Here is a 45,322-nt window from a genome sequence, read left to right as displayed (position 1 = left end):
AACGTGGGAAGCCAGCCAAGCGCAGCGGCCCCGCACGGCGGGACAGCCAACAACGTGGGAAGCCAGCCAAGCGCAGCGGCCCCGCACGGCGGGACAGCCGACAACGTGGGGCACGACTCACAACCGCAGCACGCGGTCGATCAGTTCACGCTGCGCGTCGGTGAGATGCGGATCCGCGCAGTACCCGGTCTTACCGTCGACCGTGATCGCGTAGCGGAACCCGTCGGGTACGCCCACCGGCGGCTCCGTCGAGGCGCCCGCCAGCGCCCGATCCGCCAGCGCCTGCAACGCCTCGGCGTCGGAACATTCGGCGGTGTCGACCGAGGCATGGCGAGAGATCCCGGCGAAGCCGCCCGTGCGGCTGATTTCGATACGCATGGGGGCCTTCTACCCGCAGGCGCGGGAGTACTCGTGGGGCGGGCGGAACACGCCACCCGCCCCGGGGGACACGGACTACTTCGCGGTGACGCCGACCGTCGACCACGCCTTCACGACGGCCTCGTGCTCCGCACCGGACGCTCCGAAGCGGGCCCCGGCGGCTTCGACCGTCAGGCGCGCGAAGTCGGCGAACTGGGCGGTCTTGGCCAGGTGGCCGCCGGTGAGGACGTCGTACCAGATCTGGCCGGCCCGCTCCCACGCCTTGCCGCCGAGGGCGCTGGCGACGAGGTAGAAGGCGTGGTTGGGGATGCCGGAGTTGAGGTGCACGCCGCCGTTGTCGTCGGCGGTCTGGACGTAGCCGGCCATGGTGGCGGGCTGCGGGTCCTTGCCGAGCTTGGGGTCGTCGTAGGCGGTGCCGGGGGCCTTCATGGAGCGGAGGGCCTGGCCGTGCACGCCGGGGGCGAGCAGGTCGGCGCCGATCAGCCAGTCGGCCCGGTCGGCGGTCTGGCCGAGGGCGTACTGCTTGATCAGCGAGCCGAAGACGTCGGAGATGGACTCGTTGAGGGCGCCGGACTGGCCCTGGTAGTCGAGGTTGGCGGTGTACTGGGTGACGCCGTGGGTGAGTTCGTGGCCGATGACGTCGACCGGGATGGTGAAGTCCTTGAACAGCGTGCCGTCGCCGTCGCCGAAGACCATCCGCTCGCCGTCCCAGAAGGCGTTGTCGTACTTCTGGCCGTAGTGGACGCTGGCGTTCAGCGGGAGGCCGGCGCCGTCGATGGACTTGCGGCCGTAGACCTTGAGGTAGAGCTCGAACGTGGCGCCGAGGCCGGCGTGCGCGCGGTTGACCGAGGCGTCCTGGGACGGGCCGTCGGTCTCGGAGTGGACCTTGTTGCCGGGGAGGTTCTGCTGGTGCCCGGCGTCGTAGATCGTGCGGTTGGGCTTGTCGGCGCCGGCCCGGGCCTCGGCGGGGGCGAGCAGCGTCGCGGCGAGGCCGGTGCGGCGGGTGCGGTGGAGGTTGTCGTGCTCCAGAGTGAGGCGGGCGGGCTCGTGGTGCGCCGGGTCCTCGTGCTCGGCCAGTCTCCCCAGGATGTGGGGCGGGACGATGGTGCAGAAGACCGGGGTCGTGGGGGCAGAAGCGGTGCGCGTCCGGGTCACGGTTTCCTTCATAACCAAAACGGTGGCACTGGGTAGCGTGTCTGTCACTGCCTGCGGCCGAAGTTCCCGAAAACGTGTGGTTGGTCGCATTCCGGCCCGTACGTCCACGCGGTCCCGCATACTGATACGCGACTGCGGATCTTCGCCGCCTCCGCTAACGTGCTTGCCATCATGCGTTTCGGGCTGCTTCTCCTTAGCTGCCGCGGCGAGGGCCTGTAGTCGTAGGCCGACCCCCTCCCCGCGGGATCTGGTGCTGCGTTCGACCGTCGGCCGTCCAACGGACCTCTTCGAGGAGCCCTACGCAATGTCGCAGCCTGTCGGCCGCCCCACCCCGATCACCAACGCCACCCACACGCAGAAGCCCTCCGGACTGCCGATCCACCGGTACCGCCCGTTCGAGGCCGTGCACCTGCCCGACCGCACCTGGCCCGAGAAGCGGATCACCAAGGCGCCCCGCTGGCTCTCCACGGACCTGCGCGACGGCAATCAGGCGCTGATCGACCCGATGTCGCCGGCCCGCAAGCGCGAGATGTTCGATCTGCTCGTACGGATGGGGTACAAGGAGATCGAGGTCGGTTTCCCGGCGTCCGGTGAGACGGACTTCGCGTTCGTCCGGTCGATCATCGAAGAGGGCGCGATCCCGGACGATGTGACGATCTCGGTGCTGACGCAGGCGCGCGAGGAGCTGATCGAGCGCACGGTGGAGTCGCTGCGCGGCGCCGCCCGGGCCACCGTCCACCTCTACAACGCCACCGCCCCCACCTTCCGCCGGGTCGTCTTCCGCGGCTCCAAGGAGCAGGTCAAGCAGATCGCGGTGGACGGTACGCGGCTGGTGATGGAGTACGCGGACAAGCTGCTGGGCGACGAGACGGTCTTCGGCTACCAGTACAGCCCGGAGATCTTCACCGACACCGAGCTGGACTTCGCGCTGGAGGTCTGCGAGGGCGTGATGGACGTCTGGCAGCCCGAGGAGGGCCGCGAGATCATCCTCAACCTCCCCGCCACGGTGGAGCGTTCGACGCCCAGCACGCACGCCGACCGCTTCGAGTGGATGAGCCGGAATCTGTCCCGGCGCGAGTTCATCTGCCTGTCGACGCATCCGCACAACGACCGCGGGACGGCCGTCGCCGCCGCCGAGCTGGCCGTGATGGCCGGCGCCGACCGCATCGAGGGCTGCCTGTTCGGCCAGGGCGAGCGCACCGGCAACGTCGACCTGGTCACCCTGGGCATGAACCTCTTCAGCCAGGGCGTGGACCCGCAGATCGACTTCTCGCAGATCGACGAGATCCGCCGGACCAGCGAGTACTGCAACCAGATGGAGGTCCACCCGCGCCACCCGTACGCGGGCGACCTGGTCTACACCGCCTTCTCCGGCTCCCACCAGGACGCCATCAAGAAGGGCTTCGACGCGCTGGAGGCCGACGCCGCCGCGCAGGGCACGACCGTGGACGGCATCGAGTGGGCGGTGCCGTACCTGCCCATCGACCCCAAGGACGTCGGCCGCTCCTACGAGGCGGTCATCCGCGTCAACTCGCAGTCCGGCAAGGGCGGTATCGCCTACGTCCTGAAGAACGACCACAAGCTGGACCTGCCGCGCCGGATGCAGATCGAGTTCTCCCGGATCATCCAGGAGAAGACCGACAGCGAGGGCGGCGAGGTCACGCCGGCCGCGATCTGGGAGGTCTTCCAGGACGAGTACCTGCCCAACCCGGACAACCCCTGGGGCCGCATCCAGGTCAAGGCCGGGCAGACCACCACGGGCAAGGACGGGGTGGACACCCTCACCGTCGAGGCCGAGGTGGACGGCGAGGAGCGCGTCCTGACCGGCTCCGGCAACGGTCCGATCTCCGCGTTCTTCGAGGCGCTGCAGGGCCTGGGCATCGACGTCCGGCTGCTCGACTACCAGGAGCACACGATGAGCGAGGGCGCCTCCGCGCAGGCCGCCTCGTACATCGAATGCGCCATCGACGGGAAGGTGCTGTGGGGCATCGGCATCGACGCCAACACCACCCGCGCCTCCCTCAAGGCCGTGGTCTCCGCCGTCAACCGCGCGGCCCGCTGACCTCGTAACGCGCCACTTCCCGCACCCGGCCCCGCCGCTCCCCACCCCCAGGAGCGGCGGGGCCGACGCACACCGGCGCGGGCGGCGCCGTACACACTCCGTACGCAACTCCTCACGCGTTCCGGCCAGCGGGCCGGCCGTTGTCCGATACGGGGTGCTGACGGCGCATCACGGGTGTGGCTAACATCACGTACCGAACGGCAAGGGAGCCGCGGCATGGCGGAGGGCTGACGTGATGCGCAACGTACGTGTGGTGGGGGTGCGCACCTCGTGGCGGACCGTCGCCGACGGGGAGTTCTTCTGTCCCGACTGCGGCGGCGACCGCAACTACCTCCGGCGCGCCGGCCGGCGCCGCCTCCACGTCCTCGGCGTCCCCCTCCTCGCCCGCGGCGACGCCCGGCCCGTCCTGGAGTGCTCGGCCTGCCACGGCCGCTTCGGGCTCGACGCGCTGGACCACCCGACCACCGTGCGGCTCTCCGCGATGCTCCGGGACGCCGTGCACACCCTCACCCTGGCGCTGCTCGCGGCCGGCGGCACGGCCTCCCGCACGGTCCGCGAGACGGCCGTGGCGGCGGTCCGGGCGGCCGGGTCCGCCGACTGCACCGAGGACGAACTCCTCACCCTGCTCGCCGCGCTCGCCGCCGACACCGGCCCGATGACCGGTACGTACGAGGCGGCCACCGGCGGCCACTGCGGCCACCAGGGCCTCGACCCGTGCGGTACGGCGCTGGCCATAGAGCTGCACGAGGCGCTGGAGCCGCTGGCCCCGCACCTCGCGCCCGCCGGGCGGGAGTCGCTGCTGCTGCGCGCCGCCCGGATCGCGCTCGCCGACGGCCCCTGCACCCCCGCCGAACGGGAGGTGCTGGCGACCGCCGGCGCCGCGCTCACCCTCGACCCGGATGATGTCGAGCGGGTGGTCGCCGCGGCGGCGCGCGGAACGCGCTACCGCGGCTGAGAGTCTTACGCGGCCGCCCCCAGCCGCACCGGCAGGCTCGCCCAGCCGCCCGCGATGAAGCCGCCCGCGGGCGTCAACTCCTCGGGCGGAACGGCCAGTTGGAGGTCGGGGAAGCGGTCGAAGAGGGCCGGGAGGGCGGTCCGCGCCTCCAGGCGGGCCAGCGGCGCGCCGATGCAGTGGTGCACCCCGTAGCCGAACGCCAGATGCTCCTGGCCCGCGCGGGTCAGGTCGAACTCCGCCGCGTCCGGGCCGTGCTGCGCGGTGTCCCGGCCGGCCGCCGCGTACATCGGCAGGATCGCCTCGCCCTGGCGGATCACCTCGCCGTCCGGCAGCTCGATGTCCTCCACCGCGAACCGCAGCGGCAGGCTGGCGATGCTCGGCCGCCAGCGCAGCGTCTCCTCGATCACGTCGTTCCAGGACGCCGCGCCGCCGCGCACCAGCTCCAGCTGGTCGGGGTGGGTCAGCAGCGCGTACACCGCGTTGCCGAGCAGGTCCACGGTGGTCTCGTGGCCGGCGCCGATGACCAGCAGCAGGGTGTCCAGCAGCTCCTGCTCGGTCATCCCCTCGCCCTCGTCGTCGCGCGCCGCGACCAGCGCGCTGGTCAGGTCGTCGGCGGGCTCGGCGCGCTTGGCCGCGACCAGCGAGCCGAGCAGCTTGTTGACCGAGACCCAGGTGGCGGTGGCCTGCTCGGGCGTGGCCGTGGTGTCCATGATCTCGGCGACGATCCGGGCCAGTTCGATCCGCGGTTCGCCCTCCGGGTAGCCGAAGAGTTCGCAGATCACCTGCATGGGGAGGGGGTGGTTGAAGGACTCCCGCAGGTCGATGGCCTCGTCCGCCGGGTGGGCCGCGAGCCGGTCCAGTAAGCCGCGGGTGATCTGCTCGACGCGCGGCACCATCGCCTCGGTGCGGCGGGCGGTGAACGCCGGGGCGATCAGCTTCCGCAGCCGGCGGTGGTCGGGCCCGTACGCGGTGAACATGTTCGTCACGCCGATCCACGACTGGAGCCAGCTGCCGCGGATCTCCGGGCGCTGCCACTCCGGCCAGTGCGCCCGGGGGTTCTTCGAGACCCGGTCGTCGGTCAGCAGCTGCTTGAGCAGGGCGTGGCCGGTCACGCCCCAGGCCGCGATGCCGCCGGGCAGTTCGATCCGGGCGGCCGGGCCTAGTGCGCGGAGGCGGGCGTTCTCTCCGTGGATGTCCGTTCCGGCCGGGTCGATGACGACGGGCCGCTGTCGCTGTTGTGCCATGGCGTAGCTCCTGCCTGGTCCGGGGTGATGGGGGTGAAGCGGGCGGGAAGGGCCGCCAGGGCCCGGTGGAAGGCCCCGTTGCGCCACTGCAACTCATCTGTGGGGACGGCGAGTTCGATGTCGGAGAGCCAGGCGGTCAGCCGCTCGATCGCGGTGGTGGCGATCAGCAGCGCGTGCCGCTTCACCGGGCAGGCGTGCGGGCCCGCCGCCCACGACAGGTGCGAACCGCTGCCCGACCCCGGCCCGGCCGCCGCCGTGGTGTCGAACTGGCTGTTGGCCGCCGCGTACGAGACCATCACCAGCTGCCCGGCGCGCAGCCAGGTGCCGTGGAAGAAGACGTCCCGGACCGGGAAGTGCGCCGAGTAGTTTGTCAGCGGCGGGTCGTTCCACAGCACCTCGTTGATGGCGTCGTGCACGGTCAGCGCGCCGCCGGAGAGGGTGTTGTAGTAGCGGTCGTCGGAGAGCATCCGGGACAGCGCGTTGCCGATGAGGTTGGCCAGCGGTTCGTTGCCGGCGCCCATCACGAGGATGATGTTGTGGATCAGTTCCTCGTCGCTGAGGTCGTTGGGATGGTCCATCATCCACGACGTCAGGTCCGGGCCGCGCTGCGCCTTCTTCGCGCCGACCAGCTCCATGATGTACTGCGTGTACGCCTCGTTGGCGGCCGCGGCCTCCTCCGGCGAATTGCCCTCCAGCATCCCCGCGATGGCCGCGATCAGCCGGTCGCTGTAGGAATCGGGCAGCCCGAAGAGGGTGTTGAACATCAGCAGCGGGATCAGCCGCGCGTAGTCCGCGATCAGATCCGCCTCACCGCGCGCGCCGAAGCGCTGGATGAGGGTGTCCGCCGCGTGGTGGACGCGGGAGCGCAGTTCGTGCGGCTCGACGAGCTTGAAGCTGTCCACGATGACGTCGCGGTAGCGGACGTGCGCCGGGCCGTCGCTGTAGAAGACGTTCGGCCGCCAGCCCAGCATCGGCATGATCGGGGAGTCCGGCGGGACGGTCTGCATCCAGGCCCGGGAGTCCTTCGACCACGTCGCGTCGTCGTTGAGCAGGTCCAGCGCCGCCCGGTAGTCGGTGACCAGCATCGCGGTCACGCCGGGCGCGATCTCCACCGGGGCGAGTGCCCCGAACTGCCGCAGGTACGCGTAGACCCGCCCCGGGTCGGCGGCGAACTCCGGCCCGTACAGCCGCACCGGCGCGGCGCCCTCCTGGTGCGCCGGGGCCGCCTGGTACGGCGCGCCCGCGTGCGCCGGGCAGCCCGGCGGCGGGGCGGCGGCCTCCGGCGGTGGCGGGGCGGTGTGCCCGGGGCAGGACGGCGGCGGGGCGGCGCCCGGCTCGTACGGCGAAGTCACGGGTTCGGGTTCTCCTCGGGCGTATGGGCCAGGACGTGGCGGACCAGCGCGATCAGCGCGTCCACGGACTGGTCGCGGTCGCGGGCGTCGCACAGCACCAGCGGGGTGTCCGGGTGCAGGTCGAGCGCCTCGCGCAGCTTCGCCACGTCGTACTGCGGGGCGTCGGGGAAGGTGTTGACCGCGACCGCGTAGCGCAGCCCGGCCTCCTCGATGATGTCCATCACCTCGAACGAGTCCGCCAGCCGGCGGGTGTCGGCGAGGACCAGGGCACCGAGCGCACCGCGCGCGATGTCCTGCCACAGCGGGCGGAAACGCTTCTGCCCGGGCGTGCCGAACAGGTACAGCACCAGATCCCCGGACAGCGTCAGCCGCCCGAAGTCGATGGCGACGGTGGTGGTGGTCTTGTCCCGCACCCCGGCCAGGTCGTCGACCATCGCGCCGGACTGCGTCATCACCTCTTCGGTGTGCAGCGGCGGGGTCTCCGACAGCGCCCGGATCAGGGTGGTCTTGCCGACCCCGAACGGCCCGGCGACCAGCAGCTTCACCAGCGTCTGGTCCTCGCCGGAGAGATACATGCCGCCGGTCGCGGCGCCGGTGTCAGGACTTGAGAGAGCGGAGTCCATCGAGAACCCTCTCCAGGATCTGCCGGTCGAATTGCTCGGCTTCGGGTATGGGGGCACGGGCGTGCAGGCGTCCGGCGTCGACGAGGTCGGCGACCAGCACCTTCACCACGCTCACGGGCAGGTGGAGGTGGGCGGCGACCTCCGCCAGCGTCAGCGCGCCGGGCCGGAGCAGCTCCAGGATTCGCTGCTCCTCGGGGCGTACGTCGCTGGTGAGCGGCATGTCCACGCTGATCAGCACGGTCATCCGGTCCAGCGTGTTGCGGCTGGGGCGGGCGCGCCCCCCGGTCGCCAGATAGGCCGGTACGAGGCGCCGCCCGCTGCTCTGGCGCGGCGTCATGCCGGGCTGCCGGTGTCCCGGGCCGGGCTGTTCATGACCTTCTTGCCCAGGGTCGTCACCTGGATCTGCATGTGGTGCGCGACGACGCCCATGTTCACCTCCGGATCGGCGAAGACGGCCAGGCAGGTGTTCTCACCCGCCGGGATGGCGAAGACGAAACCTTCGTCGGACTCGATGACGGTCTGCCGCAGCGTCGCGTCGTCCTTCTCGGTGAACGCCGCGGTCACCGCGCGCCCGGCACCCTGGAGGGCGGACATCATCGCCGCCACACCCTCCGCGGCCTCCCGCGACAGGCCCGGCGAGGCCCCCTCGATGAAGCCGTCGCCGGAGATGACGGCGGCGTGGACGACATGCGGCAGCTCCAGCAGAGGAGCCAGCACCCAGGACTTGTCCTCGGTGACACGGCGACGGGTGGGGCTGTTCATGACTGGGCGTTCCCTTCGGGACTGCGCGGGGAATCGGACTGCGTGGGGTCGGCGTGGGGGGCGGCGTCGGTGTGGGCTGCGGCCCGCCCGGACTCGGTGCCGCGCTGGAGCGCCGCCCAGCGGGAACCGGTCTCCTCCGGGGAGCGCAGATTGAGGGTTTCGGTACGCGATTCGAGCGGCTGCTGCTCGGTCATCGGCCGGCGCCGCCGGCGGCGCGGCAGCTCACCGTCGGCCTGCGGCTCCGGCTGTGCCTGCTGGGCCTGCGGCTGCTGAGGCTGCGTCTCCGGCTCCTGGGGCTTGGCGTGCGCGCGGCGCGAGGGCAGTACGGGCGGCGCCGCCTGCTCGGCCTGCACGGGCGGCTGGGGGGCCGGGGCCGGGGCGGCGGGCACCGCGCCCGCGGGCGTGGCGGGCGCCGCGGCCCCGGTCGGCATCGCCCGGTCCCGGACGGCCGGCCGGTTCGGCACCGGCGCCATCACCGACATCGGCCGCGCGCCCTCGTCCAGCACGGTCAGCAGCGGATCGCCCGGGATGTAGACCACGGCCCGCACACCGCCGTACGGCGACGGCTCGACGTGCACCCCGAAGCCGTACTGCCGGACCAGCTGGCCGGCCGCCGCGAAACCGGACCGCGGCGGGTCGCCCAGCTGCGTCAGCAGCAGGCTCTCACTGCCCGTCAGCAGCTCCATGGCGTGCTTGAGCTCGTCGTCGTGCATACCGACGCCGTAGTCGTCGATGATGACGGACGCGCCGCGGTTGCCCTGCTGGAGGGTGACGGTGACCGGCAGTTCGCGGTGCGAGTGGTGCAGCGCGTTCGCCAGCAGCTCGGTGACGGTGATCGCGATCGGCTCGACGGCCCGCGCCACGACGGCGACCGGGTCGCGCAGCTGGTTGCTGATCTGCACCCGCTCGTAGCCGCGCAGCCGGGAGCTGGCGCCGACGACGAGTTCGGCGAGGTAGGAGTCCTCGCGGGTCAGGCCCGGCCAGGCGCCGCAGACCACACCGGTGGCCTGGACGCGGCGCAGCGCCTGCTCGTTGAGGAAGTCCAGGTCCAGCAGCTCCTGGGCGATCTGCGGATCGTCGTGGCGGTGCTGCATCTCCTGGACCGCGGTCTGCACGCGGTACAGCAGCGCCTGGATCGTGGTCGTCGCGCCCCGCAGGGTGGACTGCGCCGCCGCGTCGACGCGGGTGCGCTCCTTGGTGATCGCCTCGCTGACCTGCGCCAGCACACCGTCCAGCGCCTTCTCGGTCTCCGAACCGCTGAATCGTTTGTCCAGCAGCCCGCGCACCGGTACGTGCGGATGGGCCAGGGCCATGGTGAGGTCGGGCAGCCGGGCCTCGGCCAGATGCCGGATCTCGGCCTCCGTGGCCCGCAGTCTGGCCGACAGCTCCGTATTGCTGTGAAGCGTGGCGCTGCTCTGTTCCTCCGCGGCGGTCAGGCGGGCCTTCAGGCCGGCCCCGTCCTTGCGCGCGCGGACCAGGAGCACCGCCAGCACGACGGCGGCGACCGTGCCCGCGCTGAGGCACCACAACAGCGCCTGCGGTATGGATGTCATCGAGATCCTCGTGTGGAGACTGCCGGGGATGTCTCGGCCGCGACGGCTGCCGTGCGCCGATCATCACCGGATGCTACCTGCCCCCCGACACGCCGTGAGGGTCCTTGACGTGCGGAGACCGTGAAGTACGGAAGGTCACGTTCAGCCGCTGATGACCGGTCGGTAACGTGATGCGGCCCCGTCGCCCGAAAAGGACGGCGGGGCCGTGGGTGGTGCGGTGACCTCCGGTCAGGCGCCCGTGAAGCGGTCGTTCTTGACGGCTCCGACGAACGAGGTCCAGCCTTCGGCCGGGAAGACGAGGGCGGGGCCGTCGGGGTTCTTGCTGTCGCGGACGGGGACGATACCGGGGAGGTCGTCCCTGACCTCCAGGCACTCGTCGTTGTTGTGGCCGCTGTAGCTACTCTTGCGCCAACGGGCGACCTCGACGCAATCGCCGCCGTGTCCGTCGCTGTAGCTGCTCTTGTACCACTGAGCGTTACTCAGGTTGTACTCGCGCATTGTCGGTATTCCTCCGCCGCCGATTCGATCAGGGCCAGGGACGCCTCCGGCGAGAGCGCGGCGGCCCTGATCAGATCGTAGTCGTGCTGCACGCGCTGCACTATGGCCGGATCGTCCAGCAGCGTTCCCGAGTACACCGCCTCTGTATAGGCAGTTGGCGGCGCATCGGCGAAGTCCATGAGCTTCAGCAGCTTGCCCATGGAGGGGTACGCGCCCGCGGCGAACGGGAGGACCTGAACCAGGATCTTGTGCTCACGGATCAGTCGAGCGATGTGCTCCAACTGCTCGGCCATGACGGCCGGTCCGCCCACTGGGACCCGCAGCACGGCTTCGTGTAACACGGCCCAGTACGTGGGGCGTTCTGGGCCTTCGAGAACGACCGCGCGAGCCAGGCGTGAGCGCACGTCCTCATCGAACTCCTCGTCCGGCGCGAACACGTTGCCCGCACGCATGACGGCCCGCATGTACCTCTCGGTTTGGAGCAGCCCGGGCACCGCCATGGGCGCGAAGTCGCAGATCTTCGTCGCCAGCGGCTCCAGCTCTACGACCTTGGCGAAGTAATCCGCGTACTTCTGATCGTCGATGAGCTTGCGCCACGTCCGCTCGAAAAAACCGTCGGTTTGCAGCACCTTGTCGATGAGCTTGGCGACGTCCAGTTGCGGGCGGCGGATCGCCTGCTCGAACTGACCGATATATCCGCCGGATACGAACACCAGGCTGCCCAGTGCCTCCTGAGTTAACCCGGCGTTCTCGCGGTGGCGTTTGAGTTCGGCGCCCCAGTACTCCCATGCCACTTGGCGTGAAGTATTGGCCATGGTCTACGTCCTTTCCCTGCACGGCAGTTGCAGAGCCGGTCCTGTTGCTCAGGTTAGCGCCGTGGCGTCACGCTTTTGCTGCAAACGGTGAAAAGGAGCCGCTGATGCAAAACGACCGCACCGAAGTGGAAAACGTGATCAAGGAATTGCGCGAAGCTTTGGCCCGAGCCGGGATCGTGCTGCCGTCGCTCGGGTTCGACCCGGTGTCGTACGCGCACCGGACCATGCCCACCCTGGTGGAATTGGGCCGCTGCAATATCGACACCGCGCGGCGGCTGGTGAAGGCGCTGGGGGAGCGGTGACGGGCACCGTGCGGCCGCCGGTCGCGGCGCCCGAATTCGGGGCGTACGTGGTGGACACCCGGGACGGGCGGGTGGGGCGGGTCGTCGGCCGGGCCGGTCGCGGGCTGCGGCTGCTGCCGGTGGGGGGCGGAGCGGAGTGGGACTGCGCCCCCGAAATGACCCGGTACGCCTCCGCCGGGGAGCGGCTGCAGGCCGAGACCCGGTACGCCAACGCGCGCAGCCGGGGCGAGCGGGCCTGACGGCGGCCCCGGGGCCCGCCCGGACGGACCGGACCCGGGGTGCGGGAGAATGGCGGTATGACTCTGTTCCGCGACGACGGCATCGTGCTGCGCACCCAGAAGCTGGGTGAGGCGGACCGGATCATCACGCTGCTCACCCGCGGGCACGGCCGGGTCCGGGCGGTGGCGCGGGGCGTGCGGCGGACGAAGTCGAAGTTCGGGGCCCGGCTGGAGCCGTTCTCGCATGTGGACGTGCAGTTCTTCGCGCGCGGCAGCGAGCTGGTCGGGCGCGGGCTGCCGCTGTGCACGCAGAGCGAGACGATCGCCGCGTACGGTGGCGCGATCGTCACCGACTACGGCCGGTACACCGCCGGGACGGCCATGCTGGAGACCGCCGAGCGGTTCACCGATCACGAGGGCGAGCCGGCCGTCCAGCAGTATCTGCTGCTGGTCGGCGGGCTGCGGACGCTGGCCAACGGGGAGCACGCCGCGCACCTGGTGCTGGACGCGTTCCTGCTGCGCTCGCTGGCGGTGAACGGCTACGCGCCGAGCTTCGACGCCTGCGCGAAGTGCGGAATGCCCGGTCCGAACCGCTTCTTCTCGGTGGGGTCGGGCGGTGTGGTGTGCGGGGACTGCCGGGTGCCCGGAAGCGTCGTACCCTCCTCTGAAGCCATCGGGCTGCTGAGCGCGCTGCTGACCGGCGACTGGGCGACCGCGGACGCCTGCGAGGCGCGGCACGTACGGGAGGGCAGCGGCCTGGTCGCGGCGTATCTTCAGTGGCATCTGGAGCGCGGACTGCGTTCGCTCCGCTATGTGGAGAAATAGGCGGCGGGACGCGCATCGCACACCAAAGCCCTCCACCACACACCGTCCATCGATTTATTGCAGAGGAGACTGGGGCGCATGGCCGTACGCGGGATTCTGGGGCGCAACCGACGGGAATACCAGACGCCCGAGCCGCATCCCTCCGGTGCGCGTCCGCCGCGGATCCCCGGGGAGCTCGTACCGAACCACGTCGCCATCGTGATGGACGGCAACGGGCGGTGGGCCAAGGAGCGCGGGCTGCCGCGCACCGAGGGCCACAAGGTCGGTGAGGGCGTGGTTCTCGACGTTCTCAAGGGCTGTATCGAGATGGGCGTGAAGAACCTCTCGCTGTACGCCTTTTCCACCGAGAACTGGAAGCGGTCGCCGGACGAGGTGCGCTTCCTGATGAATTTCAACCGCGATGTGATCCGCCGGCGCCGGGACGAAATGGACGCGCTGGGCATTCGTATCCGGTGGGTCGGGCGGATGCCGAAATTGTGGAAGTCGGTCGTCCAGGAGCTCCAGATCGCCCAGGAGCAGACCAAGAACAACGACAAGATGACGCTGTACTTCTGCGTGAATTACGGCGGGCGGGCCGAGATCGCGGACGCCGCGGCGGCGATCGCCGCGGACGTCCGGGCCGGGAAGCTGGACCCGTCGAAGGTCAACGAGAAGACCATCGCGAAGTACATGTACTACCCGGACATGCCGGATGTGGACCTGTTCGTCCGGCCGTCCGGTGAGCAGCGGACCTCGAACTACCTGATCTGGCAGAGCGCGTACGCCGAGATGGTGTTCCAGGACATTCTCTGGCCGGATTTCGACCGGCGGAACCTCTGGGAGGCGTGCCTGGAGTACGCCAAGCGGGACCGCCGCTTCGGGGCGGCCCCGCTGGAGGAGGGCGAGAAGGCGACCTGAGCCGGGGACCGGCCCGGGCTCACCGGGCCGGGCTCACACGCTCGGGTCGCGGTGGGTCGGGCGGCCGTCGAGGACGGTGAGCAGCACCGGCAGCTCCGGCAGCTCGGTGGCGGGCGTGGTGAGCGGGTCGCCGCCGAGGACGGTGAGGTCGGCGCGGCAGCCGGGGGCGAGCCGCCCGGCCCGGTCCTCCTCACCGGCCGCGTACGCCGCGTGCACGGTCATGCCGCGCAGCGCCTCCAGCGCGGTGAGCGCCTGCTCGGGGCCGTGCGGCGGGCGGCTGAGGTCGCGGGTGGGGCGGCGGTGGCGGGCACCGGCCAGGACGCCCAGCGGTTCGTAGGGCGCGATCGGCCAGTCGGAGCCGAGGACGACGGTGGCGCCGGAGTCGGCCAGATCGCGGCAGCGCCAGGCGCGGGCGGCGCGCTCCTCGCCCAGCCGCCGCGACCAGTTGTCGGTGTGGTCGGCGCGGGTGAAGTCGCAGCAGTGGGTGGGCTGCATGGAGGCGATCACGCCCAGCTCGGCGAAGCGGCGGAGGGTGTCGTCGGGGACGGTCTCGATGTGTTCGATGCGGTGCCGGATGCCGCTGCCACTCGTGGAGCCCGCCGCCGCGCGGGCCTTCTCGACCGCGTCCAGGACGTGGCGGACGGCGGCGTCGCCGATGGCGTGGGTGGCGGTCGGCACACCGGCCGCGTGCAGTTGCCCGATGACGCGGGTGTACGCGTCGGGGTCGGGCCAGAAGGCGTGCGTGGACTCGCCGTGGCAGTCGGGGCGTTCGAGCCAGGCGGTGCCGTTGTCGATGGTGCCGTCCATGAAGAGCTTGACCCCGGCGGTACGCCACAGCCGGCCGCCGGTGCCCTGCTGTGCGATCAGCGCGCGGACGCCCTCGTCGCCGGTGCCGGGCTGGCACCAGGGCGCGACCCGCAGCCGCAGCGGGAGGTCCCCGGCCGCGTCCAGCTCCGCGTAGAAGTCGAGGCTGTCGCCGTTGGCGTCCATGACGTGGCCGCCGGTGAGGCCGGACGCGGCCATGGCGCGCAGCGCGGCGGCCAGGCGGTCGCGGCGCTCGGCGCGGGTGGGCTGCGGGGCGGCGCGTTCGACCAGTTCGCAGGCGGCGTCCTCCAGCAGCAGACCGGTCGGGCGGCCGTCCGCGTCGCAGACCACCTCGGCGGCCTGGTCGAAGGTGCGCGGGCCGTCCACACCGGCGAGTTCCAGGGCGCGCGGGCTGGCGAGCAGCGAGTGCGCGTCGAAGAGCAGGAGCAGCGCGGGGATCCCGTCGAGGACGGGGGAGAGGGCGGCGGCCTCGACCGGGCGGTCGCCGAAGACGTTGGGGTCCAGGCCCCAGCCGCGCAGCCAGGCGCCGGGGGCGAGGGTGGCGGCCTCGCGGGCCAGGGCCGCGCGCACCTCGTCCAGGTCGGTGCAGCGGGAGAGGTCCAGGCCGTGGGAGAGGTCGGCGCCGGTGACCGGGTGGAGGTGGCCGTCGGTGAGGCCGGGGGTGACCACCGCGCCCTTGAGGTCGAGCACCGTGGTGGCGGGGCCGGCGAGTCGGCGTATCTCGCGGTCGTCGCCGAGGGCGGTGATCTTTCCGTCCGCCGCCGCGAGGGCGGTCTCCGGCAGGAAGGCGCCGGTCGCCGGGTCGAGCAGGCGGGCGGAGAGCAGGACGAGGTCGGCGGGCACGGCGACTCCTGGGGGAGGGGGAAGGGGCGGGGCGGCTGCTGCGGGGCGTTACGTGCTTCTACGTGCTTCTACGTGCCTTTGGGTCGCAACGAGCCCTCCGGCAGGCCGAGTTCGCGTTCGGCGGTCGGGAAGACCATCAGGAACGACTCGTCGGGGTGCTCGCTGGTGTCGGTGTTGGCGTGCGCGCCGAGGCCGTCGAGCACCACGAGGATCCAGATGGCCGCCATCAGCGGGTCCTTGGCGTGGAATTCACCGCATTCGACGCCCTCGCGGACGAGATCGCTGAGCCGGCCGCGCCAGGCCGCCTCCTGGGCGGCGACCCGCTCGCGGAGCAGGGGGCGGTAGCGGCTGAGGTGGCGGGCGTTGATCCACAGCCGGCTGATGGCGTCGTACGGCTCGCCGGCGGTGCGGGCCAGGAAGCGTGCCATCCGCTCGGTCGGGGTCTCGCCGGGGGCGGCGGGCGGCAGCAGTCCGTCCAGCTCGCCGGTCGCGGCGCTGCCGAACGCCTCCGCCACCAGCTCCTCGGCGGACGGGAAGTAGTGGCTGATCAGGCCGGGGCGGACGTCGAGGTCCTCGCCGATCCGCCGCAGGGTGATGCATTCCAGGCCATCGGTGAGGGCGACGGTGGCCGCGGCCTCGACGATCTCGGCCCGCCGGGCGGCCGGGTCTTTCCGGATGCGTTTGCGCGGAACCCTTGACGACATACCCCGGAGGCTATTGAGTGTGCGACCAATAAGCAACCAGGTCGGTCAACGACCCGTCCCCGGAGGGCCCATGGCGTCCACGATCCCCGACCCGAGCACCGGCAGCGACGGCAGGTCAGAGGCGGCCGGACCGCCCCCGGTCCGCCCCGGCCGGATCGAGGCGCACGGCATCGACCACATCCCCGACGAGGAACGCCACGGCCGCCCCCGGTCGCTGTTCTCCGTCTGGGCCGCCGCCAACGTCAACTACCTGAATCTGGTGGTCGGCGGCGCGCTGATCCTCATGGGGCTGACCCTGTGGCAGGCGCTCGCGGTGATCGTCGTCGGCAATCTGCTCTGGGTCGTCACCGGCATCCTCGCGGCCCCTGGCCCGGCCGCCGGCGCCCCCAGCGAAGTGATCACCCGCGCCCTCTACGGCGTCCTCGGCAACCGCGTCAACAACGCGGTCACCGGCTGGCTGATCTCGGTCAGCTACGTCGCCCTCAACCTCGCCGCCGCGGCCGGTTCGGCTTTCTCGCTCGTCGCGCGCACCGGACTGCCGCTGACCACCCCGGTCAAGATCATCGTCGTGGTGGCCATCGCCGCGGTCACCCTGACCATCAGCGTCTACGGGCACGCCCTGATCGTGAAGCTCTACACCCCGATCACGCTCGTGCTGGCCGCCGCGTTCGCGGTCGTCGCCTGGGCCGTGGCCACCCACGCCGACTTCGGCTACCGGCCCGCCCACCCGCTCTCCGGCACCGCCCTGTGGGCCGCCCTGCTCACCGGGACGACGCTGATGGCCTCCGGCCCGCTCTCGTACACCACCAGCGCCGACTTCTCCCGCTACCTGCCGCGCGCCACCTCGCCGTACGCGGTGATCGGCTGGACCGCGCTCGGCGGCTTCCTGCCCGGGGTGGTGGTGTGCTCACTGGGCGCGCTCGCGGCCACCGTCGTGGACATGACCGACCCGCAGACCGCGCTCCAGCACATCCTGCCCGGGTGGTTCACACCGCTCTTCCTGCTCGCCCTCGTCCTCGGCACGATCGCGCTCAACGCGCTGACCGCGTACAGCGCGGGCCTCGCCCTCCAGGCCGTGGGGATACGCATCCGCCGCTCGGTCAGCGTCCTGGCGGACGGCGCGGTCGCGGTCGGGCTGACCCTCTACGCGCTGCTGGTCTCGAACTTCCTCGACACCGTGAACGACGTGCTCCAGCTGACCGTCGTCCTACTCGGCCCCTGTAGCGCCGTCTACGCCATGGACATCGTGCTGCGCCGCAACCGCTACGACGGGCGGGCGCTGTGCGACGAGAGCCGGGGCGGGCCGTTCTGGTACACCGGCGGCTTCAACTGGCGCGGAGTGGCTGCCCTGGCGGGCGGCGTGGCGGCGTCCGCGCTCTGCGTCGGGACGCTCTACACCGGGCCGGTGGCGAGCGCGCTGGACGGGATCGACCTCGCACTGCCGGCCGGGATGGCGGTGTCGGCCGTGCTGTACGCCGTACTGCCGGGGCGGCCGCGTACGGCGGAGGGCACCGCCGACCTGGCTACCGGCCTCACCACCGACCGCGCCGCCGACCGGACCGGCTGACGGGCCGGCTGAAGGGCCGCCCGCCCGGGAGCCGTCAGGCGTCGCGCCCGGACTCCGCGGCGGCCGCGCAGTCCCCGCAGGTGCCGAAGATCTCGACGGTGTGCGCCACATCGCGGAAGCCGTGCTCGGCGGCGATCTGGTCGGCCCACTTCTCCACCGCCGGGCCCTCGACCTCGACGGCCTTGCCGCAGCCCCGGCACACCAGGTGGTGGTGATGGTCGTCGGAGCTGCACCGGCGGTAGACGGCCTCGCCGTCGCTGGTGCGCAGCACGTCCACCTCGCCGGCGTCGGCGAGGGACTGCAGCGTGCGGTAGACGGTGGTCAGCCCGACCGAGTCGCCCCGGTGCTTGAGCATGTCGTGGAGTTCCTGCGCGCTGCGGAACTCGTTGACCTCGTCGAGTGCGGCCGAAACCGCGGTGCGCTGCCGCGTCGACCGGCCGCGGACCGGAGAACCCGCGCTCGTCGCCACCGTTGCCTCCCTAGGACGTCAGGACTTCTCCCGCGCATGCGTTTGGCCATTGTGCCAGGTGATGACCGGAAGCCCTGTTTGGTTCTTACAGCTACCTCTCTGTCTGCCCCTTCCGGGGGAGGTCCCACACCCGCCGCGGCGGGCGCCCGTCACACCCGGACGTCGTCCTCGGCGGGGCGGCTGCCCGGTACCTCCAGGGTGCATCCGCCGCCGCCCGCCGCGGCGGCGGTCCGGGCGCGCCGGCGGGCCAGCGGGGCGGCCAGCGCGGTGAAGGCGATGAACAGCGCGATGGCGAACAGCACGATGGTCGCGCCGGACGGCACATCGACGTAGTACGAGGCGGTGGTGCCGGTCAGCGTCACCGCCACGCCGATGCCGACCGCGGTCGCGAAGGTCACCGCGAAGCTCCGGCTGATCTGCTGGGCGGCCGCGACCGGGATCACCATCAGCGCGCTGACCAGCAGCAGGCCGACCACCCGCATGGCGACGGTGACGGTCACCGCGGCGGTCACCGCGATCAGGAGGTTCAGCAGCCGCACCGGCAGGCCGGTGACCCGGGCGAACTCCTCGTCCTGGCAGACCGCGAACAGCTGGCGGCGCAGCCCGATCGTGATCACCAGCACCAGTGCGGCCAGCACGTAGATCGTGACCATGTCCTGCGGGGAGACGGTGGTGATCGAACCGAAGAGGTACGTCCCGAGGTTGGCGCTGGAACCGGCGTCGGAGAGGTTCATCAGCATCACACCGCCGGCCATACCGCCGTAGAACAGCATGGCCAGCGCCAGGTCGCCGCGGGTCTTGCCGTACCAGCGGATCAGCTCCATGATCACCGAGCCGACGACCGCGACGACGGTGGCCATCCACACCGGGCTGCTGTTGAGCAGGAAGCCCAGGCCGACACCGGTCAGCGCGACATGGCCGATGCCGTCGCCCATCAGGGCCTGGCGGCGCTGGACGAGGTAGATGCCGATGGCGGGGGCGGTGATGCCGACGATCAGCGCGGCGATCAGCGCCCGCTGCATGAAGGCGTAGGAGAGGATTTCCATGAGGGCGGGCCCCTAGCTCAGCAGGCCGGTGCGGAGCGGCTCCGCGGCGGCGTCGGCGTGCGGGTGGACGTGGTCGTGGCCGGGCAGGGCGTGCTGGCCGACGGCCTCCGGGGGCGGGCCGTCGTGGACGACGCAGCCGTCCCGCAGCACCACCGCGCGGTCGATCAGCGGCTCCAGCGGGCCCAGTTCGTGCAGCACCAGCAGGACGGTGGTGCCGCGGCCGACCTGCTCGCGCAGGGCCGAGGCCAGCACCTCCTGGCTGGCGAGGTCCACACCGGCCATCGGCTCGTCCATGATCAGCAGATCCGGTTCGCCCGCCAGCGCCCGGGCTATCAGCACCCGTTGGTGCTGTCCTCCGGACAGGGCGTTGACGGAGTCCTTCAGCCGGTCCGCCATCCCGACCAGCTCCAGCGCGCGGTGCACCGCCGCGCGGTCCGCCTTGCGCAGGATGCCCAGCTTCGTACGGGCCAGCCGGCCGGCGGTGACCACCTCGCGGACCGTGGCGGGGACCCCGCCGGCCGCGGTGGTGCGCTGCGGTACGTAGCCGATCCGGGCCCACTCCTTGAAGCGGCGGAACGGCGTGCCGAAGAGCGCCAGCTCGCCGCCGGTCAGCGGCACCTGGCCGATCACCGAGCGGACCGCGGTGGACTTGCCGGAGCCGTTGGCGCCGAGCAGGGCGACGACCTCGCCGGGGCGCACGGTCAGATCGATCCCGCGCAGGACGGGGCGGCCGCCGAGGGAGGCGGTGGCGCCGCGCAGTTCGATCACGGGCCGGTCCTCCCGGCTGCTGTCGCCGACCCGGTCGGTGTCCTTCATCAGCTGACCTCCGTCGGTGCGGTGCGGGCTCACGGGGCGTGCGGCGCCGGTCACTTGGCGCCGAGCGCCTTCTGGAGCGCGGCGAGGTTGGCGCGCTGCACGGAGAAGTAGTCCTGGCCGCGCGATTTGGCGGTGATCCCCTCCAGCGGGTCCAGCACATCGGTCTTCAGGTGCAGATCGCCGGCGAGGGTCTTGGCGGTGGCCGGATTGGCCAGGGTCTCGAAGAAGACCGTGGAGACGTGGTGGGTCTCGGCGAGGGTGTGGAGCTGCTTGACGCGGTTGGCGCTGGGCTCGGACTCCGGGTCCAGGCCGCTGATCGCCTCCTCGGTCAGCCCGTACCGCTCGGCGAGGTAGCCGAAGGCGGCGTGGGTGGTGATGAACGTGTCCGACGTGCGGTTCTTCAGCCCGTCCGCGAACTCCTTGTTCAGCGCGTCCAGCTTCTTCACCAGCGCGTCGGTGTTCTTCCGGTAGTCCGCCGCGTGCTGCGGGTCGGCCGCCGCGAGGGTCTTGTCGACGCCCTTGGCGACCTCGGCGAACTTCACCGGGTCCAGCCAGATGTGCGGGTCGCGGCCCGGCTCGGCGTCCGAGCCGGTGTGGTTGTCGCCGGTGGTGTGGTGGTGCCCGTCCACCTCGGTGCCGTGCGTCTCCAGGCCGGTCAGCTCCGCCGCGTCGGCGATGTGCTTGACGCCGGACTGGGCGATCGAGTCGTCCACGGCGGGCTGGAGGCCCTTGAGGTAGACGATCGCGCCGGACTCGTTGAGCTGGGCGGTCTGCTTGGCGGTGAGCGTCAGGTCGTGCGGCTCGACGCCGGGCTTGGTGAGGTTGGCCACCTCGACGTGGGACCCGCCGATCTGCTCGGCGAGGAACTGCATCGGATAGAACGACGCCGTCACCCGCAGCTTCCCGTCGTCGGTGCGTCCGGAGGCGGTGGTGGAGCACGCGGACAGGCCCAGCAGGGCGAGGGCCGCGGCACCGGCGACGGCCGCGGTGGATATGTGAGGGCGTACGTTCATGACTGTCATTTTCAACAAACATGGAAATGATTGTCAACAAAGTGCGCGCCACGTCACAGGGCGAACAGAACCGGCCGGAACCGATCGGCAAACCGATTTGGTCCGGGGGGTACGCCCGCCGCTACCCTGAACTATTCGCTCGCGCGATCCCTGAGCAGCACCCTTCGTCGAGGCGCTCCGCGCCCCCTACATCCACTGTCCGACGTCGTACTGAAGAGAGCACCGTGGCCGCCGACAAGATCGATACCATCGTCAGCCTGAGCAAGCGCCGTGGCTTCGTCTACCCCTGCAGTGAGATCTACGGCGGATCCCGCGCTGCCTGGGACTACGGTCCCCTCGGCGTCGAGCTCAAGGAGAACATCAAGCGCCAGTGGTGGCGCGCCATGGTCACCTCCCGCGAGGACGTCGTCGGTATCGACTCGTCGGTGATCCTGGCCCCCGAGGTGTGGCAGGCGTCCGGCCACGTCGCCACCTTCACCGACCCGCTCACCGAGTGCACCTCCTGCCACAAGCGCTTCCGCGCGGACCACCTGGAGGAGGCGTACGAGGCCAAGCACGGCCGGCTCCCCGAGAACGGCCTCGCCGACGTCAACTGCCCGCACTGCGGCAACAAGGGCGGCTTCACCGAGCCCAAGCAGTTCTCCGGCCTGCTCTCCACCCACCTCGGCCCCTCGCAGGACACCGCCTCCATCGCGTACCTGCGCCCCGAGACCGCCCAGGGCATCTTCACCAACTTCGCGCAGGTCCAGCAGACCTCCCGCAAGAAGCCGCCGTTCGGCATCGCGCAGATGGGCAAGTCGTTCCGGAACGAGATCACGCCGGGCAACTTCATCTTCCGCACCCGCGAGTTCGAGCAGATGGAGATGGAGTTCTTCGTCAAGCCGGGCGAGGACGAGCAGTGGCACGAGTACTGGATGGAGCAGCGCTGGAACTGGTACCGCGACCTCGGCCTGCGCGAGGAGAACATCCGGTGGTATGAGCACCCCAAGGAGAAGCTCTCCCACTACTCCAAGCGCACCGCTGACATCGAGTACCGCTTCCAGTTCGGCGGCTCGGAGTGGGGCGAGCTGGAGGGCGTCGCCAACCGCACCGACTACGACCTCAACGCCCACGCCAAGGCGTCCGGCCAGGACCTCTCCTACTTCGACCAGGAGGCCGGCGAGCGCTACACCCCGTTCGTCATCGAGCCGGCGGCCGGTGTCGGCCGCACGATGCTGGCCTTCCTCCTCGACGCGTACACCGAGGACGAGGCGCCGAACGCCAAGGGCAAGATGGAGAAGCGGGCCGTGCTGCGGCTGGACCCGCGCCTGGCGCCGGTGAAGGTCGCGGTGCTGCCGCTGTCCCGCAACCCGCAGCTCTCGCCCAAGGCGAAGGGGCTGGCCGCCGATCTCCGGAAGTTCTGGAACATCGAGTTCGACGACGCCGGGGCGATCGGTCGCCGGTACCGTCGCCAGGACGAGATCGGGACGCCGTTCTGTGTCACCGTCGACTTCGACACGCTCGACGACAACGCGGTGACTGTGCGTGAGCGCGACACGATGAAGCAGGAGCGGGTGAGCCTGGACCAGATCCAGTCGTACCTGGGGGCGCGGCTCCTCGGTTGCTGATCCGGCCTGGCGGCCGGTGAGGATCCGACCTGTTGACGCCGTTCGGCCTTGGGTTTTCCCGGGGCCGGGCGGCGTTTTTTCGCGCCTCTCCGCTGCGCTTGGCTGGCTTCCCACGTTGTTGGGTTTCCCGCCGTGCGGGGGCCTGTTGCTTGCGCCTTCGGCGCCTTTTGGGTCCGCTGCGCGGGGCTTTTCGGCAGCGGTGCCGGGCCTGCGGGGCAGGGAGTGTCCGGACTGCTTCGCTTTACGTCCGGACACTCCCTGCCCCGCAGACCCGTCCCCTCCCGAGGGGGGTCAATTCACTTGTCCATTGGGGCTGTTCACGGTGGTGTCCTGCGGGTTGTTGTCGGCCGGTGGGCGCTCGCCCTCGACGGGACGAGCGGCACCAACCCACTCACGCCGGCCCCCACGCACCGTATTTATGACCCCCCACGGGAGGGGACGGGTCTGCGGGGTGGGGGTGTGCCGGACGTAAAGCGAAGCAGTCCGGCACACCCCCACCCCGCAGACCCGGCACCGCGGCCGAACAGCCCCGCGCAGCGGAATCAAGCAACGCGCCGCAGGCGCACACGAAACGCACCCGCGGCGGGGCAGACGACAACGTGCGTCAACGAACGCGGCGCGGCAGCCGCAGACCCAAGAACGTCGTGCCCACGACGATCACCAACTGCGTCAGCAGCGCGGCGAGAAACGCGTCCCGGATGCCGGCGGACGGCATCACCGAGAGGAACAGCGTGCCCAGGGTGGCCACCCCAAGGGCGAGCCCGGACTGCTGAGTCGTGACCATGACGCCACCGCCGACACCTGCCTGCTCCGCAGGCAATTCGCTCAGGACGAGGCGCAGCAGCACCGGCAGGACCAGGCCCTGGCCGGCCCCCAGGACGGCCATGCTGGGGGCGAGGGCGGCGACCGGGAGGCCCGGCCAGCCGGCCTGGACGGTGAGGGCGAGGGTGAGCAGGCCGGCGCCCTGGATCAGGGAGCCGGTGATGACGACCTTGCGGCCGTAGCGGGAGACCAAGCGGGGGCCGGCCAGGGACGCGGCGAAGAACGCCAGGCAGAGCGGGACGAGGGCGATGCCGGCCGCCAGCGGCCCGTACCGCAGACCGGTCTGGAGGGCGACGGCGACGACGAACATGAAGCCGCCGAAGCCGATCGAGAACGGGATGATCATGGCGAGGCCGCTGCGCACGGAGGGGATGCGGAAGAGCGACGGGGGGACGAGCGGGGTGCGGCCGGTGCGTTCGGCGCGGCGTTCGACGGCGAGGAAGGCGCCGGCGAGGAAGGGGAACAGGGCCAGCAGGACCCAGGACCACAGGGGCCAGCCGGCGGCCCGGCCCTCGGTGAGGGGCAGGAGGAGGGTGATGAGCGCGGCGGCGAGCAGCACGGTGCCGGGGCCGTCCACCCGGCTCGGGTGCGGCGAGCGGGTCTCCGGCACGGTGCGGGCCGCGAGGAGCCAGGCGGCGGCCGCGATCGGGACGTTGACGAGGAACACCGCGCGCCAGCCGCTGCCGGCCAGGTCGACGGAGACCAGCAGGCCGCCGAGGACCTGCCCGACCGCGCTGGAGACGCCCGCCGTGCCGCCGTACAGGCTGACGGCCTTGGCGCGCCGCTTGCCGGTGGTCGCGGCCTGGATGGTGGCGAGCACCTGGGGGAGCAGCAGCGCGGCGGCGGCGCCCTGGGCGACCCGGGCGGCGACCAGCGTCCAGGCGTCGGGGGCCAGGCCGCAGGCGAGCGAGGTCAGGCCGAAGGCGGCCAGGCCCCAGAGGAACAGCCGGCGGCGGCCGGCCATGTCGCCGAGCCGTCCGCCGAGGACCAGCAGGGTGGCGTAGGCGACGCCGTACCCGGCCACCACCATCTCCAGCGTCGCGGGGCTGGCGTGCAGATCGCGTTCGATGGTCGGCAGCGCGACGTTGACGATGAAGAAGTCGATCATCGGCAGGGCGGCGCCCAGCAGGACGGTCAGCAGGCCCAGCGGGGTCAGCAGCGGGTTCGCCGCCGTACGGGGAGGCGCGCCGGCCGGGGTGGTGGACGGGGCGGAGGGGAGGGTGGTGGGTATGGTTCGGGTTTCGCTCACGGGGAAGAGCATTCCGGGGTGCTCAGCCGGGTACCAGAGCGTCCTGATCCTGGTATCAGCACTACCTGGCAACGGGATGCGGACTGCGGCAGGCTGGACGCCATGACCGTAGAGATGACGCAGGCCGCAGGGGCGGGCCGGGCCCGGGACGGGGACGCCGTGCGGCGGGCCGAGCTGGCCGCCTTTCTGCGCAGCCGGCGCGAGCGGATCACGCCGGAGCAGGTGGGGCTGGTGCGCGGTACGCGCCGCCGCACGCCGGGGCTGCGCCGCGAGGAGGTCGCGCAGCTCGGCGCCGTGGGCGTCACCTGGTACACCTGGCTGGAGCAGGGGCGGGACATCCATGTCTCGCCGCAGGTGCTGGACGCGGTGGCCCGCGCGCTGCTGCTGGACCGCGCCGAGCGCAGCCACCTCTTCGCGCTGGCCGGGGCGGCCGATCCGCTGCCGGGCAAGGAGTGCACCGGTGTGCCCCGGGCGCTGTGGGACGTGCTGCACCAGCTCTCCCCGTATCCGGCCGCCGTCCAGAACAGCAAGTTCGACATCCTCGCGTACAACACCACCTACGGGGAGCTGATGGGCGGTCTGGACGCGCTGCCGGAGGAGGACCGCAACTGCATGTGGCTGGCGTTCACCCACCCCCGGTGGCGGGCGACCATGGTGGACCGCGAGAACACGCTGCGGCGGATGACCGCCAAGTTCCGCGCCGCGATGGCCGAGCACATCGCCGAGCCGGGGTGGAAGGCGCTGGTGGCGCGGCTGACCGAGGCGTCGCCGGAGTTCCGGGAGATCTGGGCGCAGCACGAGGTCGAGCGGCCGTCGAGCGCGGTGAAGGTCTTCCGGCACGCGGTGGGGGTGCTCCAGCTGACCGCGACCAATCTCTGGACGGGGCCGAATCCGGGGCCGAAGGTGCTGGTCTACACGCCGGTGGACGAGGCGTCGCGGGGGCGGCTGGAGGAGCTGGAGCGGATGGCCCGGAAGGCGCGGGAGGAGGCGGTGGCGGGCGTCGGCGCGTAGCGGCGGCCCGGCTTTCCGCTACGAGCCGGTGCGGGTGCGGTGCGGGTCGCGGGCCGTCTCGTCGTCGAAGAGGGCGGCGGTACGGGTGGCGGTGGCGCGGGCCCAGCGGCCGGTGGTCAGCGCGCCGAGCAGCAGGACCGCGGCGCCGCAGCCGGCGATGATCCACCAGCCGGGGCGGGCGGCGGCCAGGAATTCGCCGCGGGTGGCACCGGTGTGCGCGCCGCCGGCCAGGACGGCGCCGATCACCGCGACGCCCAGCGAGGAGCCGACCTGCCGGCTGGTGGAGGCCACCGCCGCCGCCACGCCCGCCTGGGTGCGCGGCATCCCGGACACCGCGGTGTTGGTGATCGGCGCGTTGACCAGGCCGAAGCCGATGCCGAAGAGGACGTAGCCGGTGAACAGCAGGCCGGTGGTGGACTCCGCGTCGAAGGCGGCGAAGAGGACGCCGCTGGCGGCCATGGCGCAGCCGGCCAGCAGCAGCGGCAGCCGGGGGCCGCGGCCGCCGACCAGGCGGCCGGACAGCGGCGCGAAGATCAGCGTCATACCGGCCATCGGCAGCATGTAGAGCCCGGCGTTCAGGGCGGACAGACCGCGGATGTTCTGCAGATAGAGGGTGTTGACGAAGAGGAAGCCGCCCAGCGCGGCGAACGCGGCGACCGCGGTCACGGTGGCGCCGCTGAACGGCGCGCTGTGGAAGAACCGCAGGTCGATGAGGGGTTCGGTGCGCCGCCGCTCGTAGCCGACCAGGGCCGCCAGCGACCCGGCCGCGACCAGGATGAACGCCAGGATCTCCGGGGAGTCCCAGCCGGCCTCCGGCGCCTCGATGATCGCGTACGTCAGCGCGCCGAGCAGCGCGATCACCAGCAGCTGGCCGACCGGATCGACCCGGCGCGGGCGCGGCGCGCGGGACTCCGGGACCCAGCGCCAGGTCAGGAAGAGCGCCAGGGCGCCGATCGGGACGTTGATCCAGAAGATCGAGCGCCAGCCGACGCTCTGCACCAGCACCCCGCCGACCACCGGGCCCGCGGCCATGCTGATGCCGACCACGCCGCCCCAGACCCCGATGGCGCGGGCGCGCTCCCGGGGGTCGGTGAAGGTGTTGGTGATGATCGACATGGCGACGGGGTTGAGCATCGAGCCGCCGACCGCCTGCACCATCCGGAAGACCACCAGCCACGTCAGGTCCGGCGCCAGGCTGCACAGCAGGGAGCCGGCGGTGAAGACCACCAGGCCGGTCATGAAGATCCGGCGGCGGCCCAGCCGGTCCGCGGTCGAGCCGGAGAGCATCAGCAGCGACGCCAGGACGAGGGTGTAGGCGTCGATCGTCCACTGCATCCCGGAGACCGAGGCGTGCAGTTCGTGCTGCATGGACGGCAGGGCGACGTTCAGGACGGTGTTGTCGAGACTGACGATCAGCAGGCTCAGGCAGCAGATCGCCAGGACGAGCAGACGCCGCCGGCGGCTGAGGTCAAGCATGGTTGAACGCTACAACGATCCGGGCGGGGCGGCCCCCGGCGGGGTGCCCGGTGCGGTTGCGGGACAATGGAGGGCATGAGTTCGCTGCAGATCGGCCCGCACTCGGTGCAGCCTCCCGTCGTCCTGGCCCCCATGGCGGGGATCACCAACGCCCCGTTCCGGACGCTGTGCCGGGAGTTCAGCGGCGGCAAGGGCCTGTTCGTGAGCGAGATGATCACGACGCGGGCGCTGGTCGAGCGCAACGAGAAGACCATGCAGCTGATCCACTTCGACGCGAGCGAGCGCCCCCGCTCGATCCAGCTCTACGGCGTCGACCCGGCCACCGTCGGCAAGGCCGTCCGCATGATCGTCGAGGAGGACCTCGCCGACCACATCGACCTGAACTTCGGCTGCCCGGTCCCCAAGGTGACCCGCAAGGGCGGCGGCTCCGCCCTGCCGTACAAGCGGCCGCTGCTGCGCGCCATCCTGCGCGAGGCGGTCAGCGGCGCCGGGCCGCTGCCGGTGACGATCAAGATGCGCAAGGGCATCGACGACGACCACCTCACCTACCTCGACGCCGGCCGGATCGCCGTCGAGGAGGGCGTCACCGCCGTCGCCCTGCACGGCCGCACCACCGCCCAGCACTACGGCGGCACCGCCGACTGGGACGCCATCGCCCGCCTGAAGGAGCACGTCCCGGAGATCCCGGTGCTCGGCAACGGCGACATCTGGTCGGCGGACGACGCGGTGCGGATGATGCGGGAGACCGGCTGCGACGGTGTGGTGGTCGGCCGCGGCTGCCTGGGCCGGCCGTGGCTCTTCGGCGATCTGGTCGCGGCCTTCGAGGGCGGCGGCGCGCCGGCGGCGCCCACCCTGCGCGAGGTCGCCGCGGTGATGGTCCGGCACGCCACGCTGCTCGGCGAGTGGCTCGGCGACGAGGCCCGCGGTGTCATCGACTTCCGTAAGCACGTCGCCTGGTATCTGAAGGGCTTCGCGGTCGGCTCGGAGATGCGCAAGCGGCTGGCGATCAGCTCGTCGCTGGCGGAGCTGGCGGAGGGCCTGCACGCGCTCGACCTGGACCAGTCCTGGCCGGCCGGCGCCGACGGTCCGCGCGGCCGCACCTCCGGCAACAACCGCGTGGTGCTCCCGGACGGCTGGCTGCGCGACCCGTACGACTGCGCGGGCGTCGGCGAGGACGCCGAACTGGACACCTCGGGCGGCTGAACCGCCGCTCCGTATACGACATCGGGGGTCTTCCGCGGCCGTTCGCGCCGCCGGAGGCCCCCGTCGAACTATGGCCGGTTAGCGGCGCCCCGGCGCGCCCCGGTGGACGGCCCGCCGGGGGTGGCCGAATACTGCGCCGATCTTCCCGCAGTACGGAAAAAGGCCCCGGATCTGCGGCGGCGCCTCCGGCGATCACGGGTCCCCGCATCGTCCAAATGATGGACCCTCTTCACACATGAGCGCGTGATTCTCGCCACCCTTGATAGGGGTACCGCTCAGATGAGCGTTCTGACGCATACTCCACCTTTCGCATAGGTGGCACCCGGTGCCACCCGCCATCCGTTCAACCCATCAAGTGAACCCTCGCTGTGCGTAGCAATCGCCGCCCGTCCGACTGCGGAGCGCATTGATGCATTCGGGTAGTAAACGATGGTGAAAACGCATGATCACTTTCGATCTGGTGGCGGACGCCGGGTTACGCACGCATGTAGACCAAGTGGACGTACCCATACGCCTTTGATCTGGGTATGTTCCTCGCCGTCAGGGCAGCCCGTCGGCGAGGAGTCAGAGCCGTGCCGGAAACACAAGATCCCCATGTAACCGCGTCTTCTTCCGTGAAGTTCGTCTACGACTTCACCGAGGGCAACAAGGACCTCAAGGACCTCCTCGGTGGCAAGGGCGCCAACCTCGCGGAGATGACCAACCTGGGACTTCCGGTCCCGCCCGGCTTCACGATCACCACCGAGGCGTGCAAGGTCTACCTCGAGAGCGGCAGTGAGCCCGAGGCACTCCGTGCCGAGGTCTCCGACCACCTCGCCGCGCTCGAGAAGACCATGGGCAAGAAGCTCGGCCAGGCCGATGACCCGCTGCTCGTATCGGTGCGTTCCGGGGCGAAGTTCTCCATGCCCGGCATGATGGACACCGTCCTGAACATCGGCCTCTCCGACGCGTCGGTTTCCGGCCTCGCCGCGCAGGCCGGCGACGAGCGGTTCGCCTGGGACTCGTACCGCCGCCTCATCCAGATGTTCGGCAAGACCGTGCTGGGCGTGGACGGCGAGCTGTTCGAGGAGGCCCTGGAGGACGCCAAGCAGGCCAAGGGCGTCACCGTCGACATCGACCTGGACGCCGCCGACCTGCGGGCCCTGGTCGACCGCTTCAAGAAGATCGTCACCGAGGAGACCGGGCGGGACTTCCCGCAGGACCCGCGCGAGCAGATGGACCTCGCCATAAGGGCCGTCTTCGACTCGTGGAACACCGACCGCGCCAAGCTCTACCGCCGCCAGGAGCGCATCCCCGGCGACCTCGGCACGGCCGTCAACGTCTGCTCCATGGTCTTCGGCAACCTCGGCCCGGACTCCGGCACCGGCGTCGCCTTCACCCGCGACCCCGCCTCCGGCCAGCAGGGCGTCTACGGCGACTACCTCCAGAACGCGCAGGGCGAGGACGTCGTCGCCGGTATCCGCAACACCGTCCCGCTCGCCGAGCTGGAGTCGATCGACAAGGCGTCGTACGACCAGCTGATGCGGATCATGGAGACGCTCGAAACGCACTACAAGGACCTGTGCGACATCGAGTTCACCATCGAGCGCGGCAAGCTGTGGATGCTCCAGACCCGGGTCGGCAAGCGCACCGCCGGCGCCGCCTTCCGGATCGCCACCCAGCTCGTCGACCAGGGCCTGATCGACGAGGCCGAGGCGCTCCAGCGGGTCACCGGCGCGCAGCTGGCGCAGCTGATGTTCCCCCGCTTCGACCTGGACGCCGAGTCCGAGCTGATCGGCCGCGGGATCGCCGCGTCTCCGGGCGCCGCGGTCGGCAAGGCCGTCTTCGACTCGTACACGGCCGTGAAGTGGTCGCGGTCCGGTGAGAAGGTCATCCTGATCCGCCGCGAGACCAACCCCGACGACCTCAACGGCATGATCGCCGCCGAGGGCATCCTGACCTCGCGCGGCGGCAAGACCTCGCACGCCGCCGTCGTCGCGCGCGGTATGGGCAAGACCTGCGTCTGCGGCGCCGAGGAGCTCCAGGTCGACACCAAGACCCGCCGCCTGACCACCGCCGACGGCACCGTCATCGAGGAAGGCGACACCGTCTCCATCGACGGCTCCACCGGCAAGGTCTACGCCGGCGAGGTCCCGGTCGTGCCGTCCCCGGTCGTCGAGTACTTCGAGGGCCGGATGCACGCCGGCGCCGAGGACGCCGACGAGCTGGTCAAGGCCGTGCACCGGATCATGGCGTACGCGGACCGGGTCCGCCGGCTGCGGGTCCGCGCCAACGCCGACAACGCCGAGGACGCCGCCCGCGCCCGCCGCTTCGGCGCCCAGGGCATCGGCCTGTGCCGCACCGAGCACATGTTCCTCGGCGAGCGCCGGGAGCTGGTCGAGCGGCTGATCCTGGCCGACACCGACGCCGACAAGGACGCCGCGCTCGCCGAGCTGATGCCGCTGCAGAAGGCCGACTTCATCGAGCTGTTCGAGGCGATGGACGGCCTGCCGGTCACCGTCCGGCTGCTCGACCCGCCGCTGCACGAGTTCCTGCCCGACATCACCGACCTGTCGGTGCGGGTGGCGCTCGCCGAGGCCCGCCACGAGAAGCACGAGAACGACCTGCGGCTCCTCCAGGCCGTGCACAAGCTGCACGAGCAGAACCCGATGCTCGGCCTGCGCGGCGTCCGCCTCGGCCTGGTCATCCCCGGCCTGTTCGCCATGCAGGTACGGGCCATCGCCGAGGCCGCCGCGGAGCGCAAGAACGCCAAGGGCGACCCGCGCGCGGAGATCATGATCCCGCTGGTCGGCACCGTCCAGGAGCTGGAGATCGTCCGCGAGGAGGCCGAGCAGGTCATCGCCGAGGTCGAGCGCGCCCACGGCGTCAGCCTCAAGCTGACCCTCGGCACCATGATCGAACTTCCCCGCGCGGCCCTCACGGCCGGTCAGATCGCCGAGTCCGCCGACTTCTTCTCCTTCGGCACCAACGACCTGACGCAGACCGTCTGGGGCTTCTCCCGCGACGACGTGGAGGCCAGCTTCTTCACCGCGTACCTGGAGAAGGGCATCTTCGGCGTCAGCCCGTTCGAGACCATCGACCGGGACGGCGTGGGCTCCCTGGTCCGCAGCGCCGCCGAGGCCGGCCGGGCCACCCGCCCGGACCTCAAGCTCGGCGTCTGCGGCGAGCACGGCGGCGACCCGGACTCGGTCCACTTCTTCCACGAGGTCGGCCTGGACTACGTCTCCTGCTCCCCGTTCCGCATCCCCGTCGCGCGCCTCGAAGCGGGCCGCGCCGCAGCGGAATCCCAGGGCAGCGACAGCCGCTGACCCCCGGGGCCACCCGGCCCCGCAAACCCCCGGAACCGGCGGCGGACGCCCTTGACCCTCACCCCGCCGCCACTCCGGCCCCCACGAGGGCGGCACCTGTGCGGAGGTGCCGCCCTCGGCTTCTGTGCGGGGAGCGGGGGGCTGCGGACGGGGCGGAGGGCCCCTGGGAACGGCGGCGAGGGCGGGCCCGTGCACAGGCCCGCCCTCGCTTTTCTCCGGACTCCCCCCTCGGGAGCTGCCGCCCTCCCAGTCGGCGTGGGAGGCGGCCTCCAACGGGGCACCGCCCGGCCGGTTGTTTGCCCATCACCCCCCACGGGATCGAGCAATCCGGGCCGTGCGCAGCGCCGTTGAATTGCCTCCAGCATTCCGTCCGGAGGGGGGTCGCCGCGACCCCTTTCAACTCTGGCCAAAAGGGCATGGTGACCGCCCGTGGTGGCGTGCATACTCAGGCGTGCCGGGGGCCGACGGAGATAACCAAAGGGTGGGGGTTCGGTGTTACGCGTCCATTTCAGTGGACTCGATCTGGCCCGCGTGCGGATTGCCGCACGCCCCGACGCGCTGTGGGAGACGGTATTGAGCTTTCACCGGCTCCGTGACCGGCGCGACGATTCCACGTTCGGCGGTTGGCGATCGGAAACCCGCGGAAGGTTGAATGGCGAAACGCGTCTGCTGGCGCCCCTGGTGCCCAGCCGCGGCTATTTCCCGGATTTCCTGACGCCCGCCGAGGGACTGCTGGGCATGGACGAGGCGCTGGGCGCGCTGCGGGAGACGCCCGCCGAGCGCCTGCACGCCGAGCTGGGCCGGCTGGCGGCCGCCGACGGCCGCCCGCTGCCCGGGTGGATACGGGCGATGGCGGACGGCGAGACCCGCTCGCTGGGCCGGCTCGCCGGGATACTCCAGAGCTACCACGACGCGGCCGTCGCCCCGTACTGGCACCGGGTCCGCAGCCGGATAGAGGCCGACCGGGCGGCCCGCGGCCGGGCCCTGCTGGACGGCGGCACCGACCGGCTGCTGGCGTCCCTGCCGCCGATGCTGCGCTGGCGCCCGCCCGTCCTGGAGGCGGACTACCCCGTCGACCGGGACCTCCACCTCGGCGGCCGCGGACTGCTCCTGCTGCCCTCGTACTTCTGCCGGCGCACCCCGGTCACCTTCCACAACCCCGACCTCACGCCCGTCCTGGTCTACCCGGTCGAGCACCCCGTACCGCGCCTGACGCCGCCCGTCCCGGCCGACCGCTCGCTGGGGCGCCTGGTGGGCCAGACCCGTTCGGCGATCCTCCAGGGCATCGGCGTCGGCTGCACCACCAGCGAACTGGCCCGCCGGGTCGATGTCTCGCCGGCGTCGGCCAGCCAGCACGCCACCGTGCTGCGGGACGCCGGCCTGCTGTCCACGCTGCGCCAGGGCAACGCCGTGCTGCACACCCTGACGCCGCTGGGCGCCGCCCTGCTGCGCGGCGGCGCCCAGGGCGACGGCCCGGCCGCCGGGTGAGGAATCCTCCGCGGCGGGCCCCGGCCCGGGACATGACCCGGCGTCAGTACGGGCGGTCGCCCGCGATCGCCACCCGCTCAGCGACCCGCCGCCGGTTCCCGTAGTCGAAGACCGCGTAGTGCTGGGTGGCGCGGTTGTCCCAGAACGCCACGTCCCCGGCCCGCCAGTGCCACCGCACCTGGTACTCCGGGACGTGCGCCTGCTGGCACAGCAGCCGCAGCAGCCGGTCGCTCTCCGCCTCCGGCAGCCCGGTGATCCGGGTGGTGAACGACGCGTTCACGAACAGCGTCCGCCGCCCGGTCTCCGGGTGGCGCCGCACCACCGGGTGCTCCACCGGAGGGAACTCCTCCTGGAACGGCGCGAGTTGAGCGGGAGTGCAGAAACGGGCGAAGCCCGGGAGATAGTCGTGGACCGCCCGCGCGCCGTCGATCCGTGCCCGGATTTCCGCCGGCAAATTGTCGTACGCCGCCGCCATATCGGCCCACATCGTGTCGCCGCCGGCCTCCGGGACCTCGCGCAGCTGGAGCACCGCGCCCATCGCGGGCCGCGCGCGGAAGGTTACGTCCGCGTGCCATACGTTCTCGAACGTCGGGACCGCGCCGGCCGCCTTGTCAAACCTCACCACCTCCTTCGCGTCGCCCCGGGCCAGCAGCGGGTTGGTCTCCAACTCCCCCCAATGCGCGGCGAATTGGCGCTGTGCGGCGGAGGTCAGATGCTGCTCGCGGAAGAACAGCGCCTTCCACTCCAGCAGCGCGCGGTTCAGCTCCGCCCGCAGTGCCGCGGACAGCGGACGGGACAGATCCAGCCCCCGGATCTCCGCCCCGATCGTCGCCGCCAGGGGGATCACCTCGAACAGCTCGTAGGGCCGGTCGTGCCAGTCGTCCGGGGTGCGGCGGAGGGTGCGGCGGCCCTCGTAGAGGCCGTCGGCGGGGATGCGGAAGGGGCGGAGGGCGGGGGTCGAAGTCGTCAACGGGGCCTCCTGCAAGGGGAGTTGAGTGGTTCGGTGTCGCGTCCGGGGCCGCGTACGGAGGAGAAGGCGGCGCGCGGCGGAGCGGGGGAGTAGAGCGGCGGACCGGCCTCGGCGGGGCGTCCGGGTCAGGACGCGGTGGGACAGCCGGGACAGCCGGCCGGGGGAGAGCCGACCCGGCCGCGGCGGCGCAGGAAGCTCAGGCCGCGGGGTGCGCACGCGCCGTGAGGGCCGCGGTCGCGCGGCACCGCCTCACGGAAGACCGGGTACGTGCACATGGCACGCACCGTACCGGGAACCGCGCCCCGGGGCCACCCCCGGGGCCACCCCCGGGGCCGCGGCCCGTGCGCGGTCAGTCGTCGATACCGCTGCGCTCGACGCCCGCCACGATGTAGCGCTGGAGCAGCAGGAAGACCACCAGCAGCGGGACGATGGAGACGCCGGCCGCGACGAACAGCTTGTGCAGCTGGAGGTTCTGCGCGGTGGTGAACGTCGACAGCGCCACCTGCACCGTCCACGCCGACTGGTCCTGGCCGATCACCAGCGGCCACAGGAAGGAGTTCCACGCACCGATGAAGACGATGGTGCCGACCGCCGCGAACACCGGCCGGGCGTTGGGCACCACGATCCGCCAGTACGTCCGCCAGTACCCCAGCCCGTCCACCCGCGCCGCGTCCTCCAGCTCCCGGGGGAAGCCGAGGAACGACTGGCGGAAGACGAAGCAGGCGAACGCGCTGAACAGCGTCGGGATCACCAGACCGCGCAGGGTCGAGATCCAGCCGAGCGTGGAGACCAGCACGAAGCTGGGCACGAACGTCACGGCCGCCGGCACCATCAGGGTGCCCAGGATCGCGTAGAAGACCAGCGAGGCATGGCGGTAGGGGATACGCGCCAGGCCGTAACCGGCCATCGAGGCGAGCACGACCGTGCCGACCGTCGTGGCGACCGCGATCAGCGCGGAGTTGAGCAGCGACCGGGCCAGCGGCAGGTCCGGGTCGGAGAAGACCTCGGTCAGATTCGACCAGTGCAGCTCGCGCGGGAAGAACGTCCAGCTGGGCGCCGTGATGTCGGCCTCGCTCGCCAGGCCGTTGCGGACCAGCAGATAGAACGGGACGAGGAACAGCAGCGCCAGGGCCACCAGCAGCACCACCCGTAGCGCCCGGCCGGCCCGGATCAGGGCATCGTGCATCGTCGGTCAGTCCTCCTTGCGGCCGAGGCCGAACCAGCGGGCCTGCGCCACCGTCGCCACCGCGATGACCAGCGCCAGGATCACCGCGCCGGCGCTGCCCAGCCCGAGGTTCTGGTCCCGGCCGAGCGCGGTGTAGTAGAGGTACACCAGCGGCGGGCGGGCGTACGGCGGATAGCCGCGGGAGTCGCTGAGCAGGTTGTAGAACTCGTCGAACGCCTGGAACGCGTTGATCACCAGCAGCAGGACCACCGCCACGGACGTGGCGCGCAGCTGCGGGAAGGTGATGTGCCGGAAGACCTGCCAGCCCGGCCGCGCGCCGTCCACCGCCGCCGCCTCGTACAGCTGCGGGGAGATCCGCTGCAGCCCGGCCAGGAAGAGGATCATGTAGAAGCCGACCTGGAGCCAGAGCCGTACGGTGACGAGGGCGAGCCAGTACCACGGCGGGCTGGTGGTGGACAGCCACGCCGTGGGGTCGGCGCCGAACCAGCCGAGCACGGTGTTCGCCAGCCCGAACCGTACTCCGTTGAAAATTGACAGTTTCCAGATCAGCGCCGCCACGACATAACTGCAGGCGGTCGGCAGGAAGAACACCGACCGGAAGAACGCCTGGGCGATCCGCAGGCGGTTCACCATCAGCGCCAGCGCCAGCGACAGCGCGAACGTGGCCGGCACGATGAACGCGGTGAAGAGCAGAAAGGTGCCCAGGCTGCTGAGGAACGCGCTGTCGCCCAGCATCGACGCGTAATTCCCCAGTCCGACGAATTCCGTCGGATTCACGGTGTTGTGCGCGTCGAAGAAACTGAGGTAGACGCTCCACGCCAGCGGAACGTAGGTGAACAGCGCCAGCCCGGCCGCGAACGGCCCGACGAACACCCAGAACCACAGATTCCGCCGCTGCGGGCCGAGCAGCCGGGCCGTGCGCGGCAGCCGGGGCGTGCGCACGCTCACTTCTTCTTCGCCCGCCGCAATTCGGCCTCGACCGTCCGCAGCACGGCCTTCAGCTCGGTCTCCGGATGCGCGCCCTCCTTGATGATCCGGCTCAGCGCGTCCTGGTAGGCGGTGCGGTCGGCGCTGTTCCACAGCAGCGGCTCGGCGGAACCGTGGTCGGTGGCGTACCGCACCGCGTCCGCCGCCGCGCCCTCCCGCAGCTGCGCCGCCTTCTTCGCCAGCGAGATCCGGGCCGGGATGTGGAAGCCGTACGAGAGCGCGAAGTCCCGCTGGTAGTCGGTCCGGTCGATCCACAGCCACTTGGCGAACTCGGTGGCGGCCGCGCGGTGCCTGCTGCGGGCGCTCACCGCGGACGCGTACGCGCCGACCGGGACGGCGGGCTTCCCGGCCGGGCCGTCCTTCGGGAACGGCAGCACCCCGAAGTCGTCGCCCAGCGCCTTCTTGATCTGCGGCAGCGCCCACAGCCCCGACCACTGCATGGCGGTCAGCCCCTGGATGAACGCCGCCGGGTCGGACCAGTCGGTGGGCGCGCCCAGCAGCAGCGCCTTCCCGGCGTACAGCTGCCGGATCTTGCCCAGCACCCGCGCGGCGGCCGGATCGTCGAACCCGGCCCGGCCGTCCTCGGTGATCAGGCTCAGTCCGGCCGCGGCCAGCGGCGTCCCGCTGAGCACACCGGCTCCGCCGTCGTTGCCGAGGAACAGCCCCTTGACCTTTGACGTCGTCAACGTCCGGGCCGCGTCCACGAGTTCATCAACCGTCTGCGGTGGCTGAACCCCCGCATCCTTGAGCATGCTCTTGCGGTAGTAGAGGAGCTGGGTGTCGATGGTCTGCGGAATGCCCCAGATCTTGTCCTGCCAGATCTTCGGGGCCAGCACCGCCTGGTTGAAGTCGTCCTTCACCGGCGCGACGAGGTCGGTCAGATCGGCCACCTGGCCGCCCTGTATCTGCTCCAGCAGCGGGCCGTTGACCTCGAAGACGTCCGGCCCCGAGTCGGTCAGCAGCGCCGCCGCGGTCTGCCGGTCGTAGTCGCCCGGCCGCCACTGCACGGTGACGTCCGCCTTGGTGTACGCGGCGGCGTACCGTTTCACCGCCTGCTGGGTGCCTGGTTCGCCGTACTGGTGGTACCACTGCGAGAGCGCCGGTCCGGAACCGCCGCTCCCGCGCCCGGTGTTGGAGCCGCACGCCGCCAGCGCGCCCGCGAGCGCGAGGCCGCCGCCGGCGGTCAGGAGTCGTCGTCTGCGCATGGTCATGCCGGTACGGTACCTGCGGGGCGCGCCGTACGTTTTTGGCTTTCCCGCCGTGCGGGTTTCTGTTTTGTTTCGCCTTCGGCGTGGGGGAGTTGGGCGGGGGCGCCGTTTCGGATTCGCGGGTGGTCGTGCCGGGGGCGGGGGTGCGGGGCGGGCCCCCGCCCGGTGGGGGAGTATTGAAACGGTCGGTCCATAACGGCTAGGGTGGCGTCTCGGCCCGGCCGCAGTACGGGGTTTCACGGGCTCGTTTTGAACTGATCGATCCATAACCATGTAGCGAAGGAGGCACGAGCGTGCCCCGTGCCGTATATGTGCTGGCGCTTGGCATCTTCGCCATGGTGACCAGCGAGTTCGTGGTCGCCGGGCTGATGCCGCAGATGGCTGAGGGACTTGGTGCGACCATCCCGCAGATCGGCTACCTGATCACGGCGTTCGCGGTGGCGATGGCGGTCGGAGGGCCGTTTCTGACCGTGGCGGTGATGAAGTTGCGGCCCCGGACCGCGTTGATGGTGTTGTTCGTGGTCTTCCTGATGGGGAACGTCCTGGCGGCCACCGCGACCGGGTACGGGACGATGATGGCCGCGCGGATCATCACCGGGACCGCCTCCCAGGCGTTCTTCGGGGTGGGGATCTCGATGTGTGCCCAGATCACCCGCCCGGAGGTCCGGGGCCGGGCGATCGCTGTGGCGATGAACGGGCTCATGCTCGGCACCCTGCTCGGACTGCCCCTCTCCACCCTGGTTGGCGAACGGTTCGGGTGGCGCGCGGCGTTCTGGACCGTTACCGGTATCACCGTGATCGCGGCCGTGACGACGCTGTTCGGTGTGCCGCGTATTGAGCGGGCTGAAGGGGGTGGCGGCTTCCGGCAGGAGGCCGGTGTCTTCAAGAAGCCCAAGCTCTGGCTGGTGTTGTCCACCAGCACGCTCATCATCGGGGCCACCTTCTCCGCGTTCAGCTACTTCAATCCGATCCTCACCGAGGTGGCCGGCTTCGCGCCCGGGAGCGTTCCGGTGCTGCTGATCGCCTATGGCGCCGCCACGGTGGTCGGGAACACCGTGGTCGGTCGCTTGGCGGACCGCCATACCGTTTCCGTCCTCGCGGCCGGGCTGGTCCTCAATGCCGTGTTCCTGGGGGGCTTCGGCGTCCTCGCCGGGCTTCCCGTCGCCGCCGTGGTCTGCATGATGGGCATAGGTCTTGTCGGTGTCACGATGAACCCGGCCATGGTGACGCGGGTGCAGCGCACCGGGAACGCGGGCCCGTTGGTGAACACCGTGCACTCCTCGTTCATCACGCTCGGGGTCATCCTCGGATCCTCCCTCGGTGCTGTGGTGATCGATGCCTGGGGGCTGCGCGCTCCGCTCTGGCTCGGCGCCGTGATGGCCCTGGGCGGGCTCGCCACCGTGCTGCCCGACCTCATCCGCGGGCCCGCCCGTTCCCTCAACTCCCCCCAGGGGTGGGGCCCTACGACGGCGGAAGGGTGCGGGGCCTCTGGGGTGGGTGTGCGGACGTAAAGCGCAGCAGTCCGCACACCCACCCCAGAGGCCCGCACCCGGCACCCCCACACACCGGGGCCCCCACCCCACAAACCCCCTCGCGCCGAAGGCGCGAAAACAGCAACCCGCACGGCGGGACAGCCGACCACGTGGGGACTACGGCACCCGCCGCCGGTGGCTTTCGAAGGCCGCGACCATCACCGGCAGCGCGAGGACGATCAGCCAGGCGCCCTCGGCGAACTTCGTGGCGGTGACCACCACCGCCGCCGCACCCGTCAGCAGCGCGCCGAACCCGTTGAGCAGGGCCTTGCCGGTCCAGCCGGCGGACCGTGCGCGGTACCAGTGGCGGACCATGCCGGCCTGGCAGAGGGTGAAGCCGGTGAAGACGCCGAGGGCGAAGAGCGGGACGAGGGTGTTGGTGTCGCCGCCGGAGACCACCAGCAGCAGCGCGGCGGCCGCGGCCAGGGCCAGCACGCCGTGCCGGTGGACCTGGCGGGCGTCCTGGCGGCCGAAGGCGCGTGGGAGGTAGCGGTCGCGGGCCAGCAGGCCCAGCAGGACCGGCAGCCCGCCGAAGGAGGTGTTGGCGGCCAGCGCCAGCAGCACCATCGTGGCGAACTGGACGACGTAGAAGGCACCGTTGTGGCCGAACGAGGCGTCGGCGAGCTGGGCCAGGACGGTGACGCCCTCGACGGGCTGGAGGTGGAAGCGGCCGATCAGCAGGGCCAGGCCGATCAGCATGGCGCCGAGGAGGGCGCCGAGCGCGACCTCGGTGCGCTGGGCGCGGCGGACGGCCGGGGCCCGGAAGGACGGTACGGCGTTGGCGACCGCCTCCACACCGGTCAGCGCCGAGCAGCCGGCGGCGAACGCCCGGAGCAGCAGCAGCGCGCCCACGGACGTGGCGTTCTGGGCCAGGACGGAGGGGTGGCCGGCGGCGGTGGCGGTGGACGCCGGGCCGTCCCGGAGCAGCCCGACCGCGATCATGGCGAGCACCGCGCCGACGAAGACCGCGGTGGGGAGGAGGAACGCCCGCGCGGAGTCGGCGATTCCGCGCAGATTGACCGCGGTCACCAGGGCCAGTACGGCCAGGCAGATCCCCAGCCGGTGGCCGTAGAGCGCGGGGAAGGCGGAGGTGAGCGCGGCGACGCCGGCGGTGACGGACACCGCGACGTTGAGGACGTAGTCCAGGACGAGGGACGCGGCGGCGATCAGGGCCGGGCGGCGGCCGAGGTGGGCCCGGGCCACCGCGTACGCGCCGCCGCCATCGGGGAACGCGGCGATGACCTGGCGGTAGGAGGCCACCAGGACGGCCAGCAGGGCGGCGATGGCGAGGGTGACCGGGAGGGTGCAGCCGAGCCCCTGGGTGCCGGCCGCGGCCAGGACGAGGACGATCGACTCGGGCCCGTAGGCGACCGAGGCCATCGCGTCCAGGGAGAGCGCGGCCAGGCCCTGGAGGGCGGTGAGGCGGCGCCGGTCGGTGGCGGCCGGGCCGGGCGGGCCCGGTGGGACGGGCCGGCCCGGTGCGGCGGTGCCGGTGGCCGGGGCGGTCGCCGGGGGCGGCTGCTCGGGCCGGTTCGTTGCGGGCTGCGACACCGTCGACATGCTGGGGCGGACCTCCGTGCGGCACTGCTGGGACCAGCCCAGCGTGCGGCGCCCGGCGGCGGCCCGCGCACGGCCTTGGCGCGGCCTTGGCGGGGGGCGGGGGGATCTTCACGGGATGTTGACGGTGCGGTGACGGGGGCTCCGGGGGCGGAGGGCCGGAGGGCTCCGCCCCTGGGGCGCGGGCGTGGGCCTCGGCCCGTTGGGGCACGGCCTCCCGGCCTCGCGCCCCCGGGCCCGCCCCCGCCGTCACGCCCCCGCGAGCGCCGCCCCGTACCGCACGCCGGTCAGCTCCTCCGACGCCGTCCACAGCCGGGCGGCCGTGCGGGCGTCGGTGGTCCACGGGGCGCGGAAGGAGCGGGCCGGGGCGCCGCGCAGACCGCTGCGGGGGCCGATGAAGGCGTCCGGCCGCATGTGCGGGGCGGTGGCCGCGCACAGCGTGCCCAGCGCGCCGCCGTCCGCGGGCTGCGCGATCACGCGGTTGGCGACCTCCACCAGGCGCTCGGCGGTCCGGCGGTTCTCCATCCGCACCCCGGTGGTCTGGAGGTTGGTCGCCGCGTAACCGGGGTGCGCGGCGGCCGCCACGACCCCGGAGCCGGCCGCCGCCAGCCGCCGCGCCAGCTCATGGGTGAAGAGGAGGTTCGCGCTCTTGGAGCGGCCGTACGCGACCCAACGCTGGTACCCGCGCCCGGAGTTGAGGTCGGTGAGGTCCACGTTGGCCAGCAGGTGCAGCATGCTGGAGACGGTGACGATCCGCGCGCCGGGGGTGGCCAGGAGCTTGGGCAGCAGCAGTCCGGTGAGCGCGAAGTGGCCCAGGTGGTTGGTGCCGAACTGCATCTCGAAGCCGTCCGCGGTGGTGCGGTGCGGCAGCGCCATCACCCCGGCGTTGTTGATCAGCAGGTCGAGCCGGTCGCCGCAGAAGGCGTCCAGGCCGTCGGCGAAGCGCCGGACGGATCCCAGGTCGGCCAGGTCCAGCGGCCGGAACTCCGCCTCCGCGATGGGGACTTCGGCCCGCAGCCGGGCCAGCGCCGCGGTACCGCGTTCCGTACTGCGGCAGGCGAGCACCACCCTGGCCCCGCGCCGGGCCAGTTCGCGGGCGGTGACGTAGCCCAGACCGCTGTTGGCGCCGGTGACGACGGCCGCGCGGCCGGTCTGGTCGGGGATATGGCTGGTGTTCCACCGGGTCACGCCGTACTCCTCGGTAGGGGATCACTCAGCCTACGCCCCGGGGTCAGGCCGGCCGCGTCCGCACCCGGTAGGCCGGGACGCGTACCTCCGGGTCGTCCAGGCACTCCCCGGTCTCCAGGTCGAACCGCTGCTTGAGCAGGGGCGAGGCCACGAACGGGCGGCCCCGGTGGGTGCCGGTGAGGCCGCGGGCGAGGACCGCGGCGCCGGTGAACGGGTCGCGGTTCCCTAGGGCGTAGAGCCGGCCGTGCCGGTCGCGGAAGACCGCCGCCTGCCCGCCGTCCGGCAGCAGGGCCGCGACGCCCCGGCCGGGGATCAGCGCCTCCGTGCCGCAGATGGTGAACCAGCCGGTGGGAAGCTCCAGTTGGACGAGCCGCGTGGTCGTCGCGGGGGCCGTCTTCTCAAGGGTCGTGGTCGTCATCGGGTGGTGCTCCCTTCCAGGACGTTCTCGGTGGGCCGCCGCCGGCCGATGTCCAGCAGCGGCAGGTCGGGCTTGATCTGGTCGCGTTCGGGGACGAAGCCGACGACCGGGTCGGGGGTGTCCGGGGCGTTCACGAACGACACGAAACGGGCAAGCTTCGCGGGGTCGTCGAGGGTCTGCGCCCACTCGTCCCGGTAGTGCGCGACATGGTCCGCCATCAGCGACTCCAGGTCGTCGCAGAGGCCGAGCGCGTCGTGGACCACCACATCGCGGACATGGTCCAGACCGCCGGGGATGCGTTCCAGCCAGGCGCTGGTGCGTTCCAGCCGGTCGGCGGTGCGGAGGTAGAACATCAGGAACCGGTCGATCAGCCGGACCAGTTCGGCGTCGGAGAGGTCCTGTGCGAGCAGGTCCGCGTGGCGCGGGGTGGTGCCGCCGTTGCCGCCGATGTAGAGGTTCCAGCCGCCGGCGGTGGCGATCACGCCGAAGTCCTTGGAGCGGGCCTCGGCGCACTCCCGGGTGCATCCGGACACCGCCGCCTTCAGCTTGTGCGGCGCCCGCAGCCCCCGGTAGCGCAGCTCCAGGTCGATCGCCATGCGCACCGAGTCCTGGACGCCGTAGCGGCACCAGGTCTGTCCGACACAGGACTTCACGGTCCGCAGCGATTTGCCGTACGCGTGCCCGGACTCGAAACCGGCGTCCACCAGCCGGGCCCAGATACGCGGCAGCTGCTCGACCCGGGCGCCGAAGAGGTCGATCCGCTGGCCGCCGGTGATCTTGGTGTAGAGCCCGAAGTCGCGGGCCACCTCGCCGATCACGATCAGCTTCTCGGGGGTGATCTCGCCGCCCGGGATGCGCGGGACGACGGAATACGAGCCGTTCCTCTGGAGGTTGGCGAGGAAGTGGTCGTTGGTGTCCTGGAGCGCGGCCTGCTCGCCGTCCAGGACGTGGCCGGCCGCGCCGATCGTCGGGGCGAGCGAGGCGATGATGGAGGCGACCGCCGGTTTGCAGACCTCGCAGCCCTCGCCGCCGCGCGCCTCGGCCCGCCCGTGCTCGTCCAACAGCCGCCCGAACGAGGCGATCCGCTTGACCCGCACGATCTCGTACAGCTCCTGGCGGCTGTGGCGGAAGCAGCCGCACAGCCCGTCGTCCCCGTCCTTCCCGGATTTGGGCAGCAGCTGCCCGATGACTTTCACGCAGCCGCCGCAGCCGGTGCCGGCCTTGGTGCACCGCTTCACCTCGGCGAGGGTGGGGTGCGCCTGGATCGCCTCCTTGGTGACGTTGTGGCATGAGCAGATGACCGCGTCGCCGGGCAGCGCCTCCGGGCCGAGCCGCGCCGGGGCGCCCGAGCCGGCCGGCAGGACGAGCTGCTCGGCGGGGACCGGCGGCACCGAGCCGGTCAGCGCCCGCAGCGTGCCGTACGCCTCCGCGTCGCCGACCAGCACACCGCCGAGCAGGGTGCCGTCCGCGCCGATGACCAGCTTCTTGTAGAGGCCGGCGCGGGAGTCGGCGTAGACCACGTCCAGGCAGTCGGGGGCGGTACCGTGCGCGTCGCCGAAGGACGCCACGTCCACGCCGAGGAGTTTGAGCTTGGTGGACAGGTCGGCGCCGGTGAAGGCGGCCTCGTCGCCGGCGAGCGCGGCGGCGGCCGCCGCGGCCATCTCGTAGCCGGGGGCCACCAGCCCGTACACCCGGCCGTCGGCGGCCTGCGCGCACTCGCCGATCGCGAACACCCGCGGGTCGGTGACCGAGCGGCAGCGTTCGTCCACGGTGACGCCGCCGCGTTCGCCGACCGCCAGACCGCAGTCCCGGGCCAGCTGGTCCCGCGGCCGGACGCCGGCCGAGAAGACCACCAGGTCGGTGGGCAGTTCGGTGCCGTCCGACAGCCGCATCGCGGCCACCGCGCCGTCCGGGCCGGCGATGATCTCCTGGGTGCCGGTACCGGTGTGGACGGCCAGGCCCATGCCCTCGATGGTGCGCAGCAGCGCCGCGCCGCCGCCGTCGTCCACCTGGACGGGCATCAGCCGCGGCGCGAACTCCACGATATGGGTCTCCAGCCCGAGCCCCTGGAGCGCGCCGGCCGCCTCCAGGCCGAGCAGCCCGCCGCCGACCACCGCGCCGGTCTTCGCCCGGGTCCGCGCGTACGCCTCGATGGCGAGCAGGTCCTCGATGGTGCGGTAGACGAAGCAGCCCTCGGCGTCCCGGCCCGGGACGGGCGGGACGAACGGGGCGGAGCCGGTGGCGAGGACGAGGGTGTCGTAGGGGATGGTCCGGCCGGAGCGGGTGGTGACCTGGCGGGTGGTGCGGTCGATGTGCTCGGCGGGGTCGTCCAGGTGGAGTTCGATGTCGTGCTGGTCGATGAACTCGCCGGTGGAGAGGGCCAGTTCATCGGGTGTGGTGCCGGAGAAGTACGAGGTGAGGCGGACGCGGTCGTAGGCCGGGCGGGGCTCCTCGGCGAGGACGATGACGCGGTGGGTGGCGGTCAGACCGCGTTCGGCGAGGGCTTCGAGGAAGCGGTGGCCGACCATGCCGTGGCCGATGAGGAGGAGGGTGGGGCGGGTGGGGCGGGTGTCCTGGTTGCCCTGGTCCGGTTGGTGGGCGTGGGTGGGCCGGTCGGTGCGCTGGGGGCGGTCGGGCCGGTCGGGCTGGTCGGAGCGAGCCGTGCGGGACATCAGGAGCCTCCGTCGTCGGTGAGCAGGTGCAGGAGGGGGCCGCGGCCGGCGGGGAGCGGTTCGGCGCCGTCCCAGGCCCGGGCGAGCGTGCCGACGCTGCCGAGCGCGCCGACCAGCACCCCGCCGACCAGCCGGTCGCCGCGGACGACGACCTTCCGGTACGTGCCGCGGGTGGGGTCGGACAGCCGGGCCACGTCGTCGCCGGGGCGCGGCCGGGGATCGCCGAACGCGGCGAGGTCGAGGAAGCCGTCGCCGGCCAGCGTCAACCGGGTCAGCGACCGGGTGCCGGTGTAACGGGCGCGGAGGTCGCCGGTGAGTACGCGGGCGAGGACGTCGGCCTGGTCCAGGGCGGGCGCGGCCAGGCCGTAGACGGTGCCGTCGTGCTCGGCGCAGTCGCCGAGGGCGTGGATGCGCGGGTCGCTGGTGCGCAGCGCGCCGTCCACCCGGATGCCGGTCCCGACGTCCAGGCCGGCGGCGCGGGCGAGGGCGGTACGGGGGCGGGTGCCGGGGGTGAGGAC

At 71.9% G+C, this 45,322-nt stretch carries 39 protein-coding genes and 1 pseudogene; 13 read left to right on the top strand and 27 right to left on the bottom strand.

Annotated features, from left to right (window positions below; genetic code table 11):
• Positions 1 to 117: 117 nt before the first annotated feature.
• Both ADL22_RS24280 and ADL22_RS24275 read right to left on the bottom strand, forming a co-directional pair.
• The gene (locus tag ADL22_RS24280; protein WP_066983686.1) at positions 118 to 378 is read right to left on the bottom strand and encodes a protealysin inhibitor emfourin; all 261 of its coding nucleotides are present in this window, start codon (positions 376 to 378) and stop codon (positions 118 to 120) included.
• 75 nt (positions 379 to 453) lie between these two features.
• Complete coding sequence (locus ADL22_RS24275; RefSeq protein WP_066983684.1) at positions 454 to 1,545, bottom strand: M4 family metallopeptidase; 1,092 nt, start codon at positions 1,543 to 1,545, stop codon at positions 454 to 456.
• A 292-nt stretch (positions 1,546 to 1,837) separates the two neighbouring features.
• On the opposite strand from ADL22_RS24275, the gene leuA reads away from it, so the two are divergent.
• Both leuA and ADL22_RS24265 read left to right on the top strand, forming a co-directional pair.
• Positions 1,838 to 3,595 carry a 2-isopropylmalate synthase gene (gene leuA, locus ADL22_RS24270; protein ID WP_066983682.1) on the top strand — a complete coding sequence of 586 codons (1,758 nt, stop codon included), beginning with the start codon at positions 1,838 to 1,840 and terminating at the stop codon, positions 3,593 to 3,595.
• Positions 3,596 to 3,830: 235 nt separating this feature from the next.
• Positions 3,831 to 4,550, top strand: coding sequence for a TerB family tellurite resistance protein (locus ADL22_RS24265; protein WP_066983679.1), 720 nt, complete (start codon positions 3,831 to 3,833; stop codon positions 4,548 to 4,550).
• 5 nt (positions 4,551 to 4,555) lie between these two features.
• Here ADL22_RS24265 and ADL22_RS24260 read toward each other — a convergent pair whose 3' ends face one another.
• The 8 genes from ADL22_RS24260 to ADL22_RS24225 all read right to left on the bottom strand — a co-directional run bounded on the left by ADL22_RS24260 (position 4,556) and on the right by ADL22_RS24225 (position 11,397).
• Positions 4,556 to 5,794: a cytochrome P450 family protein gene (locus tag ADL22_RS24260; protein ID WP_066983677.1), complete on the bottom strand. Its 1,239-nt coding sequence runs from the start codon at positions 5,792 to 5,794 to the stop codon at positions 4,556 to 4,558.
• Entirely contained in the window at positions 5,710 to 7,146 is a 1,437-nt protein-coding gene (locus ADL22_RS24255) for a cytochrome P450 (RefSeq protein WP_066983674.1), read from the bottom strand. Before ADL22_RS24255 ends, ADL22_RS24260 begins: the two co-directional genes overlap by 85 nt.
• Positions 7,143 to 7,769, bottom strand: coding sequence for a GTP-binding protein (locus tag ADL22_RS24250; RefSeq protein ID WP_066983670.1), 627 nt, complete (start codon positions 7,767 to 7,769; stop codon positions 7,143 to 7,145). Before ADL22_RS24250 ends, ADL22_RS24255 begins: the two co-directional genes overlap by 4 nt.
• Positions 7,744 to 8,106, bottom strand: coding sequence for a DUF742 domain-containing protein (locus ADL22_RS24245; protein WP_066983668.1), 363 nt, complete (start codon positions 8,104 to 8,106; stop codon positions 7,744 to 7,746). Before ADL22_RS24245 ends, ADL22_RS24250 begins: the two co-directional genes overlap by 26 nt.
• Positions 8,103 to 8,531, bottom strand: a complete 429-nt coding sequence (locus tag ADL22_RS24240) for a roadblock/LC7 domain-containing protein (RefSeq protein WP_066983665.1) — start codon at positions 8,529 to 8,531, stop codon at positions 8,103 to 8,105. Before ADL22_RS24240 ends, ADL22_RS24245 begins: the two co-directional genes overlap by 4 nt.
• Positions 8,528 to 10,084 carry an ATP-binding protein gene (locus ADL22_RS24235; protein WP_066983662.1) on the bottom strand — a complete coding sequence of 519 codons (1,557 nt, stop codon included), beginning with the start codon at positions 10,082 to 10,084 and terminating at the stop codon, positions 8,528 to 8,530. The genes ADL22_RS24240 and ADL22_RS24235 overlap by 4 nt, the downstream gene beginning before the upstream one ends.
• Positions 10,085 to 10,312: 228 nt before the next feature.
• Complete coding sequence (locus ADL22_RS24230; protein WP_066983659.1) at positions 10,313 to 10,582, bottom strand: DUF397 domain-containing protein; 270 nt, start codon at positions 10,580 to 10,582, stop codon at positions 10,313 to 10,315.
• Positions 10,564 to 11,397 (bottom strand): helix-turn-helix domain-containing protein, encoded by an 834-nt coding sequence (locus ADL22_RS24225; protein WP_066983656.1) that lies wholly within the window; start codon positions 11,395 to 11,397, stop codon positions 10,564 to 10,566. Before ADL22_RS24225 ends, ADL22_RS24230 begins: the two co-directional genes overlap by 19 nt.
• Positions 11,398 to 11,501: 104 nt before the next feature.
• Between ADL22_RS24225 and ADL22_RS24220 the strand changes: the two genes are divergently transcribed.
• The 4 genes from ADL22_RS24220 (at position 11,502) to ADL22_RS24205 (ending at position 13,639) form a co-directional block, all read left to right on the top strand.
• Complete coding sequence (locus tag ADL22_RS24220) at positions 11,502 to 11,699, top strand: hypothetical protein (protein ID WP_066983653.1); 198 nt, start codon at positions 11,502 to 11,504, stop codon at positions 11,697 to 11,699.
• Positions 11,696 to 11,938: a hypothetical protein gene (locus ADL22_RS24215; RefSeq protein WP_234430842.1), complete on the top strand. Its 243-nt coding sequence runs from the start codon at positions 11,696 to 11,698 to the stop codon at positions 11,936 to 11,938. The genes ADL22_RS24220 and ADL22_RS24215 overlap by 4 nt, the downstream gene beginning before the upstream one ends.
• Positions 11,939 to 11,995: 57 nt before the next feature.
• On the top strand, positions 11,996 to 12,742 hold the full coding sequence (recO, locus tag ADL22_RS24210) for a DNA repair protein RecO (RefSeq protein ID WP_066983650.1): 747 nt from the start codon (positions 11,996 to 11,998) through the stop codon (positions 12,740 to 12,742).
• Positions 12,743 to 12,820: 78 nt separating this feature from the next.
• On the top strand, positions 12,821 to 13,639 hold the full coding sequence (locus ADL22_RS24205; protein ID WP_066983647.1) for an isoprenyl transferase: 819 nt from the start codon (positions 12,821 to 12,823) through the stop codon (positions 13,637 to 13,639).
• Positions 13,640 to 13,672: 33 nt separating this feature from the next.
• Here the strand turns inward: ADL22_RS24205 and ADL22_RS24200 are convergent, their stop codons facing one another.
• Positions 13,673 to 15,307 carry an amidohydrolase gene (locus ADL22_RS24200; RefSeq protein WP_066983644.1) on the bottom strand — a complete coding sequence of 545 codons (1,635 nt, stop codon included), beginning with the start codon at positions 15,305 to 15,307 and terminating at the stop codon, positions 13,673 to 13,675.
• Between the two features lie 68 nt (positions 15,308 to 15,375).
• Positions 15,376 to 16,011, bottom strand: coding sequence for a TetR/AcrR family transcriptional regulator (locus tag ADL22_RS24195; RefSeq protein ID WP_066983642.1), 636 nt, complete (start codon positions 16,009 to 16,011; stop codon positions 15,376 to 15,378).
• 70 nt (positions 16,012 to 16,081) lie between these two features.
• On the opposite strand from ADL22_RS24195, the gene ADL22_RS24190 reads away from it, so the two are divergent.
• Complete coding sequence (locus tag ADL22_RS24190) at positions 16,082 to 17,578, top strand: purine-cytosine permease family protein (protein ID WP_066983639.1); 1,497 nt, start codon at positions 16,082 to 16,084, stop codon at positions 17,576 to 17,578.
• A 34-nt stretch (positions 17,579 to 17,612) separates the two neighbouring features.
• Here the strand turns inward: ADL22_RS24190 and ADL22_RS24185 are convergent, their stop codons facing one another.
• From ADL22_RS24185 to ADL22_RS24170, 4 genes are all read right to left on the bottom strand, one after another.
• Positions 17,613 to 18,047, bottom strand: a complete 435-nt coding sequence (locus ADL22_RS24185) for a Fur family transcriptional regulator (RefSeq protein WP_066983636.1) — start codon at positions 18,045 to 18,047, stop codon at positions 17,613 to 17,615.
• Between the two features lie 149 nt (positions 18,048 to 18,196).
• Positions 18,197 to 19,093 carry a metal ABC transporter permease gene (locus ADL22_RS24180; protein WP_066983633.1) on the bottom strand — a complete coding sequence of 299 codons (897 nt, stop codon included), beginning with the start codon at positions 19,091 to 19,093 and terminating at the stop codon, positions 18,197 to 18,199.
• Between the two features lie 12 nt (positions 19,094 to 19,105).
• Positions 19,106 to 19,909 (bottom strand): metal ABC transporter ATP-binding protein, encoded by an 804-nt coding sequence (locus ADL22_RS24175; protein ID WP_066983629.1) that lies wholly within the window; start codon positions 19,907 to 19,909, stop codon positions 19,106 to 19,108.
• 50 nt (positions 19,910 to 19,959) lie between these two features.
• On the bottom strand, positions 19,960 to 20,922 hold the full coding sequence (locus ADL22_RS24170; protein ID WP_066983626.1) for a metal ABC transporter substrate-binding protein: 963 nt from the start codon (positions 20,920 to 20,922) through the stop codon (positions 19,960 to 19,962).
• A 224-nt stretch (positions 20,923 to 21,146) separates the two neighbouring features.
• On the opposite strand from ADL22_RS24170, the gene ADL22_RS24165 reads away from it, so the two are divergent.
• The gene (locus tag ADL22_RS24165) at positions 21,147 to 22,529 is read left to right on the top strand and encodes a glycine--tRNA ligase (RefSeq protein ID WP_066983623.1); all 1,383 of its coding nucleotides are present in this window, start codon (positions 21,147 to 21,149) and stop codon (positions 22,527 to 22,529) included.
• Between the two features lie 604 nt (positions 22,530 to 23,133).
• On the opposite strand, the gene ADL22_RS24160 is transcribed toward ADL22_RS24165, so the two are convergent.
• Positions 23,134 to 24,612: an MFS transporter gene (locus ADL22_RS24160; protein WP_066983621.1), complete on the bottom strand. Its 1,479-nt coding sequence runs from the start codon at positions 24,610 to 24,612 to the stop codon at positions 23,134 to 23,136.
• Between the two features lie 90 nt (positions 24,613 to 24,702).
• Here ADL22_RS24160 and ADL22_RS24155 point away from each other — a divergent pair, with 90 nt between their 5' ends.
• Positions 24,703 to 25,611 carry a helix-turn-helix transcriptional regulator gene (locus tag ADL22_RS24155; RefSeq protein WP_066983617.1) on the top strand — a complete coding sequence of 303 codons (909 nt, stop codon included), beginning with the start codon at positions 24,703 to 24,705 and terminating at the stop codon, positions 25,609 to 25,611.
• Positions 25,612 to 25,629: 18 nt separating this feature from the next.
• Here the strand turns inward: ADL22_RS24155 and ADL22_RS24150 are convergent, their stop codons facing one another.
• Positions 25,630 to 27,087 carry an MFS transporter gene (locus tag ADL22_RS24150; protein ID WP_066983614.1) on the bottom strand — a complete coding sequence of 486 codons (1,458 nt, stop codon included), beginning with the start codon at positions 27,085 to 27,087 and terminating at the stop codon, positions 25,630 to 25,632.
• Positions 27,088 to 27,162: 75 nt separating this feature from the next.
• On the opposite strand from ADL22_RS24150, the gene dusB reads away from it, so the two are divergent.
• The 3 genes from dusB (at position 27,163) to ADL22_RS24135 (ending at position 33,086) form a co-directional block, all read left to right on the top strand.
• Complete coding sequence (gene dusB / locus ADL22_RS24145) at positions 27,163 to 28,290, top strand: tRNA dihydrouridine synthase DusB (protein ID WP_066983612.1); 1,128 nt, start codon at positions 27,163 to 27,165, stop codon at positions 28,288 to 28,290.
• Positions 28,291 to 28,904: 614 nt separating this feature from the next.
• Positions 28,905 to 31,598, top strand: coding sequence for a pyruvate, phosphate dikinase (gene ppdK / locus ADL22_RS24140; RefSeq protein WP_066983609.1), 2,694 nt, complete (start codon positions 28,905 to 28,907; stop codon positions 31,596 to 31,598).
• Positions 31,599 to 32,246: 648 nt separating this feature from the next.
• Positions 32,247 to 33,086: an ArsR/SmtB family transcription factor gene (locus ADL22_RS24135; RefSeq protein ID WP_066983606.1), complete on the top strand. Its 840-nt coding sequence runs from the start codon at positions 32,247 to 32,249 to the stop codon at positions 33,084 to 33,086.
• A 43-nt stretch (positions 33,087 to 33,129) separates the two neighbouring features.
• Here the strand turns inward: ADL22_RS24135 and ADL22_RS24130 are convergent, their stop codons facing one another.
• From ADL22_RS24130 to ADL22_RS24115, 4 genes are all read right to left on the bottom strand, one after another.
• Positions 33,130 to 34,056 (bottom strand): TauD/TfdA dioxygenase family protein, encoded by a 927-nt coding sequence (locus ADL22_RS24130; protein ID WP_107116380.1) that lies wholly within the window; start codon positions 34,054 to 34,056, stop codon positions 33,130 to 33,132.
• 349 nt (positions 34,057 to 34,405) lie between these two features.
• A complete protein-coding gene (locus tag ADL22_RS24125) occupies positions 34,406 to 35,242 on the bottom strand; it encodes a carbohydrate ABC transporter permease (protein WP_066983599.1) in 837 nt (278 codons plus the stop codon).
• A 6-nt stretch (positions 35,243 to 35,248) separates the two neighbouring features.
• The gene (locus ADL22_RS24120; RefSeq protein WP_234430841.1) at positions 35,249 to 36,184 is read right to left on the bottom strand and encodes a carbohydrate ABC transporter permease; all 936 of its coding nucleotides are present in this window, start codon (positions 36,182 to 36,184) and stop codon (positions 35,249 to 35,251) included.
• Between the two features lie 2 nt (positions 36,185 to 36,186).
• Positions 36,187 to 37,440, bottom strand: a complete 1,254-nt coding sequence (locus ADL22_RS24115; protein WP_066983593.1) for an ABC transporter substrate-binding protein — start codon at positions 37,438 to 37,440, stop codon at positions 36,187 to 36,189.
• A gap of 290 nt (positions 37,441 to 37,730) precedes the next feature.
• Here ADL22_RS24115 and ADL22_RS24110 point away from each other — a divergent pair, with 290 nt between their 5' ends.
• Positions 37,731 to 38,948 carry an MFS transporter gene (locus ADL22_RS24110; protein ID WP_066983590.1) on the top strand — a complete coding sequence of 406 codons (1,218 nt, stop codon included), beginning with the start codon at positions 37,731 to 37,733 and terminating at the stop codon, positions 38,946 to 38,948.
• Positions 38,949 to 39,098: 150 nt separating this feature from the next.
• Here ADL22_RS24110 and ADL22_RS24105 read toward each other — a convergent pair.
• The 5 genes and pseudogenes from ADL22_RS24105 to ADL22_RS24085 all read right to left on the bottom strand — a co-directional run.
• Positions 39,099 to 40,529 (bottom strand): annotated as a pseudogene (locus tag ADL22_RS24105) (APC family permease); the annotation flags it as partial.
• A gap of 246 nt (positions 40,530 to 40,775) precedes the next feature.
• Positions 40,776 to 41,714, bottom strand: a complete 939-nt coding sequence (locus ADL22_RS24100) for an oxidoreductase (protein WP_066983587.1) — start codon at positions 41,712 to 41,714, stop codon at positions 40,776 to 40,778.
• A gap of 43 nt (positions 41,715 to 41,757) precedes the next feature.
• The gene (gene nirD, locus ADL22_RS24095) at positions 41,758 to 42,132 is read right to left on the bottom strand and encodes a nitrite reductase small subunit NirD (protein ID WP_066983584.1); all 375 of its coding nucleotides are present in this window, start codon (positions 42,130 to 42,132) and stop codon (positions 41,758 to 41,760) included.
• Entirely contained in the window at positions 42,129 to 44,660 is a 2,532-nt protein-coding gene (gene nirB, locus ADL22_RS24090) for a nitrite reductase large subunit NirB (protein WP_066983688.1), read from the bottom strand. The genes nirD and nirB overlap by 4 nt, the downstream gene beginning before the upstream one ends.
• Before the next feature lie 143 nt (positions 44,661 to 44,803).
• The coding region (locus tag ADL22_RS24085) for an FAD-dependent oxidoreductase (RefSeq protein WP_159048715.1) at positions 44,804 to 45,322 on the bottom strand (519 nt) is incomplete at its 5' end.

It is taken from the genome of Streptomyces sp. NRRL F-4489 (assembly GCF_001509485.1).
Classification (GTDB): Bacteria; Actinomycetota; Actinomycetes; order Streptomycetales; family Streptomycetaceae; genus Streptomyces.
This window is presented reverse-complemented; position numbering and strand designations above follow the sequence as displayed.

Excerpts from the sequence above, each read along its gene's own strand:
- nirD (WP_066983584.1), bottom strand. The coding sequence starts at position 42,132 with ATGACGACCACGACCCTTGAGAAGACGGCCCCCGCGACGACCACGCGG.
- ADL22_RS24205 (WP_066983647.1), top strand. The coding sequence starts at position 12,821 with ATGGCCGTACGCGGGATTCTGGGGCGCAACCGACGGGAATACCAGACG.
- leuA (WP_066983682.1), top strand. The coding sequence starts at position 1,838 with ATGTCGCAGCCTGTCGGCCGCCCCACCCCGATCACCAACGCCACCCAC.
- ADL22_RS24150 (WP_066983614.1), bottom strand. The coding sequence starts at position 27,087 with ATGCTTGACCTCAGCCGCCGGCGGCGTCTGCTCGTCCTGGCGATCTGC.
- ADL22_RS24230 (WP_066983659.1), bottom strand. The coding sequence starts at position 10,582 with ATGCGCGAGTACAACCTGAGTAACGCTCAGTGGTACAAGAGCAGCTAC.
- ADL22_RS24170 (WP_066983626.1), bottom strand. The coding sequence starts at position 20,922 with ATGAACGTACGCCCTCACATATCCACCGCGGCCGTCGCCGGTGCCGCG.
- ADL22_RS24260 (WP_066983677.1), bottom strand. The coding sequence starts at position 5,794 with ATGGCACAACAGCGACAGCGGCCCGTCGTCATCGACCCGGCCGGAACG.
- ADL22_RS24195 (WP_066983642.1), bottom strand. The coding sequence starts at position 16,011 with ATGTCGTCAAGGGTTCCGCGCAAACGCATCCGGAAAGACCCGGCCGCC.
- ADL22_RS24280 (WP_066983686.1), bottom strand. The coding sequence starts at position 378 with ATGCGTATCGAAATCAGCCGCACGGGCGGCTTCGCCGGGATCTCTCGC.
- ADL22_RS24250 (WP_066983670.1), bottom strand. The coding sequence starts at position 7,769 with ATGGACTCCGCTCTCTCAAGTCCTGACACCGGCGCCGCGACCGGCGGC.
- dusB (WP_066983612.1), top strand. The coding sequence starts at position 27,163 with ATGAGTTCGCTGCAGATCGGCCCGCACTCGGTGCAGCCTCCCGTCGTC.
- ADL22_RS24235 (WP_066983662.1), bottom strand. The coding sequence starts at position 10,084 with ATGACATCCATACCGCAGGCGCTGTTGTGGTGCCTCAGCGCGGGCACG.
- ADL22_RS24265 (WP_066983679.1), top strand. The coding sequence starts at position 3,831 with ATGCGCAACGTACGTGTGGTGGGGGTGCGCACCTCGTGGCGGACCGTC.
- ADL22_RS24155 (WP_066983617.1), top strand. The coding sequence starts at position 24,703 with ATGACCGTAGAGATGACGCAGGCCGCAGGGGCGGGCCGGGCCCGGGAC.
- ADL22_RS24245 (WP_066983668.1), bottom strand. The coding sequence starts at position 8,106 with ATGACGCCGCGCCAGAGCAGCGGGCGGCGCCTCGTACCGGCCTATCTG.
- ADL22_RS24220 (WP_066983653.1), top strand. The coding sequence starts at position 11,502 with ATGCAAAACGACCGCACCGAAGTGGAAAACGTGATCAAGGAATTGCGC.
- nirB (WP_066983688.1), bottom strand. The coding sequence starts at position 44,660 with ATGGTCGGCCACCGCTTCCTCGAAGCCCTCGCCGAACGCGGTCTGACC.
- ADL22_RS24115 (WP_066983593.1), bottom strand. The coding sequence starts at position 37,440 with ATGACCATGCGCAGACGACGACTCCTGACCGCCGGCGGCGGCCTCGCG.
- ADL22_RS24175 (WP_066983629.1), bottom strand. The coding sequence starts at position 19,909 with ATGAAGGACACCGACCGGGTCGGCGACAGCAGCCGGGAGGACCGGCCC.
- ADL22_RS24240 (WP_066983665.1), bottom strand. The coding sequence starts at position 8,531 with ATGAACAGCCCCACCCGTCGCCGTGTCACCGAGGACAAGTCCTGGGTG.
- ADL22_RS24180 (WP_066983633.1), bottom strand. The coding sequence starts at position 19,093 with ATGGAAATCCTCTCCTACGCCTTCATGCAGCGGGCGCTGATCGCCGCG.
- ADL22_RS24225 (WP_066983656.1), bottom strand. The coding sequence starts at position 11,397 with ATGGCCAATACTTCACGCCAAGTGGCATGGGAGTACTGGGGCGCCGAA.
- ADL22_RS24160 (WP_066983621.1), bottom strand. The coding sequence starts at position 24,612 with ATGCTCTTCCCCGTGAGCGAAACCCGAACCATACCCACCACCCTCCCC.
- recO (WP_066983650.1), top strand. The coding sequence starts at position 11,996 with ATGACTCTGTTCCGCGACGACGGCATCGTGCTGCGCACCCAGAAGCTG.
- ADL22_RS24125 (WP_066983599.1), bottom strand. The coding sequence starts at position 35,242 with ATGCACGATGCCCTGATCCGGGCCGGCCGGGCGCTACGGGTGGTGCTG.
- ADL22_RS24275 (WP_066983684.1), bottom strand. The coding sequence starts at position 1,545 with ATGAAGGAAACCGTGACCCGGACGCGCACCGCTTCTGCCCCCACGACC.
- ADL22_RS24190 (WP_066983639.1), top strand. The coding sequence starts at position 16,082 with ATGGCGTCCACGATCCCCGACCCGAGCACCGGCAGCGACGGCAGGTCA.